The sequence below is a fragment of the Streptomyces sp. NBC_01591 genome (assembly GCF_035918155.1).
GTDB lineage: Bacteria > Actinomycetota > Actinomycetes > Streptomycetales > Streptomycetaceae > Streptomyces.
In genome coordinates this window covers 8,510,085-8,566,255 of sequence record NZ_CP109327.1, presented here as the reverse complement: position 1 = coordinate 8,566,255, position 56,171 = coordinate 8,510,085, and the positions used below count along the sequence as shown (strand labels likewise).

Here is a 56,171-nt window from a genome sequence, read left to right as displayed (position 1 = left end):
TGCTCATAACCGTTCCAGTGGGGAACAGTCACTCTTGTTTCAGTTTCCAGTGATTTCACTTCCCAGGTCGACGGAGAGCTCTCCGGCCCTCCGCTGAGCATTACACGAATCGATTGAGGCATAGTGCTCTCCAGTCGGAGAATCAGCGCTGAGTGATCAGCGGATACGTTGGCTCGATCGTTTTCTGCCACGCCGCCTCGAGTGCAGCTGGAAATGCTTCCACCACAGAACGGTGAGTGTCACCATGCCGCGCAACTGGTCCAGGAATCCCATGTGCGGCGCGTCACTCCCCAAGGTGCGGGAGCCGGTCCGGAGGCGGCGCGGACGGTGTCGGCGACTGGCCTCGCGTACGAAATGACATGGCCGCCGCGGGGTCGAAGCCGGCAGCGTGCGCCATCGTGACCGCATTGACCAGCGCGGTTTCAGGGCGCAGCGCGGGGGTCCGGGCGTAGACCGCCGCCGGGATCACAACGGGCCCCGATGGCGGGAAACAGGCCCTGATGACGGTTTGGTAGCACTGGGAACTCGCATGGCGCCCCTTTGGCGAGGTGATGCGAGCCGCCACTTCCTTGCCCGGGGGCGCTCATTGCGACGAACGATCTCGATGCTGCACGCAACTGGCTGGCCAGTTGTGCGGCGGATCGTCGGTTGCCACACTCCCCGGAGAGGAGGGCAGCCCACCGGTTGGATTCAAAACGGTTATCCCACAGAGCTGAATAATCCCGCAATGAGGCCGCTTACAATTCACCCGTATGGCGTAATATGATGAACTGTGGGTTCATCTTCTCGCCAGGCTCCGCAAATCCGACCTCACCGGCCACGAAGTCGCATTCGTGACGGTTTGCCGCCGAGATGTCGCACACGAATGGAAACAGCCCGCACTCCGGCAATTATCCGGCAGTGGCTGATTGCGGTGAAATGATCTTTACGTGACTGCCGCCGTCACGGCGGCAGCGGCCCACAGCCGGCCGCCACTCTCGGAGCAAATTTCAGACTGATCCGATCGGGTGACTAATTACCGCAGGGGTTGATGACAGTTCATTAATTGGAGTTACTGAAGTCGTTGAACCGGTGGGTAGCCCATCCCTCTCCGGGGAGCTCGGCAATTGGCCCGCCCGTTTCAGCCCTTCCTGCTGGCAGGGCTTCGGCGAGCAGAGCCACTGCAAGGCTGCTCGCGGAGAGCCACCGGCCGGTGGGTGCTCCCGACATCGGCCGGTGAAGCGTCTCGCCGTGCTTGAGACCGGGCAATGGTGCGCACGTCGCGGCTGATGTCCGTCGACCCCCGATCGCCGTCGGGTCCGCCCCTGTCCCGAGCGGACTCATCGCCGCGAGCCACTGCCCGGTCGCCTTCCCGGAACCGAGAGCCGTTCTTCCTCTCACCCCTGCCCCGTCGGGCAGGAGGGAAGCCCGCCTTCGCTCTCGGCCGGTTCCCGTGCGGACCGCAACGGTCCGCCTGTCGCAGGAGGATCCGCCATGTCCACAATCGCAACCTCGTCCGACCAGTCACGATCGGTCGCCCAACTGCCTTTCCCCTTCGGCCCGCTGCTCCTGGCGGTCCTGCCCAACTCCGGACCGGTCGCCGGCGGCAACACGGTCCAGCTCCTCGGAGTGGGCCTCAGCGGTGCCACCAGCGTCCTGTTCGATACCACGCCGGCCACCATCGTCTCCCAGGACGTGCTGGGGCTCACTGTCACGGTCGTGGTCCCGGCGAACGCCGCAAGCACGGTGCCGGTCACCGTGACCACGGGCGGTGGTACCAGCAACTCGGTTTCCTACACCTACGTGGACCCGTCCACGCCTGTTCCTCCCACCGCCACCAGCATCATCCCGGCCTCGGGACCGGTCGCCGGCGGCACTCCGTTCGTGATCAACGGCACCAATCTGAACGGAGGCACTGTCACCGTCAACGGAGTTCCGGCCACCGTGCTGGGCAGCGACCCGACCGGAATCCTGCTGTTCGGGATCATCCCGGCCGGCGCCACAGCGGGCAACGTCCCGGTCGTGGTCACCACCGCGGCCGGCACCACCACTGTCCCCAGCGGGTACACCTACATCTGACCACCCCCTCACGGCCTCTCCTGCCACGTCGCCACGCCGACTGGCCAGGGCTGTGAACAGCGCCGGCCTGCGAGTTCCTCGCGCAGGCCGGCGCTGTTCGGAACCAGGGACGATTCTGTAGCGATCAGCCCACCCGGCGGCGACGGACCCGAGGCGCAACGGCAGAGGAAACGTTGCGACGCGGGCTGCGCCCGATCAGGCGGCGCCGCCGGAGCGTTCGCAGGGATACGATCCGCCGCCGACGCCACGCCCCCGCGCCGCCCCCCAGCCAGCAGACGCAAGCGGCCTGCAACCACTCACCACCGATTCGGCATTTCCGAGCCGCTTTCAGCCCGGCCTCTCCCCCCGCGCCTCCCGGCAATCCACGAGGACACGGCCGGGCCGGGACCTCGCAGGACGCCATTCCTGTGCCCCTCGTGGGGCGAGCCCGGGACCCCGGCGACGGCGAGAGCCGCCCGACCGATCCCGCGGTTCGGAGCGGCGAAAGGCTCGGCAGGCAGCCGTGCGGGACCTGATCTGCTGCCGCCGACTGGACGGGGCGACCAGTTCACACGGCGCCGAGAAAGCCCGGATCAACTCCATCGAACTGTCGGCATGAGTCCCGGGCGAGGCCGAGCAACTCCGACATGGGCACGGCGCGACGACTGGCCGCGGAGAGAACTTGGCGTGCCTCGGCAGACCACAACGGGGGAAACGTTGACAGGCCCTGGTCGCTGTTCAGTGCTCGGACCTCGTCCTGCCGGCCGGGCCGGCGGAGATCCGCGTAGAACTCATCGAGCGCCCCGGAGACCAGCCAGACCATCCACGCCGAGTGGCCGACGCCCAGAGCCTCCCGGCGAAAGGAATCCGGGGCGAAGTAGACCATCTCTCCAGAGGCACCGGGACAGCCGACGCCGACGGGAGCTCCGCCGTTGAGAGAAGACGCTGGCCAGCACGTCGTGTGCCACCACCCGGCTGGTACCCGCTCACCATGCGGGGTCGAACGCGCTCCAGGGAACTGATTGACCCGAGCCAGGCTCGGCACCCCGTGCGCCGCCCCGTCCACGGGGCTGCCGAAGCCCCGCAACCATCCGTCGCCCAGGAAACCGCCGCGGTGCAGCACGCCCGCGCCCACGTACGATCTGGCCGTCACCTGCGGCTGGAGAAGCGACGCCCCGCCCAGGGCTTTCAGGCGGAAGCACCTCAACGGACACCGGCCCGGCACCGAGTATCTCCCTGAGTTCCGGCCAGGCCGGTTCCTCGACGTCGATCAGCTGCCCTCGACTCAGGTATGTCCGCATCGTCGCGTCTACACCTTGCGCCTCAACCGGCAGGGCGCTTCGGCGAAGCACCCACCTGTCGAGATGACCTCCTGTGCGCCATCAACGGAACCGGCGGACGGCACAGACCGCACGGGACGCAGAGCTCTGGACCGGCACGGTCTTGGTTCAGTTGGCCGGTGTGGGACCTGAATCGGCACCACAACCGATGTCTGCTTCAACCGGGCCATGCGGGGCTCCTCCAGCCGCACGAGGATGACCTCGCTCTCAGGTGCTTCATGCTTCCGGAATACGGCACGTGATCGATCGAGGTCACCGGACGACCGGGCTCGCCATCGAGCGCCCGACCGACGAGGTGAACCGGCGCCGCGGGCGCTGTTCACCGGGCTGAGGACGTGAGTTGGCGACGGTTTTCACCCGGCCAGTGCGATCCGTGCCCAGAACGTGCGGCCTCCCTCGGTCTCCTGCCGCGTTCCCATTGCCTGCGCGGACTGCGCAACCATCACCAGGCCTCGACCGTACTCGTTGGCGTTGCCAGCACGGTGCGGGACGGACGAGGTTCCACCCTCATCCTGGACTTCCACAAGAAGCCAGTCACCGTCCTTTTGCAGACGGCCCGTGATCGAGAGGCTGTTGGTGTGGACGATGGCGTTGGTCATCAGCTCAGAGATCACGAGTAAGGCCGCACACCGGGCACTTTCGTCTGTTATGTCCTCGGAGTCCATCCACAGCCGGGCCAGTTGACGGCAGACCGGCACCGCTCGCTCCAATGTCGGCACGCGGAACGAGACCGGTCGCCTGCTGGGGCAACCGTCGGCCAGGGCCCGGGCTGACGCCGTATCCGGCCATTGTTCAATCTCTTGGGGGGACAGTGCGATCTGCACCCCCGACCAAGCAGTCGGCAGCATAGTCCTTCCTCTCTCGTCCTGGGCCTTGCCCAGGTGGCGGGGCAGCAGGTCTGCGCTTCCGGACACAACGCGGCATAAACCGCCGGCTGGGGATTCCTGCCGTACCGATGCGCTCGCCCGGGCGGGGACAACCGTGCCGAGAGCCGAGTGGGCGGTTCAGTGACGGGAAGCGGGGCACACCCGCCCGACGCCGACACGGAGGGCGGGGTCCGGACGATGCCGGCCACCAGCCCCGGAGGTGATTCGGTGCCGCGGAGAGACGGCAGACTCCGTGCTCCGGCAAAGCCCCTGCGCCGTGCGCGACGGTGAGCGAGTTGGCCGAGCACAACGTGAGAGCGACGGGTACCCCTGCCGACTGGCGTCGCGCCGCATCGACCTGAGCGGTCTCACCGCAGAACTCAGGAGTCCGAGACCGGGCACTGGACGTCGGAACCGTCGCCAAGGAAGCTCGCATGGTTTCCCCACAGAGGTCACTTGGGCCGCCGCACCAGCCGGTGCCAATGGCACCGACTGGCGGATCCAAACCCCTCCCACGGGGGTGCCCATTGCGGCAGTCCCACCCGGCAGATCCCCAGGCTTTCAGCTCACCTGGACAGCTACGAGAGAAATGAGCAGCCGCTCCCCCGGAGAGGGTGGGCGGCCCACCGGTTTGGATAGTGATAGTTATCCTCTCGGGCGCACATGACAGCAACAAAGCCGACATGATGTCACCCGAATGGCGTACCTATGGCGATATCCACGCCCTCCGCTTCGGACCACTCGAAGACTCCTCGGGTAGGCCACCATCAAGCATCTGGACGAAGTGGTTCATGCGCGTGGGCAACCCACGATGCCGCGGAATCGGTGCCACGCGACGCAACGATTCTGCTTGGCGAATCGCTTCTGCTGACTTCCTTTAACGACCGCCTGTCCTGCCAGTTCTTGGCGTGATCTGTTCGGCCTGATCCCGTGAGAGAATTTGATGGCCGGTAACGCCCTACAGCAAAGCCCTAAGGTGTCGCAACATCGCACCCCTCGATCTGTGCACTGCGTGCACTTCGACGCTGCGGCCGACATCAATGACTCGGCTGAAATCCGTACCGTCACAGGTCAGATCGCCGCCCCGGCACCGCGAATCACCCGGTCCACAGACGGTGCGAGACAGCCCAACCAGCCGTCGCGAGCAGGCATTTTGGCGCGATCTGTACAGTCGGCCATCGACTCGTACCGCGGCACTGCAGTGATCGTTTGACGCCGGGTCACGGAATAGTGCAGCCTCATTTCTGCAGCCCATGAAGTCGCATGCCGACGAGGGACTCAGTCGTGGAACTGATGCCCGAGCGACAAGCTTCCAACGAATCCTTCAGGTCGGGCGATTGAGCCATGCGATGCTCAGAAGCCAAAGCTGCATAACCACCAGTCGTTTCCGCGCTGCGTCGCTCGGATCCCCCGGAGAACCCACATCCATACGGAAAGTAAAATGTCTTCCACGTACAGTTGATCGAGCTTGGATCTTGCAGATGAAACACGAGGCATATCCTTGCCGCCACCGCATCGGTTCAGCCAGATAGTTCCTCGATTGAATATTGCCCCGCGCAACCGGATGAACGTGGGGCAACAGGAGCTGGGTGGGGCTCCTGCAGCCCTCAGGCATTCGTTCCTATCCACGCTCCACCAATTTGCAATGTGAGTCGCTTCAGTCGCTGAAAGGAGTACGTATGGTTCCTGATCTGCACCTACGTGACAGCAACTCAGGCCGGACCGTAGCTTCTCGACCGGCAACTCGGTTGCCTGACGTACTGTCGACCGCGCTGCGACGCGCCCGGCCGGCGCAACCGACCGGCTGCCCGTCGCAAGGCATCCCCGCCCATTGCCACGACTGCCGGAGCCCGGGCCACAGCTTCCGCGAGTGCCCGCGTCGCCCAGTCGGCCGCTGGCGTCACTGCTTCCACGCCTCGACGACCTGTGCGCGGTGTATCCCGGTGCGTGGGCGCATCAGTCTGACCCCGGGGTGGGTGTCGCATGCGGCGATGCCGGTCCGGTCGTCATCGATGTCCACGCGACATCGCTGCCCGAACGGAACCAGCTGCTGCCCGGCATCGCGATTACCCCGTCGGGGTCACTGCACGGATGTCACCGCCTCGCGGCGCTGCGGGGTGCAAAGGACCCGGCCCATAGCGTATCGACGCTGCGGCCCCCGGTCCTCAACTGCACTGTTGTGGCAGAAAAGGAAAACGCCAGCGCCACGTTCAGCCGAGCCGCTCACACCGCGGGCGGCCTGGCCACCACCGGCCGTCTGGCGGCGCAGGACGCGGAAGCGGCCCTGGTGGAGGCTGCGGTATACATGCGTCCGGGCCAGGAACGCCGAACACCGCACATCATCCAGTCCGGGATTGCTTGCGGGCAGCCGCCTTCCGCTCGATCTGGGAGACCGCAGGTGAACCACGCACCCAGCCACGATGACGGGCCGTTCGACCCTCAAAAGGTCGTACGTCAGATTCTGCTCGGCTCCGGCTCCCCCGCCAGCACCGTCCCGGCGCAGGCCACCAAGAGAGCTGCGCCAACGGCGATGCGGGCAACCGAGCACGGTCTGCTGCCCGACACCCTCAGTGACCGTGGCAACGCCAAGCTGTTCGTCGCCTTGTACGGGCGGGGCTTCAGGCATGTGCCGGGCCTGGGCTGGTACCGGTGGTCGAACTATCGGTGGGAGATCGACGAGGCTGACACCGTACTGTGGGCAGCCGGCGAGATGGCCGAAAGGCTGGCGGAGACCGACCCGCACGGGCGGCACGGCGGAGCGGAGCTGCGCCGGCACCGCCGGCGGGCTCTGACAACATCCGGAATGATGGCCATGCTGATACAGGCCAAGGCCGCGCCGGGGATGACTCTCAACGCTGCGCTGCTGAACGCAGATCCCTATGCACTGTGCACTCCGGAGGGGGTGGTCGACCTCCACACCGGTCTGGTCGCCGCGCCGGATCCGGAGAGGCACTGCCACTCGCGTGCCACGAGCGTGGAAGCCCGGCCGATGGGAACACCCCGCTGGCAGCGGTTCCTCACCGACACGTTCGGCGACGACGCCGACGGCCGTCAGATGATCGGCTTTCTGCACGAGCTGCTGGGCTACTCGATCACCGGCGATGTCGGCGGGCAGATCATGCCATTCCTTTATGGACAGGGAAAAAACGGCAAAAGCGTTTTTCTGGACGTCATCGTCAGACTTCTTGGGGACTACGCGGATGCCGCCCCGCCCAGTTTCCTGATGGCCCGGTCTTGCGTGGTGCACGCCACCGATCTCGCCGAGCTGCACGGCCGACGCATTATCGTCTGCTCCGAACCCAAGCCCGGTGACCGCTTCGACGAGTCCCGCGTCAAGTTACTGACCGGCGGAGACCGGATCAAGGCCCGCAGGATGCGACAGGACTTCTTCAGTTTCACCCCCACCCACACACTGTGGCTGCTCGGCAACCAGCGCCCTGAAGTCAGCACTGGCGGCTACGCGTTCTGGCGCCGGATGAGGCTGATCCCGTTCGACCGGGTCGTCGCAGACGACCGGAAGATCGACAACCTCGCCGACGTCTTGGTCGCCGAAGAAGGACCGGGCATCCTGCACTGGCTCGTCACCGGCGCGCGCCGCTATCTGAACGGTCCTCGCGACCTGACCGGCCCCCCGCGGGTGCGCACCGCCACCCACACGTACGCAAAGACCGAAGACCATACGGGCCGGTTCCTGAGCGAGTGCTGCACCGTGGACCCCGCCATGCGTGCGGAACAAACCCAGCTCTACACCAGTTACCGGAACTGGTGCCAGCTGGAGGGCGCCAACCCGGTCTCCTCGCGAGCGTTCGCCGCACGTGTCCGTGAGACCGTCGGCATCGCCACACCCAAAGAGATAATCCTGTCCAACCAACGCAAGTTCTACCCCGGTATCGCGTTGAACCCTGAGCTGGAAGAGAACGCATGAGTGTCCCCATCGAGCCCGCCCGACTCGCCTGCGGGAACGCCCTCGTCCGGCTCGAAGACACCGACGTCGTCGTGCGCACGCCCGACAAGATCGAGATGCCGGTCGAAGCGGTCAGGGCCCCTGCCACCTTCTCCGAGAGCGACCTCGGCAGCTACACCCTGGAGTACCTCAAGAACGATTGGTACATCACCAACTGACCCGACGCGCCACGTACGTGGGCCGCCCGACGGACGGCTCCGCGTACACGCCACCCGGCAGCCGGTCGACCGGCGCCCGATCGGCCAACGCCCGGTAGCCTGACCGGGCTGCCGTACACCGAGCGCCGGAGTCTTCCGAACACCCCGGCATCCGCAAGGTCTGGGCCGACGGCGGCTACCGCCCGCACCCCCGGGACCAGGGACTTCACCCCCATTCCGAAGCGATGGGCCATCGAGCGGACCTATGGCCGGCTCATGCTCCACCGCCGCCTGGCCCGCGACTACGAAACCCTGCCCACCCGCTCCGAAGCCGTGATCCACCTCGCCATGACCGACCTCATGGCCCGCCGCCTCACCGGCGAAGCCACCATCTCCTGGCGCGACCCGACACCACAGACCAAACAGCAGATCCCGGGATAAAACACTGGGAGAAAACGACCTCTCACCCCTCCAGCTATCCGTGTGATCGATTGACCTGCGCTCGACTCACACCCAGTCATTCTCCGGAGCTGCCGCCCGCAGCACCTCGCTCACGCCCTTGAACACCGGCTCGCCGTGCGGGACGCACAGAGCTTCCACCTCCAGCGAGGCCAGCCGCCTGAAGGAGGCAATAGCCTGCTCCCTGTCCACGTTGAACGGGCCGAGAATCGCCCGGCCCTCCGCGGTGGCGACGATGTCGCCCGGGAACAGCACGCCGCTGGAGGAGAGGTGTAGCGCGATGCTTCCCGGGGTGTGTCCGGGCACGTGCAGGACGTGGACGGGCTCGCCCCAGTCGTCAATGGTGTCTCCGTCGTGCAGTTCCACGTCCACCGGCACATGTTGCAGGGGCCGGGCGTACGTTTCGGAGAAACCCGCCACGATCTGCTCGTGAAGCGCGCGTTCCGGGGCGGTATATACCGGCTGGGGTTCGGGTGCCGTGCCGCGGATGAACGGGGCGTCCAGGGCTCCAGCCAGGACGCGAGCACCGGTGGCCTCGACGAGATCCGCAGCCGAGCCCATGTGGTCGATGTGAGAGTGAGTGAGCACGATCTGCCGCAGGTCCTGTGAGCGGCCGCCGAGCCGTGTCAGGGCATCGAGGATCGCGGGGGCGGACCCCGGCATGGCGGTGTCGATCAGACCATAACCGTCGGGCATGCGCACGAAGTAGACATGCCCGACCGGGAAGGCCAGCTGCCAGATAGTAGGGGTGACCTGGGTGAGTTCCATGATGCGACGCTAGCGTGGGGCTGGCGAGTGTCCAGGTACTTCTGCCGACGGCGAATTGCGCGCAGCGTGAACGAGGCAGCCGGACCCAGCTCGGATCCAGGCCCAACCCGCAGAGAATGGGCGGCGTGCAGGCCACTACGAGGGTCCGAACACGGACGACCCACCGATGGGACGAACGCCCAGTCCGCCGGCCATGAACGCACGCCTATCTGCGCGACCTCTCAATCGGTCGGTTGCGCCTCTGGGCGTCCAACGGCGTCAACACAGGGTGTGCCGCCGGTTCTTCGCCAGGATCGGGTCCAGCGGGCGGCGGAACGCCTCGCACCGCAGGCTGCCGGCTGGCACCGGTGGCGGCGGCGGTGCCCGTGCCGCCTGTCCCCCGAGAGCGTCCGGGCGGATCCGTATGGCGGCAGACGGCAGGCGGCGAGGCCTTGGTCGAGGTCGGTGCCGATTTCGTCGCAGAACGGGGTGAGGATGCTGGCGCCTGGTGGTCGGAGGGGTGGGCGGGGGCGACTTCGAGGGGCGGTTCGCCGATCGCGCGGGTGTGGGCCGGCCCCGGGAGCGTGTGTGCGGCTTCGGTGAGGAGCACCGGGCGTGGTGGGGCGGCGGGACGAGCGGGGTCAGAAGACCTGCGACCACGCCGTACAGGTGATGTTCGGGAGCCGCAGAAGGGGCTTGAAAGGCCTCCCGCCCCGGAATCCCCAGATCACCTTCGTGCCGGTGACCCTGCCCGGTAAGCCGGGAGATCAGCTCGGGCATGACCGCCCTTTCGGCCACCACAATGTCAAGGTCGATGATCGGCTTGGCAGCACGTCCGGGCACGGCCGTACTTCCGACATGCTCGATGAACACAGGCAGATCCGCGACGTGAGGTGCAAGTCGCTGCCGCAGATCCTGGAATCGCTCAGCCCATCGGGGGTCGTAGTTCGCTGACCACGATCATGCCAGTCATGCTTGCAGTCTCCCAGGACCGCCAGGGCCCCATCGAATCGCTTCGAGAGTCCCGACTATCGCGTACCGAGTCGTACGGCTTGCGGCCTCAGCTCGCCGTTGCGGTTCGAATCCCCAGGGCGATCAATACGCGACTTCGTGCCCGCACTCGAGCAGTTCCTCGGCTCCTCGGCCGGTCTCTCGCCCGCCACCGTGACACGGCTGACCGTCCAAGGGCCATGCGATCACAGGGCTTGTCGCAGAACCCCGCAAGCAACCGAGGCGAAGGCTGTCGCGAGCTGGTCGAGCAGGAGCGCCGCGGAGGGGTGGGGGTCATCGTGTGGTGTGAGTGTGTAGATGCCGCGGGTCGGTGGATCGACGAGGGCCACCGTGGTGACGTCGGCCCGCAGCGCGCACGTCAGCACACCGGGGATCAGCGCGATGGCGTGACCGGTTGCAACCAGGGCCAGCTTGCCGAGCAGATCGGCCGCGGTCAGGTCGATGCGGGCGCTGACTCCGGCGCGGGCGGCGTGCTGGCGCAGCAGCGCCGCCGAGCCGTCGTTGTCCTCGACCCAGATCTGGTCGGCCAGCGCCTGCATGTGCACCGAGCCGCGCCCGGCCTGCGGATGGCCGACGGGCAGGACGACGACCATGTCGTCCAGCCCGAGGAACCGGCGTTCGACCCGCGGGTCCTGGGGCAGCCCTGGTGGCGCATCGGTGACGACAGCAACGTCGAGATCGCCGGCGATCACGCGGCTGTGCAGCTGTGCGCTCAGGCCGGGCAGCAGGCTCCACCGGACTGACCCGGCCTCCAGCAGGCCCCGGATGGCCTCGGGGACGATGCCCGCGGCAAGCGAGGGTGTCGCGCCGACGGCCAGCGGCCGGTCGAACGCCCCATCACGCACGTCTCGTGCGGCGCGAACGGCACGGTCAGCCTCGTTGAGCACGGCCAGGGCGTGGCGATGGAACACCTCGCCGGCCGGTGTGGGGCGCACTCCGCGCGCATGGCGCTCCACCAGAGCCACGCCGAGCTGCTGCTCTAGCCCGGCGATCTGCCGGGAGACGGCCGACTGCGTGTGATGGATCTCGGCAGCCGCCGCCGACAGCGACCCGAGTCGGCACACGGTCACGAAGGTCCGCCACACAGTCAGTTCCATGGCGTCAGTATGCATACCAGGTATGCGAATCCCGCAGGGCCGCCCTGCGAAATCTGCGCTTGTCGCAGTCATGGCAGTGCACGACTCTGGCACGCATGACCACACCGCACACCATTGCCGTCCTCGGCTTGGGGCACATGGGCAACGCGATCGCGACACGACTGGCTGCCCAGGGCTGGAACGTCGTCGGCTGGACTCGCTCCGGGCGCACCTCATGCGCAGTCGAGACGACCGGCGATCCGAACGACGCCGTGGCGAAGGCCGACCTCGTGCTCCTGGCGTTGTTCGACGGCCCGGCCTGCCAGCAGGTCCTCGACGACGCCCGCGACTCGCTACGAACGGACACAATCGTGCTGAATACCAGCACCATCGCCCCCGCCGAAGCGTCGAAGCTGGCCCGGCAACTCGGCCAGTCCTACATCCACGCGCCCGTGCTCGGCTCTGTGCCGGCTGCCGCCGCCGGCGCCCTGCAGATCCTCGCCGCCGCTGACCAAGACGCATTCGATCGAGCCCGACCGGTGCTGCAAACGCTGGGCACCGTGCTGCGCGTCGATGACGCCTCCACCGCCGCTGCCCTCAAGCTGATCGCCAACAACAGCCTCGCCGGCGCCGTCCTCGCGCTGCGTGACTCACTGCGGCAAGCCGACGCCCTCGGCCTGCCCCGCGCCCAGGTGCTGGACGTCCTCGAACTCGGCCAGCTCGGTGGGCTCGTGGCCCGAAAACGCACCTTTCTCACCAACCAGTCGGCCAGTGGCACGGCCGAATTCACGATCGGCGCGCTGACCAAGGACATGGCTCTGCTGGCCGCCGCATCCAACACCCCCCTGCGCAGCGCAGCCAACCTGGCCGACACGCCTGCCGACCCTGAAGCCGACATCGCCGCTGCCGCCACGGTCCCCGCCGTGGAAGATGCCGTGTTCGAACCTCTTCGTGCTTACATCCGCGGACACGCCACCGGCGACCCCACCCACTTCCGCGACGCGTTCCTACCCACCGCCCACATCGAGGGAACCCGGGACGGCGCATTCGTCTCATGGCGCCTGGACGATTACTGCGCTCTCTTCCACGGCCAGCCGGCCCCGGACGAACCGACCCGCTCCCGCCGCATCGACGCCATCGACGTCCACGGCACCGTCGCGACCGCAACCATGACGCTCTTGCACGGCCCCGACACGTTCACCGACATCTTCCTGCTGGTCCGCGCCGACGACAGCTGGCGTATTGCCAACAAGGCTTATCACCGACACTCATGAGAGGGCGGAAAGCGATGCTCGCACTGGTCGACTCCACTCATGAATACCCCCTTGACATCCAACCCAGTCCGTCCAGATCAGCACGCTGCGCACGACTAACTTCGCTGTCCAGGGACACGAGGCCGTCGCGACTCTGGAGGCGTGGGAGGCCGGTGGCCCGCCTTGGGAGATCTCCGAGTTGTGGCCGGCAGAGTCCGAAATGATCGGCCGACTCGGCCGGCCGGGCGAGCGGGTCCACCGGTGCCGGTCATTTTGCAACAACTCATGGAACGTGATCGCCGCAGGTGGGCCGCCGGGCAGTCGCCTGTTTCATGAGCGATACCTATAAAACGCGGCGGTTCTACGGCCTGGCTGACGCTGCCTGCTTCGACGAGATCACTTTCGTCCGGGACCGGGACCACTCGCGGGTGGTTCAGGCAGCCAATCACGGGTCGGGTCGTACTCCAGCCATCTGCTTCGCCTTGCTTCCTCAGCGCAGGCGGCGGCAAGGCTTTTAAGCCCCGGGTGCCCGTTTCCGGTGCGCCACAGCAGCGACCAGGCGTACAGCGGCGTGGGATCGACCAGGGGGACGGAGCGCAACCCGGGGACCTCTGGTAGTGGCACATCGGCAGGCACCAGCGAGAAGCGTTGCGGCTCTTCCGCCACCTCGGCAAGGAAGTGGGCGAGCCCTAGGTTGACGCTCGTGGCCGTGTTCTGGATGCCGAATCGGTCGGCGAAGCGGTGGAGGAAGTCGAGCCGGTCCAGCGCACCGGGTGCCCACAGCATGCTGCCGCGCAACTGGTCTGGCCGCAGAGCCGGTTCGGCGGCGAGCGGATGGTCCGTACTCAGTACAGCGTCCACCGGTTCGAGGCGGACGAGGCGGTGTGCCAGCCCGGCGGGCAGCGGTGGGTGGACTCGGCCGAAAGCCGCGTCGATGTCGCCGTGCAGCAGTGCCATCGTCACCGACGGTAGGTCGCGCCCGTGCCCCAACGCCAGTTCCCCGGACCGTCCGGCAACCTGGGCCAGCGTCCGCATCGGCGCGTAGAGGTGCCCCCAGACATCGACGCGCAGCGGATGTTCCTTCCCGAACACAGCCGCGACTGCGGCGTCGGCGGCGGCCACAGCCTGCCGGGCTGGTGGGAGGAAACGCTGTCCGGCCTCCGTGAGGCGTACGCCGCTGCCGCCGCGCTGGAACAGCTCGGTGCCGAGCAGGGATTCCAGCCGCGCGATCCTCTTGGACAGCGTCTGCTGGGAGATGGCGAGCGTCCCGGCCGCCCGACCGAAGTGCAGCTCCTCGGCGGTGCGCACGAAGGCACGTACCTGCGCCACGTCGAGATCCATGGCTCCCACCATAGGCGACAACCAAAAGTTGTCAGATTTGCTTGGCCGTTGTTGGATCGCGGGGTGGCCGCAGGGGTTACATCCTCTGCATGCAAAGACTGATTCCCACGGGGGATGCGGCGCGCCCGGTCGCCTTCGCCGAGGTCCCCCAGCCCGTGCTGGAGCCCGGTGAGGCACTGATCAAAGTCGAGGCCTTCGCGCCGAACCGGGGCGAGACATTCCTTCTTGAACACCCCCGGCCGGGGCTGCTGCCCGGCAAGGACATTGCAGGGCTCGTCGTACAAGCGGCAGCCGACGGATCCGGCCCTGACATCGGCACCCGGGTGGTCGGGCACCCGGCGCAGGGTGGCTGGGCCGAGTACGCCGCCGTGCCCACGCACTCACTCGCGGTGCTCCCGGACAGCATCGACAGTGCACGGGCGGCGGCTCTGCCCCTGGCCGGGATCACTGCCCTGCGGCTGCTTCGTACGGCCGGTGTCTTGGCTGGCCGACGGGTGCTGCTGACCGGCGCCTCAGGTGGCGTCGGCCACTACGTCACCGAGTTGGCCGTTGGGGCCGGAGCCGAACTGACTGTGGTGACGGCCACTCCGGTGCGCGGGGAGCGGCTTGCGGAGCTGGGCGCGAAGGTGGTGCATGAGGTCGCGGCGGCGCAGGGCCCGTTCGATGTCGCGCTGGAGTCCACGGGCGGGCCGGATCTGCCACTCGCCCTGTCGAAGGTACGCCCGGGCGGCATGCTCGTCTGGTTCGGCCAGGCGAGCCGCACCCCGGTGTCCCTCGACTTCTTCCAACTCCTTGGCGGGCCCGAGCGGGTCACGATCCAGCACTTCCACTACGCCGGCGCCCCGTACGGCTCCGATCTCTCAGCACTGGTGAGCCTCGTGGAACAGGGCCGGTTGCACCCGGAGATCGACCGCGTCACCGACTGGGCACAGACCGCCGACACCCTGGTCGACCTGCGAGAGCGCCGGATACGTGGCAAGGCCGTCCTGCTGACCGGAGGAGCACGATGAGCACCACCGAGTTCGCCGCTGCCCAGTGGACACGCGCCACCGGCACGGGCGTGGATCCTCACGAGTACCGGCGCGTCACCGATGGCCTCACTTCCGTCGCCGACTGGGGGCCGGCCTTCCTGCGCACTGGACACGGCTACCTCCAGCGCGCGGAGGACGCGGGATCATCCTTCTCAGCGGGTGAGTACCTGCTGATGGCGGCCCGGTGGTTCCATCTGGCCACCCTGGCGCCGTATGCGGAAGCTCATCGTGCTGCCGTCGAGGCGGATCACGCCTTGAGGAGAGCGCTCAACATGCTGGAGCCCGGTGCGCGGCAGGTGAGCGGCGAGGGATTCACCGGCTGGCTGCGTGGCCCCTCCAATGCACCGGGGACCGTGGTCGTCGTTCCCGGCCTGGACTCGGCCAAGGAGGAGTTCCTCGATCTCGTGTCCGCGCTGCTGGCCAGAGGGCTGGCGGTGTTCGCGATGGACGGCCCCGGGCAGGGCGTGCTCACGGCCACCACGACCTTTATGCCGGACTACGAGCGGGTCGTGGGCCTGGTCATCGACGCCCTCGGCGCCGCACGCATCGGGCTCGTCGGCCTGAGTCTGGGCGGCTATTTCGCTGCCCGGGCCGCAGCGCTTGAGCCGCGCGTGGCGGCCGTTGCCACCGTCAGCGGCCCCTTCCGCCTCGACTGGGAGGAACTACCCCCACCTGTACGGGACATCATGGCCAGTCGCACGGGAGGAGCCGACGCCGCCCACGAGTTCGCACGCCACGTGGACCTCACCGCCCTGGCACCCCGCATCGCGGCTCCGCTGCTGGTCGTGGACGGCGACCAGGACGTCATCCCCGGCGTGACGAACGGCGAACCCCTGGCCCGCCTGGCGCCGCACGGCACCTACCTGTCCATCCCACACGGCGACCACCTCCTCGGCAACGCGCGCCCAGACTGGCTGCCCCACCTCAGCGACCACCTCACACACACCCTGACGGGAACACCAGCATGAACCGCTTCACCAAGAAGACCATCCTCATCACCGGCGGCACCAGCGGCATGGGCCTGGCGACCGCACACCGCCTCGTCGCCGAGGGCGCCCACGTCATCGTCACCGGCCGCACCCGCGCACGGATTGACGCCGCCGTCCAGCAGATCGGCCCCGGCGCCTCGGGGATCGTGGCCGACGCCGCCGACCTCGGCGCAGTGGACGCGCTGATGGAGACTGTCCGGGACCGTCACGCCCAGCTGGACGGCCTCTTCGCCAACGCCGGCACCGGCACATTCCTGCCGTTCGAGAACATCACCGAGCCGGACTTCGACCACGGCATCGACGTCAACTTCAAGGGCGTGTTCTTCACCGTCCAAAAGGCACTGCCGCTGCTGGCGGACGGAGGCTCGATCGTCATCAACGCCTCCTGGACCCTCCACCGGGGCAACAGCGTCCTGACCCTCTACTCGGCGACCAAAGCCGCCGTGCACAACCTGGCCCGAACCCTCGCCGCCTCGCTCGCCCCGCGCGGTATCCGCGTCAACTCCGTCAGCCCCGGCTATATCGACACCCCGATGTACCCCGCCGACGCGTTGACCGAGGCCGAGACAGAGGCAGTCACCGGCCGGATCGTCGCCGGCCGCTTCGGGCGCCCGGAAGAGGTCGCCGCGGCTGTGGCGTTCCTCGCCTCAGCCGACGCGTCCTACATCAACGGCCAGGATCTCGTCATCGACGGCGGCCTGGTCGGTGCCGTACCGGCCTGATGGTTGGCCGAACACACGCGCAGTCTGATCGGCCTTTTTCGGAGCAGCGCCGCTGGCCGCTCTCGCTCCGTTCTGCACCCTCGACGACAAGCACGCCGCCACGCTGCCTCTACGCGAAGTCCTCAACCTCGTCCATGATCTGAACGACAAGCAGATCGGGGTGCGCTCCCTGGCCGACCCCCTGCCGATCAACACCGCCGACGAGGGCATGGGCCGCATCACCTTCCTGCTGCTGGCACTGTTCGCCGAGATGGAACGCGCCTTCAGAACAGCCTGGCCTACACCGACATCCGCCGCGACCGCCGCATACGTACGCTTGCCGCCCGCGGCGTGGTAAGCACCACCGCGCCATTCCTGAACTCCGCCGGATACGGAGACCTACGTCCCACCAGGACACCCTTCCTCGGACCCACAAGATCCATTGCTCAGAGTGTCCACACCGCAGGGGTCGCCTCAGCCTGAGGCTGATCCTTTGGAGTGGACACCCTGACAATGAATCTTGATGGTCCAGGGAAAGATGTCCAGGCGGGACGCAAGTCTCCGTATCCGGAGGAGTTCAGGAAGGACGCGGCCGCGCTCTACCGCGCCGCGGGCGGCAAGCGCACATACGCGGCGGTGGCGGCGGACCTCGGCATCACCGCCGAGTCGCTGCGGACGTGGGTCCGCAAGGAAAACGAGCCGCAGGCACTGCCCGAGCACCGCGAGGTCGGCGGGAGTCCGGCTGAGGAACCGGCCCGGTTGCCGGCGGAGAACGCCCGGCTACTGAAGGCGGAGAAGGCCGGACCGCCCACCGGGCCTCGGCCCTGGGAAGGGAGGCCAGGGCCGAGGCGGCTGAGGATCCGATCAGATCGTGTCTGCGACCTTGATGTAGCCCTGCTGGATGACCCACTTCTGGTTGGTGTGGTCGACGCACTGCCAGATGCGGACACGGTCACCGTTGTTGCGGGTGTTACCGGCGTCCAGGCACATCTCCTGGCGCTTGCCCACCGTGTCGGCGAGCACGATCTGCGCGTTGCGGACGATCCACTTCTGGTTGGTGTGGTTGACGCACTGCCAGATGCGTACGCGGTCGCCGTTGTTGCGGGTGTTGCCGGCGTCCAGGCACATCTCCTTGGCGTCGCCGATCGTGTCTTCGACCTTGATCTGTCCATTGGTGATCACGAACCGCTGGTTTTTGTGGTTGGCGCACTTCCAGAGGCGTACCTGATCACCGTTGTTGCGGGTATTGCCGACGTCCAGGCACACCTCATGGGCAGCCCGGGATGCAGGAGCCGCCACGGAGGACGGCACCCCCGCGCCGAGGGCGAGCATGAGCGCCGCGCCAGTGAGGGAACCAAGACAGCGAGGAGAAAGGAGCGAAGCCATGAGCAGAATCCCAATCGTTCAAGGGGTACCGAAGCACCGCCACGAGACCAGCAGTTGGTGCCCACTGATCCTGCGATTCCGCTGCCGGTCGCCGGTAGTGGATATCTCCAGACAGCCCCCGTTAGAGCGAAGATGATCACCCACCCGTGGGAACCACAGGCAGCTCACGGTGACGCCTCCGGCAGAGCGAGACCGTCGACCGTCGTGACGGGGAAGGCGGGCGGCTTCACGCCCCGGCCCGCGGTCCGGGAGCCGGGCCGGGCGACGTTGCACCCGTGGAAGGGGCGCGTGACAGTGCAGTAGTCACAGTTGGTGTGTCCTCTGACATGTGATCTCGACCGATTGCCAGGTGGCCTTGGCCGGTCACGCGCGGCGCCACGTTCCGGTTCGTGACAGTTACCGCGATCTGCTCGCCCCGTCCGGCCGGTCCTGCTCCGCCAGCGGGGCTCCAGGCGGCCCGGTGCGCGGCAAGGTTGTGGACGGGGTTTGGCGTTGACCGTTGATCGCTTCGGTTCTGGTCAGGTGCTGAGGATGGCGGCGAGGTCGTCGGGCAGTGGCATGGGCTTGGTGAGGGGGACGTCGGCTCTGCCGGTGTTGCCTTCGGGGTAGCGGCCGAGGGCTGATCCGGGGGCAGCAACGATGATTCGGATGACCTGGCCGAGGGCTTCGCGCCGGTCGCGCTGTCGCAGGGCGAGGCCGAGCATGGCGATGTGGTTGCGGGTGTGGGGCCAGGGCCAGGGCTGGGACAGGATGTGGGCCCGCTCCAGGTGACGCCAGCGGTCGGCTGGGTCCGCAGCGGTGCGGGCGGCCGTCATTTCCGCGGTGCAGGCGGTGCGGACGTCGGCGGGCATGGTGCGGGGCATCGGAGTCTCCCAGAGTCGGTCAGTTGCAGCGGGTGCAGCCGGGCTTGCAGCCGCGGGTGTCGGTCTCGGCCGCAGTCATCGGGCTTGTGGTGGGGATGGGGCTGCAGCAGGCGTCTCCGCGCCAGGCTTCGCGGCTTTCCTTGATGGCGACGGCGGCGATGACGAGGGCGGCGATCGGGTCGGCCCAGGACCAGCCGAAGAGGCTGTTGGCGACGAGGCCGACCAGGAGGACGGCGGAGAGGTAGGTGCAGAGCAGGGTCTGCTTGGAGTCGGCGACGGCGGTCGCGGAGCCGAGTTCGCGTCCGGTCTTGCGTTGGGCGGCGGACAGGAACGGCATGATCGCCAGCGAGAGGGCGGCGATGACGATGCCCGGGGTGGAGTGCTCGGCTTCGCCGGTGCCCGTCAGGGCCTGGAGGGCGTCGACGGTGACGTAGGCGGCGAGCGCGAAGAACGAGACGGCGATGATCCGCAGGGTGCGCTTCTCGCGGGCTTCGCGGACGGCGTGGTCGGTCGCGGAGAACTGCCAGGCGACCGCGGCGGCGGAGGAGACCTCGATGACGGAGTCGAGGCCGAAGCCGATCAGCGCGGTGGAGGAGGCGAGGGTGCCGGCGGTGATCGCGACGATCGCCTCGATCACGTTGTAGGTGATCGTCGCGGCGACCAGCAGCCGTATTCGCTTGGTCAGCGCGTCGCGGCGGGCCGGGGACGGGCCGAGGGATATCGCGGTCATCAGCAGCAGCCCTTCGTCTCGGCGTCGACGCAGGTCTTGTCCGTCTCGACGGCAACGACCGCGGTGCGGAGGTCGTCCAGCGCGTGCCCGAGGCGGGGGTCGGCGAGCTCGTATCGGGTGCGGCGGCCGTCGGGGACCGTGACGACGAGACCGCAGTCACGCAGACAGGCCAAGTGGTTCGACAGCCGGGTCCGCGAGACCCCGATCTTGTCGGCGAGGTCGGACGGATAGGCGGGGGCATCCCGCAGGGCCAGCAACAGCTGGCAGCGGATGGGGTCAGCAAGAGCACGGCCGAAACGCGCAAGCACTTCGACTTCCGGGGCGATGGTCAGCACCCTTCGACAATACAGAGAATCCTGGATTCAGGAAATCCTGAACTCTGATCGGGTGGAGCCGCGTGATCAGGTGAGTCAGCATCAGCAGCTGGCGGACCCTCGGCTGATGCGGGTGACCTCCATCTGCCCCTCCAGCACCTCCTCGAGCTGGGCCGCGCGGAGGGCGCGTTCCTCCGCGACGACGTCCTGCTGGAGGCTTCGCTTTGAGCACCGTCCCCGAAGGTCGATGGGCCTGGATCGCGTGAGCGTGAACTACTGACTGCACTCGGCGGCGCCCTCGGCTGATCCTGCCCGGTCAGTGCCAGGACAGCGCCATCGGCCGAGCAGTCTCCTCCGAACGCGGGACCACCCCCGGCCGAGACGGCCGGCCTACTGAAGAAGGTCATCGCGAACGCAGCGAAGCTGCAATGACGACGAAGACGTAGACGGGAAACCGCAGATGGGGCGGGCACGCAGAAGCATGCCCGCCCCAACACCATCCCCCGATCTGACGGTCTCTGCGAAAGGTGCCGTTGTGGCATAAGGGACTGGAACGCTGACCGGACGACTTCGCGACCCGACCACGCCTGTGTGCTGCCCGGCATCGGGTCGCGGCTTCACGTCGTGCACGTTTTCGACACCATGGTGCTGCCCCGCTCGCCGACGCCGACGCCGTCGAGGACGAGACCGAAACCGGCAGTTCGGCCAGCCTGCCCGATGGGGAACCGGACGCCGCCGGACTTGGTGAACTTCTCCAGGAAGAGGGCGAGTACCGCCACCCGCCCCAGTCCGCGGACGGCCTGGGTAGTGGGCGGATTACTGCATTGATTCAATTTAGGCCACAAATGCGGCACTTCGGCGCATCTGCATAGTCCCGGGCCGGACTCAAGACCCGAATCCCCCACCACCAGTCGGCCCGCGACTCCCCCTGCCCGCCCCAAGACAACCACCCCGCAGACCCTGCAAGCGGCCGACGGATGCGCCAGCGGATGCTGCGGCAAGTCAGCGGCCACCACCACGCCCGTCCTCACCCTAAACGGGCACGACCACTTTGATAGACCTGCCCGTCCGATCCGGAGAGCGGGAAGAGGGGCACACTCAGTGCGTCGGCTCGTGCCGACGGGACCGGGCTGATCCTGGACATCGACGGCTCGGGTCAGGAGGAGGGTTCAGTACCCGGATTCTTGTGGCCGAGATGCGGGCGTCCCCGGCCACAGCCGGGGCGTGCGGGTGGGCTACCCCAGTCCGGCGTGGCACGCCAGCAGCACAGGAAGAAACGGCGTCATGGCGGCGCTCGCACCGACGGCGCAGCGCAGCGCGGGATGCGCACTGTGAGCCGGCCCCAGGACTCTCTTCAGGCGGATCAGCGCCGTTTGCCCCGTTACCTTTTCTGTGGCCCCGAAATGGGGCGCCTGGCCCCCGGGTCCGGTATGGCTGTGTGCCCCCTGTCGAAGTCGATGACCTGGGGGGTGTTGCCGCCGGGCTTCGGGGCACCGCTTGACCGCTGATGAGGGGCCTGACGACTGCCTGGTCCGGTGCAACGCCGGACCTCTTCACGGGCGGGATGTCTGCGTAACGTGGTTGCCGGCGTGTGGTGCCGCAGGGACGGCCGGGACGGATGCGAAAGGCACGACCGAAGAGGGGCATCGCGCATGGCCGACACCGTCATCGATATCTCCGGCATAGGTCTGTTCCTCGGCCTGGACCTGGGCAAGGAGTTCCACCACGCCCGCGGCCTGACCGGGCAGGGCAAGACCGTCCACGACAAGAAGCTGCCCAACACCGAGGCCCGCCTGCGGGAGTTGTTCGACAAGCTCAGGGCCAAGTTCGGCACCGTCCTGGTGATCGTGGACCAGGTCGCCAACATCGGCGCGCTGCCACTGACCGTGGCCCGCGCGACCGGCTGCCGGGTCGCTTACCTGCCGGGACTCTCGATGCGCCGGGCCGCCGACCTCTACCCGGGCGAAGCCAAGACCGACGCCCGCGACGCCTTCGTCATCGCCGACACCGCCCGGACCATGCCGCACACCCTGCGCGCGGTGGACCGCGACGACGAGAAGCTGGCCGAGCTGACCATGCTCACCGGCTACGACAACGACCTGGCCGGCGAGGTCAACCGCACCTCCAACCGGCTGCGCGGCCTGCTCTCCCAGATCCATCCCACCCTGGAGCGGGTGGTCGGCCCCCGGCTGGGCTACCCCTACATCCTGGCCCTCCTTGAACGGCACGGCTCCCCGGCCAGGCTGAAGAAACTGGGCCACGCCCGCTGCGAGGCCCTGCTCAAGGCGCACGGCTCGCGCAAGGCCCACCACCTCACCGCGGAGATCTTCGACGCGCTTGCCGAGCAGACCGTCATCGTGCCCGGCACCGAGGCCAGCGCGCTGATCGTGCCCGGACTTGCCGCCCAGCTCGCCGCCGCCCACACCCAGCGCCGCCAGGCCGAGCAGGAGATCGCCGCCCTGCTGGAGGCCCTCCCTCTTTTCCACCTCCTGACCTCCATGCCCGGCATGGGCGTCAGGACCACCGCCGCCGTGATCGTCGCCATCGGCGACGGCACCACCTTCCCCACCGCAGGACACCTCGCCTCCTACGCCGGACTCGCCCCCGCCACCAAGTCCTCGGGCACCTCCATCCGTGGCGAGCACGCACCCCACCGCGGCAACCGACTCCTCAAACGCGCCCTCTTCCAGGCCGCGTTCGCCGCGATCGGCTGCAAATCCGACCGCTCCTCCCGCACCTACTACGACCGTCAACGCGCACGCGGCAAGACCCACACCCAAGCGATCCTCCGCCTGGCCCGCCAACGTGTGAACGTCATCCACGCAATGATCCGCACCGGGGCCCTCTACGAACCACGAACCCCCGGCGACATCGGCCTCGCGGCCTGACAGCACCACCGCCCCTCCCTTCCTGACCCCATCACGCGCGCACCGGCACGGCCACCCCCGCCGTGCCGGCCACCGGGCTGCCCATCAGGCACCCGATCCGCCGGGAACGTCCCGCTTCGCGGGACGTTCCCAAAAACCAGCACCAACTCCCACGAACCGACCCTGACAGGGTTGACGAAACAGATAGGGGCACCCCCCTGCGGCCAGAGCCCCCTGCAGTGCTTCGCTCGACGCCATGGTGAACATGGCGGCAGCCAGCGTGTGGCGTGAGCAGTGGCGCAGCGCGTGGTCGTCAGCGGCCATTTCGAGCAGTAGTGGAATCTGCTCTCGCATATGCCGAGCCAAGGGCATGAAGAGGATCGTGGCCACCGTCATCACGGTCGTATAGGCAGCCGGACGACGGAGGCTGATGGCGTCGACAACCTCACGGACTGTCGCCGGCCTGTCCCACTTCCACAGGCAGTCCATGATTTCGGCTTCAAGCTCCCCGAGCCGTCGCGTTCCCCGCCCCTCTTTCGTGCTCGCGCACCGAGACCAAATCATAGGTCTGCGGTGCCGCTTCCTGCGTGCTGCACTCGCGTAGCGCGATACAGAACCCAGAAGGAGGGTGTCACGTCTGCATCGGTGGTCACGTACAGCCCCGGACGAGGCGAGGATAATGGTGAGCATCGCCGCTGCTCTGTTGGCTGCGGTCGAGAAGCCCGTCCGACGTACCAACGTCCAGACGACGGTTCGGGGTCCGTGCCGCCACCGACGGCACACATGCCGGAGCCCTGGTCAGATTCCCGCGGACCGGGGCTCCTCTCCACCGCTCATTCCGGCGGAGCGTTCCTCTGCCGATTCCTCGGCCCTGCGGGACGGCGCCAGCCCCGGGCGGGCAGGTGCACCCTCGGCCTCCTCCCTATGCGGGCACTGGTGCCGAGACAGGAGGTGCGGAGCTGATCCGCCCGGTGCGGGCGAGCGCGTACACCGCACCTGCGCAGCCGAGCCCGGTCGCCGTCAGGGCTGCCCATGTCAACCACTGAGCGTCGTGGACGGAGGCGAAGTCCCACAGGGCCCCGGTGGCCAGGTTCCCCAGCGTGACCCCCAGGCCGGAGACGGTGCTGTAGAAGCCGTAGTGGGTGGCCACCAGCCGGTTGCCGGCCAGGGCGACGACGGTATCCATCTCCAAGGGGTAGACCACCGCACTGCCCGCAGCCAGCAGGACCACCGCCGCGGCAAGGGCCGTCAGCTGAAGGCCGGTCTGCCATACCCCTGTACCGGCAGGGCCGAGGGTGAGGGGAGCGAAGGACAGGCCGATGGCGGCCAGCCCGCGCACCATCGCCTGCTCGCGGCTCCACCTCTTCTTCGCCCAGCCGGTCAGCTTCAGCTGCCCTACCACCGCGACCGCGGCCGACAGCACGAACAGCCCGCTCGTGGCCTTCGTGCCGTCGGCTCCCAGAACGGTGTCGGCGGCCATCGGCAGGGCCAGGTAGACCTGGAAGGTCAACACGTAGGAGCCGATCATCGCGAGCGAGAACAGCAGGAACGGCCGGTTGGCCACCACATGCCGCCACTGCGCCAGCACCCCGCCCCCGCCTTCGCTGCCCTTGGCGGCCGGGGCGCGGCGGGCGGGCAGGGCCCGGGCCTGGAGCACGGTGAGGGCGGCGAAGACGGCGGCCGCGACGGTGCACACCAGGCGGAAGTCGGCGGCCAGCAGGGCTAGGCCGACCAGCGGGCCGAGCAACATCCCGGCCTGGTAGTAGACGTTGAACGCGGCGAAGGCGTCCAACCGCCGCTCGCCGGCCTCGGCGGCCAGGAAGGCGCGTACGGCCGGGTTGAACAGGGCGCCGGCGAAGCCGGTGGCCGCCGAGGCGGCGATGAGGGCGGGCAGGTTGTCGACCCACCCGAGCAGGGCGAACCCGCCGGTGCGCAGCAGACAGCCGGCCATGATCGGAGTCTTGTAGCCGAAGCGGTCGGCGATGGTGCCGCCGATGAGGAACATGCCCTGCTGGGAGAAGTTCCGCACTCCCAGCACGAGGCCGACCGCCCAGGCCGCGAGCCCCAGCTCACCAGCCAGGTGGGCGGCAAGGTAGGGCATGAGCATGTAGAAGGCTAGGTTGATGGCGAACTGGTTCACCATCAGCAGTCGCACCGCTGGGGGGAAGCTGCGTGTCGTGGCCAGCAGCGTCTTCACCGGGCCACCCCCACTGGCCCGCGCCCACCCGCGACCTCCAGGCCGGCGCCGGCGAGGGGATCGAGGACCGTCGTGCAGCGGCTCCATCGTTCGACGACCCGCTCGCCCGGATGCGTGAGCTCGTCGGGCGCGTCGGCCGTTTCCTGGCCGAGCAGCCGGTGGGCGCGGCACCAGTCGTCGTCGAAGACCGTGCCGATGTAGCGCTGCGGTCCGTCGGGGAAGACTGCGGCGATCCTGCTCTCCGCCGGGGAGGTGGCGGCCAGGTGGCGGGCGACCAGCGCGACCGCGCCTACGCTCCACCCGCCGGTCGCGTACTGGGCTTTCGCGAGGGCGCGGGCGGAGCGGACCGCCTCCGCGGCGGCGACCCAGTGCACTTCGTCGAACAGGGTGTAGTCGACATTGCGCGGGTAGATGCTGGAGCCCAGTCCCCGCATCAGGCGGGGTGCGGCGGGCTGCCCGAAGATCGTGGAGCCGCAGGTGTCCACCCCCACGATCCGCAGGGCGGGGAAGAAGCCGCGCAGGATGCGGCCGATTCCGGCCGAGTGCCCGCCGGTGCCTACGCTCACCACGAGCGTGTCGATCCGGCCGAGCTGGGCGACCAGCTCGTGGGCGAGGGGCGCGTAGGCGGCCACGTTGTCGGGATTGTGGTACTGATCCGGGCACCATGCATCCGGACAGGCGATCAGCAGCTCGTCGACTTTCTCCCGGCGGGCCTGCTGCCAGCCCCCGACCGGGTGCGGCTCGCTCACCAGGTGCAGCTCGGCGCCGTAGGCGGTCAGCAGGCCCCGCATCAGAGGCTCCATGCCGGGGTCGGTGACCACCGCCACCGGATGCCCGGACGTCACCCCGGCCAGTGCCAGGCCCAGCCCCAGCGTGCCGGAGGTCGACTCGATGATCCGTGCGCCGGGCAGCAGCTCGCCGCGTTCGCGGGCGCGGGCCACCATGTACAGCGCGGTCCGGTCCTTGATCCCGCCCGGATTGTGGCCTTCCAGCTTGGCCCAGAACCCCCGGCCCGGGTCGGTGAACGGTTCACCGACCCACAGCACCGGGGTGTCACCGACCAGTCCGGCCGGGGTGTGCGCGGCCGGGGCGAAGGGCGCCAGCAGCTGGGCAGGCGAAAAGCCGGCAGTGATGTCAGAAGGGTTCATCGTGTGAGGTCTCCCACAGCCCCACCCCATGGGTGGACCGCGTGATCGTGACGACTGTTCAGGAACGCTCAACACCGCCACGGCCGCGACGCAGTCCGGCCATTCGGCAACTGCGTCACTGCGTGCGGTGCGTCCCGATCAGGTCCGCCATACCCCAAGCACCGACCGCATCCGCTGCTGCTCATCGTGAGGCCCTGGCGAGCCCCCTCCTGGGGCTCCCCGCCAGGCAGCCGCGAACGACACCTGCTGCACCGCGCCTGCGGGCGCCCCAGCATCCGGTGCCGGCGGCGCAGCTACATCCCGGGACAGCACACCCGGATCGTCCGCCCCCGCGCAGTCGGCGAACCGCAGCCCCGGCTCTCCATCGGTCCCTGCGGTCTCCAGTCCGGGGAGCGGCCCGGTGTCCGCGACCACTGCCGTGGCCGCGACGGGCAGCGAGTCGGAACCGGCAGCCCGTCCGAGTTCTGGCCCGTGGGCACAGGCAAGGACGTGCACGAGAGAGGCCAGCACCAAGGCGAGGATCGCCGGGAGCGCTGACGACCACGAGCGACGCCGCATCACGAACACGTCACCTAGCGTACCCGGTTCATTACATGAAGTGCTCGTTAGGTGCGGCCGGCCGCACTGTGTGCGCTCGCCAGGTCCGCCGCAGGAACCCCGGCAGCACCTCGGCAGTCGGCTCCGAGTGCGCAAGAACCCCGCCGCGCGCCGCCCCCACGACGACGACCACCAACTCACCGCGCGGCAGGATCTCCACGGCTTCCGGCTCACCTCCGTGTGCGAACCCGGGCTCCGCTCCCACGCATGGATCAAGATCAGAAATATCCGGACCGTCGATGCGATCGCGTGCGGATGGGTGCCGGCCACGGCCGCTCGCCGGTCTGCCCGGCGCCCTACTGGCGGGCGAGCGGCACGGCGGCGGCCTGCGGTACATGGGCAGCGTCGGCACCGGATGGAGCGACGCCACTTCAGCAGCGCATCACCCTGACCGAACAAGAACTTGCCGACAAACAGGGTGAACTCGAAGAACGGACAGAGGAGCTCGATGCAGCACGGGCTGCCAACCGTGAACCGGCCAGAGCGTTGAACCAGTCCGGGTGATGCCCTTCTCAGGAGTGCCAGGGCTCTCCGGTGACTTGGTGGTCGGCGTGACTGATGGCCTCGATGACCAGGCGGCGCAGGTGTCCGTCGCCGAGGGCGTACACGGCTCGCCGGCCTTCCTTGCGGGAGTGGACGAGCCCGGCGAGCCGCAGTTTGGCCAGGTGCTGGCTGACGGCGGGCCGGGCGGCCCCGCTGGCGGTGGTGAGCGCGGTGACGTCTGCCTCGCCGTTGGCCAGTAGCCACAGCAGATGAAGCCTCGTCGGATCGGCGAGCAGCGCGAAGACCGTAGAAGCGGTGTGCAGTTGTTCGGGGCCCGGTGTGCGCAGGTGCGCCTTAGGTGCAACTGGCGTCTGTTCGCGTGCAGGCATGAGGTCATCGTAGGCCCGGAACGCCTTCTCGTGCATATGTGCGCAGGTGCGCACACATAACTATGGTGGTGAGTGTTCGAGCTGCCGACCGAAGGACGCGCCCGTGCTTTTTGTGCTGCGCAACCGCATCTACCGCTACCTGTTCGCCGCGCAGGTCGTCGCCCTGTTGGGTACTGGTCTGGCAACGGTGGCGCTGGGCCTGCTGGCCTACGACATCGCAGGCACGGGCGCTTCTGCGGTGCTGGGGACGGCGCTGGCCATCAAGATGGTCGCCTACGTGGCCGTCGCACCGGTGGTGAGCGCGGTAGCGGATCGCATACCGCGGCGCACGCTGATGGTGGCGATGGACCTCACGCGAGCCGTGGTCGCACTGGCGCTGCCGTTCGTCACACAGGTCTGGCAGATCTACGTCCTGATCTTCCTGCTGCAGGCGGCATCCGCGGCCTTCACCCCGACCTTCCAGGCCACCATTCCCGCCGTCCTGCCCGCCGAGCGCGACTACACCCGGGCGCTGTCGATGTCCCGCCTCGCCTACGATCTGGAGAGCCTGTTCAGCCCGGCGCTGGCCGCGGCCCTGCTGTCGTTGGTCACGTACAACTGGCTGTTCGCCGGAACGTCCGTCGGCTTCCTTGCCTCCGCCGCCCTGGTCGTCTCCTGCGTCCTGCCCAAGCCCGCCCCTGCGGAGCACACCGGCCGGCCGCGCGCCAAAGCCGCCTTCGGCCTCCGGCTGTTCTGGGTCACCCCCCGCCTGCGTGCCCTGCTCGCACTGGACCTCGCGGTCGCGGCGGCGGGCGCAATGGTCATCGTCAACACGGTCGTCCTGGTCCGTGATCACCTGCACCGGACGGCCGGGGACGTTTCCCTCGCCCTGAGTGCCTACGGCGCCGGATCGATGGCGGCCGCCCTGATGCTGCCCCGGATCCTGGAGCGTGTGAGCGACCGTGCCGTCATGCTCCCCGTGGCGTTCGCCCTACCCGTGGTCTTCGCCGCGTACGGCATCGCGACGTCCGAAAGTCCGTCCTGGCCGGCCCTCCTCACCGCCTGGACCGCTTTCGGCGCCGCATGCTCCGCAGTACTCACCCCCACCGGACGGCTGATCCGACGCTCGGCCGCACGAGCCGACCTACCGGCCGCGTTCGCCGCCCAGTTCTCCCTCTCCCACAGCTGCTGGCTTCTCACCTATCCGCTGGCCGGCTGGCTCGCCTCCGCCGCGGGGATGGCCACCGCTTGCTGGGTGCTCGGGGCCATCGCGATGGCCGGCGCTCTGACCGCCGTGTTGATCTGGCCCGCCCCCGACATGGCGCGACTTGACCACCACCACCACCACCTTCCGTCCGGTCACCCCCACCTCGCTGAAGCCCGCCTCACCTCGGACGGCTACCAGCACAGCCACGACTACGTCATCGACCACCTGCATCCGAACTGGCCCGCAACTCGCCACACAGCCCGATCCTGAACATCACCCTGACAGCCAGGCCCCCAATGCGGCCTGCCACGGTTGGCAACCAAGCCAGCGCCGGGTATGTCAGACCCAACTGCGAGGATCCCGTGATGACCAGCGCCCACCCGTCCATCGAGCATCAGAACGCACAACGGCGCGAAGCCGGCCTCACCGTCGAAACCAGCACGTGCGCCCCGACCGAGGCACGGCGCGAAGCGCTGGAAGAGATCGATCCAGGGTGGTGCCCGGCCTGGGACGCAGGATGGCAACGCTGCTTCCGACTCACCCAGACCCACGTCCAGGGTGGCGGGGCCGTATCCATGGCGGCCGGTGAGGTGGTCGTCCAAGGCGAAGACCTCGGACGGTGAGTCACCACGCAGCGGCACGGGTGGGAACAGCTGGTGCCCGCGCAGCAATGGCTCCTGGAAAACGTCCTCGGCCTGGAGCCGGCCAAGGAGGACGAACGACCGGTGAAACGCACCCAGGACGATATGTGGGCGCTCAACCTCGCCGCGGCGCAGCAGTTCCACACACACGAAGGGCACCTGAGCGTGCCCCGGAAGCATGCTGAGCAGCTGGAGATGGAGAGGTCCGGGAGGCGGTCAGGGCGGGACTGACGGGCCTGTGACCGAACGGCTGGGGACATGGCTCGACAACGTCCGCAAGCGGGCCGCGAAGCTCACCGAGCAGCGTCGGGCGGATCTGGATGCTCTCGGCATCCGCTGGTAGGGGGCAGGGCGGCACACGGACGGGGATCATTCACCGGGCGACCAGTTCGCCGAGCGAAGGCGTGCTGACATCGGCCGCGGGACGCGCGATTCGGGGGCAGCTCGTAGCCCGACCGTGTGAGGTGCCCGACCGAAATACAGCTGCATTGCGCGCCGGTCTGTCCCGCCTGCGGCGGAGGGTGCTTTCGTCTGTAGGCCGGATGTGCGACGGCTCCTGTGTCTGTCCTGGCGGGCCGGCCGACGCCTGGCCCGCCCCAGGCGCTCGCCCGTTCCCTGAGGGCGTGCCGTCCGAAACGCCGAGAGGAGAGATCGTGGTGGCAGGAAACTCCGACGAGAACCGTGGGGCGACGTCCGCGCAGCTGCTCAGGGGCCAGAAGGCGCTGGTGACCGGTGCCAACTCGGGTATCGGCAAGGCGACTGCCATTGCTCTGGGCCGGGCCGGAGCGGACGTGGTGGTGAATTACGTCGTCGGTGCGGACGAGGCCGAGAAGGTCTGTGCGCAGATCGAGGACTTCGGGGTTCGCGCCTACGCCCACGAGGCCGACGTGTCCAACGAGGACCAGGTGGTCGCCATGGTCGCCCGGATGGTCGAGGAGTTCGGAACCATCGACATCCTGGTGGCCAACGCCGGCCTCCAGCGGGACTCGGCCGTGACGGAGATGACGCTCGCCCAGTGGCAGAAGGTCATCGACGTCAACCTGACCGGGCAGTTCCTCTGTGCTCGGGAGGCCGCCAAGGAGTTCATGCGGCGCGGCGTGGTGGAAGAGGTGTCCCGGTCGGCAGGGAAGATCATCTGCATGAGCTCGGTCCACCAGATCATCCCCTGGTCGGGGCACGTGAACTACGCCTCCTCCAAGGGTGGTGTGGGGATGTTGATGCAGACCCTCGCCCAGGAGCTGGCCCCCCATCGGATCAGGGTCAACGCGGTTGCACCCGGCGCGATCCGCACGCCGATCAATCGCGACGCCTGGTCAACCCCCGAGGCCGAGGCCGACCTCCTGCGGCTGATTCCGTACCGCCGCGTGGGCGACCCGGAAGACATCGCCAACGCCGTCGTCGCCGTGTCCTCCGACCTGCTCGACTACGTCGTCGGCAGCACGCTCTACGTCGACGGTGGGATGACACTCTTCCCCGGATTCGCCACCGGAGGCTGATCCCCTGTGCAAGACCACGTGACGCGCCGCCGGGTGGCGATCCCTCGGCCGCGGGTTCGCCGGGTTGTTCGCCGCTCGCGCGCTGCGGCTGTCACCGGTCGCGGTGAACATGGTCGACCGCCGCGCCCACCACCTCTTTCAACCGCTGCTGTACCAGTGCGCTGCCGGGATTCTGTCCGAAGGCCAGATCGCGCAGCCGCTCCGCGCGGTCCTCCGAAGGACAGGACGCAACGCCGTCGAACCCGACTTCACCGTCGCCGGCCATCCGAAGATCCGTGTCACAAGCGACATGATGAGCCTGAACAGGCTACCGGGACTGGCCGAGGTTGCCATGCAGTCGGGAGCATACACAGGCCGGTCGTGCGCCCCGCCGTTGAGGGCAGGACCAAGCCTCCGCCCTTCATGTACTGGGACCTCGACAGCGCCGCCTACATCTCCCGCGGCCGGGCCGTCGTCAAGACGGGGCCCCTGCACCTGTCGGGTGTGTTCGGCCGGCTGGCTTGGCTCTTCATCCAACTGGCCTTCCTCACCGGATTCCGCAGCAGGCTGGGAGCGGTGCTCGGCTGGTCCATCTCCTTCGCCACCAGCACACGACGCAAGCGCGCCTTCACCTGGTCCGACGCCGAAGCGCCGGCCGGCCGGGCGCCCGGGCAGAAGGCGCCGCCGCCTCCCTGACCACGGCGCCCGGCAGACAGCGGCTGACGTCAGTGCCGGCCGCCGACCGCCCCACCGCCGTCCAGGCCACCATCTCCCACTGGGCCTTCGACATCATGGTCACCATCGGCAGCCTGCTGATTCTGCTCGCGCTCTGGTACGCCTGGTCCTGGCTGCGACACCGGAGTCTGCCTCGCAGCCGCTGGTTCTTCCGCTGCGCGGCAATCGCGGGAGTCGCGTGCCTGATCACCGTGGAGTGCGGCTGGATCACCACGGAAGTCGGCCGCCAGCCCTGGATCGTCTACAACCACATGCGGGTCTCGGAAGCGGTCACCGACACTCGCGCCGGATCGCTGTGGGCGATGCTCGGCATCGTCATGGCCGTGTACGTGGCCGTTTTCGGCTCGTTCCTCGCGATCGTCCTCAAGATGCGAACGCGCTGGCGCATCGCAGACGCGGGCTCGGACAGTGCGCCGCGCTCCCCCCTGAGACCGACACCCCCTACGGGCACAGCAGCGAGACCGAGCCCACAGCCGCAGGGGCCGCGCCTGGTGGTGGCTCCGACCGCACCTCTGGCGGTGCGTCATAATGGCCGATCTCATCGCCTGGGTCATGGTGCTCGCGATCGCCGCCTACGCCAGTGCCGGGGGCACCGACTACGGCTCGGGCTTCTGGGACCTCATGGCCGGAGGGGCGGAGCGGGGCCAGCGGCCCCGCTGGCTCATCGATCACGCCATGGCGCCGGTCTGGGAGGTCAACAACGTCTGGCTGATCTTCGTCTTCGTCGTCATGTGGACCGGCTTCCCGACGATGTTCCAGGCCGTCTTCACAGCAATGTGGCTGCCCCTCGCGCTCGCGGCCGTCGGCCTGGTGCTCCGCGGCGCCGGATTCGCCCTGCACAAGCCGTCCCGCCGACTGGCCCAACGACGGATCTACGGTGCGATGTTTGCCATCTCATCGCTGCTCACGCCGTTCTTCCTCGGGGCGGTACTCGGCGGCATCGCCTCCGGCCGGGTCGCGGTCGGGACCACCGCGTCCACGGACGCCTGGGCCAACCCGACCTCCGTCCTCGCGGGCTTGCTGGCCATCGCAGCCACCGCGTTTCTCGGGGCGGTGTTCCTCTGCTCCGACGCCCGGCGGTTCGGCGCCGACGACCTCGTCGACTACTTCCGACTGCGGGCGCTACTTGCCTTCTGCGCCGTCGTCGTCCTCGCACTCATCGGCCTGCCCGTCGCCCACGGCGACGCGCGGTACGTCTGGGAGGGCCTCACCGGGTCCTGGGGCCTGCTGCTGATCGTCCTGGCCGCAGTCTGCAGTCTGCAGTCTGCGGTCTGCGGTCTGCGGTCTGCGGTCTGCGGTCTGCGGTCTGCAGTCTGCAGTCTGCAGTCTGCAGTCTGGCCACGGTGCTGCTTCTCCTACGCCGATCGTACGGCTGGTCCCGCCACACCTCGGTGGCGAGCGTCGCCCTTACCGTCGGCGCCTGGGGCTTCGCGCAGCGCCCCTACGTACTGCCCACCTCGCTGACGGTGGCCCAGGCGGCCGGCGCTGCACAGACCCTGCGCTGGCTGGCGCTCGTCACGGCTATCGCGATCGTGCTGGTCGGACCGGCGCTGGTGCTGCTCTACCAGCTCGACACACTGGGTGAGCTGGAGCCGCTCACCGATGCCGACACCCGGGCCGCCAGAGCACCCGGCGACAACCTGTAGCGGCGCTCCGTCGCTGCGTGCGGCACCCCGTCACCTGAGCCGGGCGGCGATGTGGTCGCCGACCCGCAGGGCGTTGGCGATGGCGGTGAGCGAGGGGTTCACCGCGCCGATGCTTGGGAAGAAGCTGGTGTCCACGACGTAGAGGTTGTCCAGGTCATGGGCCTTGCAGTTGACGTCCAGTGCGGAGCTGTTCGGGTCGTCGCCGAACCGGACAGTGCCGGCCTGGTGCGCGGTGGCCCCGATGGGCATGCCCTTGTGCAGGTAGATGCTGTGCGGCAGCAGGTGGTGCTCGTGCATGCCCAGGTGGCTCAGCATCCCCTTCAGCTTGTGCTGGAGGCGTTTCACACCGGCGATGTTGTTCTTCTCGTCGAGAGCCAGGTGGATACTGTCGTCCTTGTCGAGGGTGACCCGGCTCTCCGGCAGCGGGAGGTCCTCCCCGCACAGCCAGAAGTCGACGGCGTGGTGCGCCAGCATCTCGAACGGCATGTCGGGCGAGGCCGCGCCGGCCCAGCGTGGCGCCTCGCCGTGGATCTGGTCGGCGTCCGACTTGCCAAGCATCTGGATGCCGCCGAGCGGGAAGTCCCAGTCGTCCGCTCCCAGATACCAGTCGTGCAGCGCCAGGGTCTTCTGGAACCCGGTGGGGTTCGGTTCCTTCAACACCGCCATCAGCGCCAGGTTGTTGTGACGCATGTAGTGGCGTCCCACCACGTCCGAGCTGTTGGCCAGGCCGCCGGGGTGCTTGTCGTTGGCCGAACGGAGCAGAAGGACGGCCGAGTTGACCGCGCCGCAGGCGACCACCACGATGTCGGCGCTGTATGCCTCGGTCGTCCCGTTCCCGTGCTCGGCCACGACGTTTGTGACGGTGCGTCCGGTCGGGTTGGTCTCCAGACGTCGCACGTTGGCGCCCGTCACCATCGTGACGTTGTCGTGCTTCAGCGCCGGGTCGACGCAGATCACCTGCGCGTCGGACTTGGCGCCCATCAGGCAGGGGAAGCCGTCGACCCGGTCGCAGCGGATACAGACGCTGGAATGCGTGGCCCGGCCGTTCTCGTCCTGGGTGAGGTTCACGCCGATGGGCAGGTGGAAGGGGTGCAGTCCCCCCAGGTCGTCGCTCAGCTGCTGGATACGCGGCTCGTGCTCCACCGGTGGGTGTGGGTACTGGCCGCTGGCCGGGCCCCCAGTGGGGTCCTCGCCATGCCGCCCGCGCACCAGGTAGAGCTGCTCGGCCTGCGTGTAGTACGGCTCCAGATCCTCGTAACGGATCGGCCAGACAGGTGAGATGCCGTCGTGGTGGCGCAGCTCGCCGAAGTCCTCGGGTCGGAGCCGGAAGAGTGCGGCGCCGTAGAACTTGGTGTTGCCCCCGACGTAGTAGTTCACCTCTGGGGGGAACTCGTTGCCGTGCTTGTCGTACCAGAACTCGGGGGCACGGTACTTGCCCTTGACGAAGACGGCGGTGGAGTCCCAATTGTCCCGCTCCCGCGGCAGGTAGTCGCCACGCTCCAGGATCAGGATCCGCTTGCCGGTGGGGGCCAGCTGGTGGGCGAGCGTGCCGCCGCCCGCTCCCGTACCGATGACGATGACGTCATAGTGGTGATCGTCGGCCATGCGAGGGTCCCGTTCTGGAAGTCGTCGGCTGCCCTGGCCATAGCGCCCGGATGTCATATGCCAAATATGAAGCTATCGGGCGGCCTCGGGGGCGGCGACCCGACGGGAGCCGAGCAGGTGCGTATTCAACGGATCGCCCGCACGGCGTTCGCCGCCTCGTCGACGATGGCCTGCGGCTCGGCTTCCGCGTCGACGGTCATCCCGGGCTCATCCGGTCGCAGCGGTTCGAGGGCGGCGTACTGGGAGTCCACCAGCCGGGCCGGCATGAAATGGCCCACGCGTCCGGCGACCCGTTGGTCGGCGGTCGCCCGGTCGAGCGCCAGGTGCAGGAACCACACGCCTGCGCCTGCCCTGCGGAACAGGTCCCGGTAAGCGCGCTCGAGAGCCGAGCACGCCATCACGCCGCCCTGGCCGGAGTCGGTCGCCTCCCGGATCCAGTCGGCGAGGGCCAGCAGCCAGGGCCGGCGATCCTCGTCGTCGAGCGGACGGCCTGCGGCCATCTTGGCGCGGTTCGTGGCCGGGTGGAGGTCGTCCGCCTCCAAGAAGGGCACCTTGAGCCGCTGTGCGAGCAGTCCACCCACGGTGGACTTCCCCGATCCCGAGACACCCATGACCACGACGACCGTGGGCGCCCTGGGAGTTGTTCGCACGACGTTCCTCCGACGTGGCGCCTGCCCGACTCCACCCGACAGTACGGGACCGCGGCGAGCTGACCGGCAGTCTCCGGACGAGTGAACCGGAGCTCGGCCTGTCCATGAGATGAGGGTGTCTGACACCGTGTGTGACGACAGACCTGAACACTCTCGTGGCTGTACTTTACGTGAAATCTGACGACGAGATCGGAGGGAACCGCTGGTCAAACGCATAGCTCCGGAGCGATTCGCTCCAGATTCGACCCATGAGCCCCAAGGACCCTCCCGCAGATCCGGGCGCCGCCCGGTTCCTTGCTCCCGTACCGAGCGTCGCGGGTCGGCGGCCTGCCCGAGAGCCTGCCCGTCGCGGTATGGGACGGTACCGGCGGTCCGCCCGGCGCCGAGACCCTGGAGGCGGTGGAGTTCTTCGTCATCTCCACACCTTTCTCGGATGCTGCCGTGGCGGTGCTCCCGCGCCTGCTGCGGTCGCGAGTCGTCCAGTCCCTGTCCGCCGCGTCGACGACCTCGTGAAGTACGTTCCCAGCGGTGTCGTTCTCTACAACGCCAGAGGCGTTCACGACGCCAGCACCGCCGAGCCGGCCGTATCGCTCGCCCTCGCGTCGCTCCGCGGCATCCCCGACTTCGCCCGCGCCAAGGACGCCGAGGTGCGGCGGAGCGGCTTCCGCGCGGCGCCGGCCGACCGCACCGTCCTGCTCGTGGGCTAAGGCTCCATCGCCACCGCCGTCGAGGACCGGCTCAGCCCCTTCGAGTGCGCGGTCCTGCGAGTGGCACGGACCGCCCGCACCGCTCCGCGCGGGGTCGTCCACGCGCTCATCGATCTGCCCGAGCTCCTGCCCCGTGCCGCAACCAGGTGCTGCGCCACCTGGCCGGGGAGCCGCTGGAAACATCGCGCTGCCCCGCAAGCCCTGACCTGGATCCGGGCCCGGGACGTCAGAGGATGGCGATCGGGTTGACCGGTGAGCCGGTGGCGTCCGGCAGCCTCAGTGGGGCGATCACGCAGAGGAACGACCAACGCCCCTCCGCCTCGCAGACCGGCGCCAGATCCTCGAACTGCAGGTAGTCCAGCAGATGAAGGCCCATGGCGTGGACCGCCAGCACATGCACGGGGAAGTCGACGCCCTCGGTGGAGCTCGGGGCGGTGTCGTTGTTCCCGTCGCCGCCGAGTGCGGCGACCCGCCGCTCCGCCAGGAACTCAACGCGGACGGATGGAGACCCGCGCGTGCGTCCGCCGTGTGCCATGCGCCCAACTCGCCACGCCGTCTGCGGTGGCCGACCCGGACGAACAGCAGGTCGCCCTCACTCACGCGGACGTGCTGGGCGGTCTCCGCCGCGGTGAGGTCGTCGGCGGTCACGTGATCACCCGGTTCGAGCCACGGCACGCCGCGCAGCCGTGGGATGTCCAGCAGCACTCCACGTCCGACGATCCCGTCGCGAGCCGCCTCGATGGAGAGCGCTTCGGCGCCGCCCGACGTGACGCTGCTCGCGGCCACGCCGCCGTGCAGCGTGCCGTCGTAGATCACGTGGCACAGGGCGTCGATATGGCTGTCGGCGTCGCCGTGCACGTTCATGGCGAAGCTGTCCATCGCGAAGCGGAGCCCGCACGAGGTGTCGTCGTCCGGCTGCCCACTCATCCGGTGCCTCGCCGGCTCCGGGTTGTCCGGACCGGGAAACGTCTCCACCAGCGCGGCGAGCGTGACCGTCCGGCCCGTCCGCACCTCGCGGGTGGCGGCCAGCAGCCGGGCGGGAGTGAGTGCGTCCAGAGCACCCCGGTCGCCTCTGGCCCAGGCGGAGCGCAGGACCAGGCGCCGGTACAGCACGTCGAACTCGGCCGCGGTCAGCTGTGGCGGTTCTGCCGGACGGGCGTGCATGACCATGGTTCAGCGCCCGTTCTCCGCGTCGAGCGCCTCGTCGAGGGTGATCGCGGCCATGATCAGGGACAGATGGGTGAATGCCTGGGGGAAGTTGCCCAGTTGCTCCCCGCTCGGGCCGATCTCCTCGGCGAACAGCCCCACGTGGTTGGCGTAGGTCTGCATCTTCTCGAAGGTGTAGCGGGCCTGGGACAGCCGCCCCGCCCGGGCCAGCGCGTCGACGTAGAGGAAGGTGCACAGGCTGAAGGTGCCCTCCGAGCCGCGCAGCCCGTCCGGCGATGCCGCCGGGTCGTAGCGGTAGACGAGGCTGTCGGAGACAAGCTTGCGGTCCATCGCGTCGAGCGTGGAGAGCCACGTCGGGTCCCGGGGTGCGATGAACCCGACTCTGGGCATGAGCAGCAGCGAGGCGTCCAGGACCTCGCCGTCGTAGTGCTGGACGAAGGCGCGCTCCTTCTCGCTCCAGCCGCGTTCCATGATCTGCTCGAATACGGCGTCTCTCGCTTTGCGCCACCGTTCCAGGTCGGCGGGCCTGCGGAAGTTCTCGGCCAGGCGCAGCCCGTGGTCGAGGGCAACCCACGACATCACCCGGCTGTAGGTGAAGTCCTGGCGGCCGCCGCGGGTCTCCCAGATGCCCTCGTCCGGCCGGTCCCAGTTGTCGGCGAACCAGTCCAGCGTCCTGGCAACCGTCCGCCATCCCTCGAAACTGGCCTGCTGCGCGATCTCGGCACCTTGGGACACCGCGTAGAGGGCTTCGCCGTAGATGTCCAGCTGGAGCTGGTCTGCGGCGCCGTTGCCGATGCGGACGGGGAAGGAGCCGCGGTAGCCCTCGAAGTGATCGAGTGTCTCCTCCGGCAGGTCGGGGCTGCCGTCGATCCGGTACATGGTCTGGAGCGGCTCGCCCTCCTTGCCCTCGCGCTCACACAGCCTGTCCGTCAGCCAGTGGAGGAAGGCGGTGGCCTCCTCGACGAAGCCGAGGTCGAGCACGGCCCGCACGGACAGCGAGCCGTCGCGTACCCAGGTGAACCGGTAGTCCCAGTTCCGCTCCCCGCCGACCTGCTCGGGCAGGCCCGTGGTGGCCGCCGCGATCAGTGCGCCGGTGGGGGCGTAGGTGAGGAGTTTGAGGGTGATGGCCGAGCGGTGCACCAGCTCGGGCCACCGTCCTTGGTAGCGGGACCGGCTCAGCCAGTGCCGCCAGAACTGGGCGACTTCGTCGAACTGCCCGGTGAGCCCGTCGACCGTGGGGGGTGCGGGCGCCTCGCCGCCGGACGCGCAGACGGTGAACACCGCACCGCCGGATTCGCCGGCTTTCAGAGTCACCTTTCCGCGCACGTCCCGGCCGTCCCGCTCCAGCGGAAAGGTGGACTGCAGGTGCCCGTCGATCCCGGGGGCCCGGAACAGAGCGCCGTTCTCGCCGAGTTCGACTTCGTGCTCGGCCCGGCCGTAGTCGAAGCGCGGCCTGCACTCAAGGGTGAAGTCGACGGTCCCCCGCACGGCACGGACGCCGCGGACCAGGGTGTGCCGGTCGGTGGCGGTGCGGGTCCGGTCCGGGGGCATGAAGTCGACCACCTCGCCCACGCCGTCCGGCGACAGGAACCGGGTGACGAGGATGGCGGTGTCGGGGTAGTAGAGCTGCTTGCAGGTCCCGTCGGAGTGCTCGGGGGCCAGCCGCATGTACCCGCCGCGGTCGTGGTCGAGCAGGGCCGCGAAGATGCTGGGCGAATCGAACCTGGGAGCGGCGAACCAGTCGACGACGCCCTGCGACGAGACGAGCGCGGCTGTCTGCAGGTCGCCCACCAGGCCGTGCTCGGCGATGGGAGGGTAGCGGTCCATTGCGGCTCCGGAGTCTGGGAAAGGATTGTTTCTCCAGGTAGAGGTCACCACTGAGGTGAGCGAGGTGCTGGCGCGCATTGCTGCTGCCCTAGGCTGCTGCGTTCGCCACTAGCTCTGCTTGATGTGCAGATGGATGGGACCTCGCAGGATGGGGCTGGGCCGGTACGGTGGCGGGTCGGCGACCAGCCTGGGCCGGTCCAGGCGGCGTACCAGTTCGGTCAGTGCGATTTGGGTTTCCAGTCGGGCCAGTGGGCCGCCGAAGCACAGATGGATGCCGCTGCCGAAGCCCAGGTGCTGGTTGTCCTGCCGATCGGGGTCGAAGCGGTCGGGATCGTGGAAGCGGTCCGGGTCGCGGCTGCCCGAGGCGAGCATGAGCAGGATCTGCGAGCCCTTGGGGATGACCGTGTCGGCGACGGTGATGTCGCTGTACGCCGCCCGCCAGGGAATGATGTGCACGGGGGGTTCGTAGCGCAGCAGTTCCTCGACCAGGGGCACGATCAGGTCCGGTTCGCTGCGCAGTCGTTGCAGCACCTGCGGGTGGCGCAGGAGCGTCAGCATACCGTTGGTGATGAGGTTGACGGTGGTCTCGTGGCCGGCGATGAGCAGCAGGTTCGCGGTGCTGACGATTTCGTCGTCGGTCATCCGCCCGTCGGGCCCGTCATCGTTGGCCAGCCGTGTCAGCAGGTCGCCGCCGGGCCGGCCGTGGCGTTGCTCCAGCAGCCCGCCGAGGTACTCGCGCAGGTCTGTGGTGGCCTGCATGCCGTTGTCCAGTTTCTCCTTCGGGTCGGTCTTGGGGTCGTAGTCGAGCGAGTCGATGATGGCGTTCACCCACACGTGGAACTGCGGTTCGTCCTCGCGCGGCACGCCGAGCAGGTGGCAGATCACGGTGACGGGGAACGGGTAGGCGAAGTCGTCGACGATGTCGATCTGCTGTTTGTCCGCGAAGTCGTCGATCAGGCCGCTGACGGTGGCGGTCAGGTCCGGTTCCATGCCGGTCACCAGACCCGGGGTGTGCGGGGGGCCGAAGTGGCGCATCGCCAGGCGCCGCAGGCGGTCGTGCTCGGGCGGGTCGAGGTTGATGAACGACGGCGTGGTACGTGCCTCGGCCGCGGCCATCGGCCGTGACAGGTTACGGACATCGGAACTCAGGTGCGGGTCGTGCAGTATGCCGGTGAGCTCGCGGTAGGTACTGATGACGTAGCTGCCGTCCTCCTGCAGGGCCACCGGGGTCTCGCGCAGCTCGGCGTACAGCGGGTACGGGTCGGCCCGGGCGGAGTGGTCGAGGATCCGGCGCAGGATGGGCGTCTCGGTCGTGGTCATGTCGCTTTCTCTCCTACCGGTGCTGCCACGCAGCCGTGACGCGCCGCTCGCTCGGGTCGTGGCCGGTGACGACCACCGTGGCGCCCTGGGCGAGCAGCCTGGGGCCGGGGAAGTCGACAGGCACCGGCTTCGCGTCGACGGGTTCATCGGGCGTGGGACAGGGCGGCGGGAAGGGCGCGGCCGTCTCGATCAACTGCCGGTAGTGGTCCAGCCACTTCGCGTTGTTGAAACTGACCGCCGCGGTGACGCGGCCCTGGTAGCCGTATGCGGCGACGAAGCGGTGGTCGGGCACCGACCCCTGGGTGACTACGACCTCGTCGGCGAAAGTCGGTACACCGACGGACTTGATGTTGACGCCGAACTGGATCGACCAGAACGTCGGAATGGACAGGTGCGGCCAGCGGTCCGCCTGGGCGCTGACCATGTTGTGCGCCGCGACCTGGGCCTGCTCCACGGCGTTGACCCAGTGCTCCAGCGAGATGAGCCGGTACTCGTAGATCGGGTTCGGGCAGCGTGCCACGTCTCCGGCGACGAAGATGTCGTCGGTGATCAGGCCGTTGAGGTCGAGGGCGCGGCAGCCCGTGTCGCAGGCGATGCCCCATGGACCTGCCGCCAGTCCCGAGTCGCGCAGCCACTCGGTGTTGCGGATGCCGCCGAGCGCCACCACCGCCACGTCGGCGTCGATGGTGCTGCCGTCGTCGAAGTGGGCGCGGTGAAAGCGCCCCTGCGCGTCGCCCTCCAGCTGGGTGACCTTGACACCGCAGCGCAGGTCGACGCCGTGGGCGCGCTGCATGTCCGCCGCGACATCACCGATCACGGCGCCGAGCGCCCCGACCAGCGGGGCCGGCGCGAGCTCGGCGACGGTCACCGGGATATCCCGCTCGCGGCAGATGGAGGCGATCTCGGAGCCGGTGAAGCCCGCGCCGATGACCAGTACGCGGGAGGGCCCGGCGGCGAGGGCTTGCTGCAGGCCGTCGGCGTGCTCGCGCGTGCGCACGACGAACACTCCGTCCAGGGCCGCTTCGGTCTCGACGAACCAAGGCCGGGCCCGTACCCCGGTGGAGATCAGAACTCGGTCGAAGGGAACCTCGCGGCCGTCGGCGAGATGCACGTGGTTGGTCGCCAGGTCCAGCCCGTCGGCGGGCACGCCCAGCAGCCATTCCGCATTGATGTCACGACGTCGCGGCAGCGTGGTGCCCCCGGCCGGCACCCATCCGGTCAGCACCTGCTTGGACAGCGGGGGGCGGTCATAAGGCTCACCCAGCTCGTCACCGATCATGGTCAAGGATCCGGTGAACCCCTCATCGCGCAGAGCCTCCGCGGCTCGCAGTCCCGCCAGCGAGGCCCCGACGATCACAACGCGGCCGTCGCGCTTGAACCCCTTCAGGGTATCGGCGCTGGTCATGACTGCGACGTCCCCACCGGCGCGTCCCGCCCCTCCAACTGGTCGACCAGAATCGCCTGGAGCGGGCAGGCTGCCGCGGCACGCAGCACCTGCTCGCGCTGAGCATCGTCGGGGTTCGGGTTGTACATCAGCGCTTCTTCACCGTGCATCCGGAACGCGTCCGGAGCCAGGAACGCGCACTGCGCATACCCCTGACACCGGGAAAGATCAACGACAACTCTCATCCCGAGCTCCATTTCAGAGAAACAAAGCTGCGGACCCTGAGGCAGCACCACCACGGCGCCCAAAGCGCGAGGCACGCCTCCGAAGAAGGGAATCGGCTGTTACTCACTCCTGCGAATACGAAGGAGTGCACCACGCACGTCAAAGGTCTCCGCAGGCAGAGTTAATCATCGCGAATGCGGACCGGGCGTCTGCAAAACCACCCGGAGAACCTGACCTTGCCCTCAAAAGCGTATCCCGCGCGCACGTCGTCCGCACTCCGGAAAAAGGGACGCGCGGGCGCTGCAGGCGACGCCCGTAAAGCGAGAGCGCGGGCCGCCCCGCGTACCAGAACGGGCCCGGCCGATCCGAGTGCGGCGTCGCGTCCGCGGGCACGGGCGCGCCGAGTGCGATCCGCACCGCCGTGACCAGGAGGGTCCCGGTGTTCGCGATGTCCAGGGCGATCGCGCCGCCGCACACCACGGCCTCGCTGCTCGCGCCCCGTATCGACGGGCGGATGCGGTGAGCTTTGAAGTCCGCCGCGGCGGCAGTGTACGGGGCGTCGGAAGGCGCCGGGCCCCGGCCGGACAGCCCGAGAGCGACGCCGTGGCACGCGGTGGCCGACGCGTGCACCAGCCGGGATACTGCAGGGTCGCGGGCGCCGGGCGTGTCGCGGCGTCCTGCGTCAACTGCCTGGTCCGGGCCGGCAGATGACCCATCTAAGCAGCGCCCTGGCGCAGCGCCCGGTCCCGCGCCGACGCCGAAGTCGGCTCGTCGCCCGGCGCCCGGCTCATCCGCAGCTCTTGCGACGCCATCATCAGCCGCTCCGGCTCTCGAACGGTGACCGCGGCTCCTCCGTGAACGCCCGCAGCACCCCGGACGCCAGCGTCGCGGCGCGCGCCAGCCGGTCCGCGTAACGCCCCGGCGGGAAGTCCGGCAGCAGCCAGATCTCCACCGCCATCAGCACAATCCCAGTCGCCAGACCGGCCAGGCGCGCTCCCAGCATCTCGGGGGCGTACGGCGCAAAGGACGCCAGGATACAGAACGCCTGGAGGCCGCCTGCCAGGCCCGCCAGCCGGGGCGCGCCCACCCCCGTGTACGTCACCAGGAAGGCCACCCCGAGCATCCTGAGGGCCGCCGTCCACGAGTGCGCCCCGAGGCGGTGCCCAGGGTGACCAGCGCGGCCGCGACCGGCAGCGCCGCCAGCAGCGTACGGCCGCGCTCACGCAGCGTACCCGGGACGAAGGACATCCCGCCGGAGGCGATCGCGCCCAACAGCGCGTAGATCGCCGCGACATGTTCCCCCAGGCCGTGGCGCGCGGCGTAGAACACCGTGCACGCCACGAGCGTCACCCGGGCCGAACGACGCACCGCCCGCATGCCCGGATCACGGGCATTCAGCCACTCCGGCCCACCGCCAAAGAGCACCCGCGGCCTCCTCGTTCATTCGGCACAGCGCACGCCCGGGGCGGGCGCGCCAGGCCACCGCGCTCCCGGGGCCGGTCAGAGCAGCGAGCCCTGTTCCAGGTACCCCTCGCTCCACAGATCCTCGTGCGCGTCCGGCGGCAGCAGGACGCGCCCCGGGCGCAGGGCCGCGATGGCGCCCTCGCCGTGGATGGCCATCACATTGCCCTCAGGGCGCTCATCCGGGCCGACGGCTTCGTCAGCGCCCAAGCTCTGCGCAGCCACCTCGCTGCCGACGGCTCACCAGCCGACCTGCCCACGGTCCACCGCACCCTCACCGCCGTGGCGGACGCCGGCCGGGCCGACCTGGTCCGTGACACCAACGGTGAACGCCTCTTCCGCTACCGCGCTGACCCAGACCACCGCCACTACCTCATCTGCACCGAATGCGGTCTGAGCGGCCCGTCGGCTCAGGCCCGGTCGAGGACTGGGCCGACAACATGGCGCAAGCCTCCGAGTTCGCGAACGTCCGGCACACGGTCGAACTCTCCGGAGCGTGTCCCGACTGGGGTGGACGACGTGCGACTACCGAATGACGGCCGTAGCTGCGGCAATCAGGCCTACTTGGGCTGTACGAGCGCGGCGTCCCGCTGAGGTCCACGTCGAAGGGTGGTCCTCGGCCCGATGAGGATCAGGTCAAGGGCCATGACTGCGCCGTCATTCCCCCCACGGCGTGATCCCCCACCGGACGGTGTGCCGCTCGCCCGGGGCGAGGCTGACGAGCGCCGTGCCGCTGCGGAAGGCGTCCGGCGGGCAGGTCATCGGTTCGACGGCGACCGCGCGGCAGCGCTCCCCCGGTGGGAGGGTGTCGCCGGTGTAGAGCTGCACGTAGTCGGCTCCCTCACCGAGCCACACGTCCGTACCGAACGAACCGGACGGATGGGCCAGGCGAACCACGGCCCGCCCGTCCGTGTCCCGGTCGAGGTCGGCGAACGGGGTGTCCAGTCGGCGCGCTCCGACAGCCTGCGGCGTACGCAGGTCGTACGGCGTCCCGGCAACCGGCTCGGCGGCCACCGGCAGGCCGCGCTCATCGGTGCGCAGCCACGTCCGGGCGGGGACGGTCAGCACCGACTGGTCTGACCCGGAGGGCGCCTACTGGCGGCGCGGGATCGAGGCGGCTACCCGGTGGGCTGCGGAAGACCGGGAACGGTGCGCTGCGGGTGCCGTACACGTTCGTCACGCCCGAGGACTGGGCGGGACCGGCGGGTATCCGCTCGGGCAGTGGATCGCCGAGCAGTCCCTGTCCGAACCGACGGCGCCCAAGAACAACTTCTCCGCCATGCCACTGGTCACTGCGGAGAACCGTGACGCAGGAATCCTGCTCGGCCAGTTCATGACGAAGAACCGGATCATCGACGGCAAGGACGACGGCTTCATCGTCGAAATCAAGTGAGTCTTTGGGCCGGGAGCGCCCCGCTCCCGGCCCACTCGTCATTCCTGCGCCGGCCAGAACTGCGCGAAGTACTGCTCGACTCCCTCCGGCACACCGCGCTGAGACTGCTCGGCCACCGAGGCCCGCCCCGTACACCGAAGCCTGACCTGCCACGTCCCCGGACGCCCCAGGAACACAGGCTCTCCAGCATCGCCCCCAGTGACACCCCAGACGTCCAGCGTTCCTGACGGCGAAATGATCACCGCCTGTGCCTCCGCCTCCCAGTCCCCAGTCGCCTCCGGCGGCGGATCGTCCCACACTCCACCATGAGATCCGCAGTGTGGGTATGACCGGCACTCCTCACATCCAGTCGGCCCTCACGAGCTGTCAGGAAGCCGCCTCCGGTGTCCCAGTCCTCAGGAAACTGCACAGGAACCGCAGCCTCATCCCGTTCCTGCAGACAGAACCCGAAGAACTCCACCTCCACAGGCCCCCGCTGCCTCATCACCGGCCCGGCCATATCGACTACCCCTTACTCCCGACGTCACATGTCAGGAGATCACGAACGGGCAGACGCCCACAGACTCCTCTCCAAAAGAACGCCACCGGGGTGATCGCACAGCCGAGACACACCCTCACTACGAAGCGACACACCCTCTGGCGGGCCCAGAAAGAGCGCCTCCGTGTACGCGCAGGCATTGCTCGGGCCGGGCAACGGGGCATGGGCGCGCGGGCGTACATGCGGCAGGAGTACGGGGCGTGGCGCCAGACCGAGGAAGCCGCCGCCAAGCGCTGACCACCTATGAAACGCCGATGCCCTGGCTCGTCGGCCGGAACGGGGACGCCTTCCATCGTTGCACCGGTCACGGCGACGACTCATCTGCGGGCTTGCGACCAGCGCGATGGTCAGATTCGCGTAGACCTGCCGGACTTGGGCCTCAGCGTCCTCCTTACCGACCGGATTGCCGTCGTCGTCCACCGGAACCTGACCCGAACCGGCGACCATCCCTCCGGTGAAGGCGACCGCGTGGCTGCAGCCGTTGACGGGCAGTGAACCATTGGGATGTATGAAGTGCTCCATGGCGCCGATCACGCCACGACCGGAAATCGGCTCCCTACCGATACAGGGGGTCACCCGAGGCCAGCGGCAGTGAGGTCCTGCTCGTGGTGCGGGCTGGGCCGACGTCGTGAACCGGCTCAGCCGCGAGTCATCATCACCAAGGAGACAGGCACCGCCACCATCCCGCAGATGGCCAGGAACCCGCCGACGAAACGCAGGAAGCCCTCGGGCACGGCACGGGCTTTGGCCTGCTCTCGCGGGTTTCGCTCCATGCCGTTCACGATGAGGGTGTGGACCCCGGCAGCTCCTTTCGTGGCAAAGGCTCCCCCACGGAGATCACCACAGTCCCCAGATCAACAGGAACACACCGCCCGCAGCGGGGTCGTTCTGACTGGCGAGAAGCAGCATGCTGGAATCCTTCACTGTCAGCGCGACAGGGGTCAGCGCACTGCCGAGACGAGCACCCGGACCCGGCCATGAGGCCACAACCCCCGAACGCAGAGGAACAACCGAGGGTGGGGAACAACGGAGAGCAGGTCGACAGCGGGCCCAACGCGCTCGCCGATGTCGTCCTGCGCGAGGCGCAAGGCCGGCCGACGACGCTGGAGGGCACTGTGCGCTGCGTCCAGAACCGCGCCCGCCTTCGTTCGCGCGCTGCATGAACGCTTCGGTCCGGCCGGAGTACGGGCGCTTGTCGTGCGCTGGAGCGGCGAGGAGTTCGTCGTCACCGGGACCGGGGCACGGCCCTGCGGGTCCTTCCTGGTTCCGGCCCTCGCGGCTGCTGGCTGCGCGATCAAACAAGGGGCGCAAGCGATCGCTACATGTCATGAGGGTCGGCGTCTGCGCTCCGGCCCTTAAAGTGCGTTCGCGCGGTGTCCCTCTTCGTGGGGTCCCTCCGGACCAGCTGGCCGGAGGGAGAAAGTGCCTCTCCCGGCCTTGTCGAGGAGGCAGATCACGAAGTGGGACGATGCGCCGGACTACGCCGCGTGGAGCTTCTACCTGAGTGCAGTCGAGTTGCTGCTCGACTACTCAGTCGGCTCCCGTTTTAGCCCGGCGACCGCTCCACGGGGGCCGTTCCTTCAGGGACGGCCCCGTCCCTGCGTCTCACGACGACGCTGCCGATGCTACGCACGCGGGCGCTCCACAGCTAATTCCAGCGAACGGAGTATGCCAATGGCATATTCGATTCATTGCTCGTCAGGCAGCGGGAAGTCGGTCCATCCAGGCGTCGAAGAGGTCCAAGTCATAGCGTTTGCGCCCCTTGCCCGACAGCGGTTCCTCGGGCCACTTCCACACGACGCGTCCTGGATCCACGTCGTTCAGGGCTTCGTACCACTCCTTCAAGGGAGCAGCCAGACGGACATGCGCCTCGAAGTTTCGGCGTGTGCGGGTGACGTCACCAGCCCGGTGGGTGCGAAGGACCAACTCGGACGGGACGGCACAGGCGACCAGGTCTGCGATGCCGAGTGCCTTGCGTTGCAGAGAGTCGCGGACGAGCGTCAGCTGGCAGGTGAACGCGTCAGCCGTGGCATCCAGACCTGCGCGCGCAAGGGTCCATGCGTAGTGCAGCTTCAGGGGATCGGTATCGCAGACCGCGATACCTTGCGCGCTCTCGTCATGGACGGCCTCTGCCCACCTCTCTTCGTTCCGGCGCACCCAGAAGCGGCTCGTCTCTTCAAGAGATGCCGCATCATCCGGTCGAAGATGCCCGGCAAGTTCGCGAACTACCTTCGGAAGCTGAAGTGAGCTGACGTAGCGGCTCTTTCCTGCAGCGCTGGGCCCCTCGGCAACGTAGATCACCCTGTGAATCTTGCACGACCACCCCCTGCCGGTTCAGGGGACCAACCGGTCATCAATCAAGCGCATCGGTCCACGCCGGGTTCTCACGGCAGGCTGCTCCACTCGCTGGAGGGGCGCTCCGGCAGGGCCACCCCTGACCCGCCATCAGCCCACTACACTCCGCCCGACGACCCTGGCCAGGGCTCTTTTAGCCGATCGAACTGACACGCCGTCAGAGCGGTGGTGGTTCGTGACTCACCCGATCGGGGCGCGTTGAACCAGTCATGGAGACGGAGAGCGATATCGAAGTCGGTCTATGGGATGCCGAGTTGGACTCGTTGCTGCTACGGGTGGGAGAGCGGTTCGGCCGGGTCGAGCCGCGGCGGCGGATGCGGGATTACGTGCGCGGCTTGCTGGGCCCGGTGGGCTGCAAGAACAGCTGGCAGATAGCCGAGCACGCGGGCCACGACACCCGGTACGGACTGCGGCGGCTGCTGTCGTGGTGCCAGTGGGACCCGGATGAGATCCGCGACGACCGCAGGACTACATAGCCGAGCGGCTCGGTCAGCCGGATGGCGTGCTGATCGTGGACGACACCGGCTTCCTGAAGAAGGGCACCGTCTCCGCCGGGGTTCAACGGCAATGCTCCGGCACCGCCGGCCGCACGGAGAACTGCCAGTTCGGTGGTGCGACGCGAGGTCGCACGCTGTGAGTGGTTACGCAGGGAGGAGGTCGGCATGACGCCGAGTACGTAACCCGGGCCAGTGTCCAAGGCCTGTCCCCTTCCCGACGTGCGTCGCTGGTAACGGCGGGGTGCGAAGCTCGGGGAAGAAGCCCAAGGACGCCCGTTCCATCCGGGTGTCACAGGCAAGGGGAAGACCGGACGGGTGAAGCTCACTGAATCCTCAACGATGCTCCGTGATGGCAAGCCTCGCAGATGGGAAGCAACAGCGGGGTGCAGGACTGGCCGCTGAGAAGCGGCAGGTGCCGGTCGAAGACACCGAGTCGGCCGGGAGGACACCACCGTCCCGGGGTAATGAGGGCGCCCACCCCGGTCGCATCTCTCTCGGCGTCGCTTGAATTCTGACCCTCTGACGGCGGATCAAAAGTGACCCACTTGGTGATCTTCGCCTGAACCTGATCTTGATGGAAGGTCAGGAGGGAGAGGGTGATCCTCGTGGAGGACTGGGCAGAGATCCGTAGGCTGCACCGGGCTGAGCAGATGCCGATCCGGGCAATCGCGCGGCATCTGGGCATCTCGAAGAACACGGTCAAGCGTGCCCTGGCCACGGACCGGCCGCCGAAGTACGAGCGCCCGTCTCAGGGGTCGGTCGTGGACGCGGTCGAGGTCCAGATCCGTGAGCTTTTGCGGGAGACTCCGACGATGCCGGCCACCGTGATTGCCGAGCGGATCGGGTGGGAACGCGGGATGACGGTCCTCAAGGACCGGGTGCGGGACCTGCGGCCTGCCTATGTGCCAGTCGATCCGGTCTCGCGCACGACGTATCGGCCCGGCGAGCTGGCCCAGTGCGACCTGTGGTTTCCCGAGGCGGACATCCCGCTCGGCTACGGCCAGAGCGGACGGCCGCCGGTGCTGGTGATGGTGTCCGGTTACTCCCGGGTGATCGCCGCGCGGATGCTGCCCTCGCGCACGACCGGCGATCTGATCGATGGGCACTGGCGGCTGCTCTCGGCCTGGGGCGCGGTGCCCAAGACGCTCGTCTGGGACAACGAATCCGGGGTCGGTCGCGGGAAGCTCACCGCCGAGTTCGCCGCGTTCGCGGGCCTGCTCGCCACGAAGATCCATCTGTGCCGGCCCCGTGATCCAGAAGCGAAAGGGCTGGTCGAGCGGGCCAACGGCTATCTGGAGACGAGTTTCCTCCCCGGCCGCACCTTCAGTGGCCCCGGCGACTTCAACACCCAGCTGACCGCCTGGCTGACCATCGCCAACCGGCGTGTCCACCGCACTCTGCAGACCCGCCCCGTCGAGCGGTGGGAGGCCGACCGGGCCGGAATGCTCGCCCTGCCGCCCGTCGACCCGCCCGCCTGGTGGCGGCTGCAGACACGGATCGGCCGCGACCACTACGTCCGCGTCGACACGTGCGACTACTCCGTGCACCCCGCCGCGATCGGACGCACCGTCACCGTGCTGTGTGACAACGACGAGATCACCGTCCTCGCCCCCAGCGGCGAGATCGTCGCCCAGCACCCGCGCTGCTGGGCCCGCCACCAGACCATCACCGACCCCGACCACGCTGCCGCGGGCAAGGTGATGCGAGGTGAGGTGCACCACCAGCAGGCCGCCCGCGCCAAAGCCGCCCGAACAGCCCAGACCGACCCAGGCACGCTTATCGAGGTCGAGCAACGCGAACTGGGCACCTATGACCGGCTGTTCACGGTCATCGAAGGCGGCAAGGGCAGGGAGGCCGGCTGATGCCCCGCACCACCACCATCCTCGACGACGCCACCGCCACCACATCGGCCACCGGCCGCAGGACCGGCTCCCAGACCGCAGCGGACCTCGCCTTCCTCGCGCGGGCAATGAAGGCTCCGGCCTTGCTGGATGCCGCTGACCGTCTCGCCGAGCGGGCCCACAAGGAGTCCTGGACCCATGCCGAGTACCTCGTCGCCTGCCTGCAGCGCGAAGTGTCCGCCCGTGAGTCCCACGGCGGTGAAGCACGGGTGCGGTCCGCCCGCTTCCCCGCGATCAAGACCATCGAGGAGCTGGACGTCACCCACCTGCGCGGGATGACGCGCCAACAGCTCGCACATCTGGGAACGTTGGACTTCATCGCCGGGAAAGAGAACGCCGTTTTCCTGGGACCGCCGGGCACCGGGAAGACACACCTGGCGATCGGGCTCGCGGTCCGCGCCTGCCAGGCCGGACACCGCGTCGCGTTCGCCACCGCCGCCGAATGGGTCGACCGCCTGGCCGCCGCCCACCACACCGGCCGCCTCCAGGCCGAGCTCACCAAGCTCAGCCGCTACCCGCTGATCGTGGTGGACGAGGTCGGCTACATCCCCTTCGAAGCCGAAGCCGCGAACCTGTTCTTCCAGCTGATCTCGAACAGATACGAACGCGCGTCCGTGATCGTCACCAGCAACAAACCCTTCGGACGCTGGGGAGAAGTCTTCGGAGACGAGACCGTGGCCGCCGCCATGATCGACCGCCTCGTCCACCACGCCGAGGTCCACTCCCTCAAGGGCGACTCGTTCCGCATGCGAGGACGTGAACTGGGACGGGTCCCCAGCGCCACCACCGACAACGACTGAACCAACCAAACCGAAGACACCTGGGTCAGATTTCAACCGGCCAGAGTGGGTCCAAGTTCAGCCGCCGCCGACAATCTCACACGTGCGGAACGCGACAACCCCGTTGGGGTCCAGACCAACCGGTCTGGTCAGCCAACCGCAAGGAAGGCTCAACTCCCCAGCGGGCGCAGGACGGCCCAAGAAGCCAACGCCGGTAGCCGAAAGGCAGCAGGAAACCGGGACAGAACATAGGCACCTCCGCCGAGTCCCACATAACTGGCCGGATACGGGTAGATGCCCGAACCCGAAAGGGTGCTGACGTGGGCCGGGTGAGCCTGTGAAGAACTCCACCGAACAGGAACCGGAACCGAAGGACAAGTTGGACACCGTGACGGTCATACGCGCTGCCGACTCGGCCGCGATCAGCACCGACCCGGTGAACGGACCGGAGGACCCTCTCGACTGGGATGCCATCGACTGGCAGGCCCAGGAAGAGTCAGTACGGCGATTGAGGCAGAGAATCTTCACGGCATCGCAGGCAGGGGACCTCAAGAAGGTCCGCAACTTGCAGAAATTGATGCTCCGCTCTCGGGCCAACACGCTGGTCAGCGTGCGACGGGTCACGGAGATCAACGCAGGACGCAAGACGGCCGGGATCGATGGTCGGGTTGTCCTGACCGCCCCGGGCAAGGCGGAGCTGGCCCACTGGGTCCAGCACCGGATGAGCCCGGGCCGAGCCAGGCCCGTCAAGCGGGTATACATCCCCAAGCCAGGCGGCAAGAGACGCCCTCTCGGCATTCCCGTGATCCTGGACCGGGTGGAACAAGCCCGGGTCTCCCAGGCACTGGAGCCGGAGTGGGAAGCGCGGTTCGAGCCGAAGTCGTACGGCTTCCGGCCCGGCCGCGGCTGTCAGGACGCGATCGCGGCGATCTACTGGACGGCGAAGGGCAGCAAAGCCCGCCGCCGGTGGGTACTGGACGCGGACCTGGCAACGGCGTTCGACCGAATCGATCATGACCGCCTTCTCCAGCAGCTTGGCACATTCCCCGCGCGGGAAGAGATCGGGCAGTGGCTGAGGGCGGGTGTGGTCGAAGAGGGCCGGTTCACGCTCACCGAGGAGGGAACTCCGCAGGGTGGCGTGATCAGTCCAGTGCTCTTGAACATCGCTCTGCACGGGATGGAGACGGCTGCGGGAGTCCGGTACCGGCAGACCGGCCGCCGGGCCGGTGACACCATGCCGGGCTCCCCGCTGCTGGTGAGATACGCCGACGATCTTGTCGCCCTGTGCCATTCACGGGAACAGGCCGAACAGGTCAAGGCCCGGCTTGCCGAGTGGCTGAGGCCGAGAGGACTGGTCTTCAACGAGGACAAGACGCGCGTCGTCCACCTCGAAGAGGGCTGTGACTTCCTCGGCTTCACCATCCGCCGCTATCACGGCAAGCTGCTGATCAAGCCGAGCTGTGAAGCCGTCAGACGGATCCGGAACAGGCTGCGCACCGAGGTGCGGTCCCTGCGTGGGGCCAATGTCGCGGCGGTGCTGCAACGGCTCAACCCGATTATCCGGGGGTGGTCGGCCTATTACCGGAGTGTGGTCGCCAGCGAGGTCTTCACCGCGCTGGACGACTACATGTGGAAGCTCACCTACAAGTGGGCGACCCGCGCTCACCCGAACAAGCCCCGGCACTGGGTCACCGCCCGGTACTACGGCAAGTTCAACAAGTCCCGGCAGGACCAGTGGGTATTCGGCGACCGCGACAGCGGCGCCTACCTGCTGAAATTCGCCTGGACGAAGATCGTCCGACACCAGATGGTCCACGGCTCGGCGTCTCCGGACGACCCAGCCCTGGCTTCCTACTGGGCCGAACGGCGCCGCACCAGCGCACCACCGCCGATCAACCGCGCCACTCTACGCCTGCTCCAGGCGCAGAACGGGCAATGTCTGATCTGCGGGGGCCCGTTGCTGCACGCCGACGCCCCGCCGTCCAGCCCCACCGAGTGGGAGCGATGGCTGCGGGGCACCCGCCAGGCGATCACCACCAGGAAGATCGCCTACCGCGGGATCGACACGTCGGACGGAGTGCAACTCCGTCTTGTCCATGCCTCCTGCAACACTGCACGTCTGTGAGCCCTCGGGGCTTGCTTGAGCCGAGCTGCGGGGAAAGCCCGCACGGCCGGTTCTGAGGGGGCGGGGACGCAGCAATGCGTCCCCGCTACCCGACTGTTCGCCGCCTACGCCACCAGCTCAGGCGGAGCGCTGGTGGACCGGGAGCTCTACGCCTTGACCGCTCCACCTCGTCAGCTCTCGTAGGGGCGAAACAGGTTCCCACCCTGCGCGAGGAGCCCATGCGGCACCGAATCATCGGAAGGAATCCCTCCGCGGCGATCAGCGGTTAGTGTCCGTCGCATGACACATACGAGGAAGATCCAGGCGCGACGGATGACGGTGGCGCTGGTCGGCGCGGCAGCCGCAGTGGTGCTGGGTGTGGGCGGGGCGATTGCAGTAGCCGACCAGGACAGTGGAGCGTCCGGCCCGACTCCTGTGTCCGCAGAGGCGTCCGATACGGGAAGCGGCGGTCTCGCAGGCGGCGCGGACACCGGCGCTGGGGACAGTGGCTCCGTCAGTGGTTCAGGTGGCACCGACAGTGGCAGCTCCGGTGGTACGGATGCGGGAGGCTCGGGTGGCTCCGAGTCCCCATCTCCTACAGACGGACCCACATCGCATCCCACGGCTCCGGCAAGCCTGGACGACCTGGCGGAACGCATCGACAGTCTGGAGAAGAAGGTGGATGAGCTGCCCACCAAGAAAGAGCTGGCCGATGCCCTCCGCGCCTTCGCCGACGCGTTGGAGCAGCAGGACTGAGCCCACGGGACATGCTGCGGCGCACCCGGGACCAGGCCGTACCCAAGGCCGGTCCGGGCAGACCTGCTTCGTCGCGGCTCTTCGAGCGAAGTGTTGTCGCTTCAGCTTCTCCGCCCGCTGGACCACCACTCGACCGTCGCATGCGTCGCACACGTGCTGAGTGGTCTCGCCTGAGGTCCACATCATGTGTGCTGCCCGTCGCGCAGGGGCCGCAGCGTGAGCGTGCCGTCGGGCCCGCCGTCGACGCGGGTGCCGAACTCCCGGCTGTGCCTGTCGAGGACGGCGCGCAGCCACTCGGTGTCCTCGGGCGAGGCGTGTTCCAGCCGCATCCTGCGTGCCTGCAGGGGCACCATCCGCGCGTCAACCAGTCGGCCGGTGTCCGCCTCCACCGAGACCAGGTACAGCACCCGCAGGTCGTCCCGGTAGCTCTCGTAGCCGCCGATGCCCTCATAGTCGTCGACGAGGTCGCCGCAGCCGTACAGGATGAACCTGTCCCTGTACACCTCCAGCGGGCGCGGGTGGTGCGAGGAATGTCCGTGCACGACGTCCACGCCTGCATCTAGGAGCACATGGGCGAAGCGGACCTCGGAGCGGGAGACCTCGTAGCCCCAGTTGGGGCCCCAGTGGACCGAGGCGACCGCGATGTCCCCCGGCCGCCTGACCTGCCGAAGACGGTCGGCGAACGCGGACGCGGCAGCCACCGAAGGCTCCGCGAACACGTCGACACCGACCCGCTGCCCAGTGGCGGCCCAGTCCTTCGGGATCCCGCTGGACGGCATCCCGAAGGAGAAGACCAGCACCCGCCCGCCGGCGCCCAGGGGCACGATCGCCGGCTGTCTCGCCCGCACCTCGTCCCGGCCCGCCCCCGCCGTCCGCAGCCCCGCATCCGCCAGCGCGTCGAGCGTCTCGTGGAGGCCGCGCGGGCCGAAGTCGAGCACATGGTTGTTGGCCAGCGCGCAGACGTCCGGCCGGGCCGCGGCCAGGCACGGCAGGTTGGCCGGGCTCATCCGGTAGTGGACGCTCTTGCCGGGCGCGAAGTCCCCGTCACCGGTGACGGCTGTCTCCAGATTGACCACCCGCACGTCCGGCGCGGCGTCATCCAGGACCAGCAGCGCCTCGCCCCACGGCCAGCGGAAGTCGACCGGCCGGGGGATCGGCCCGCTCGCCGCCTCCGCCAGGTCGACGTAGGCACGGGCGTCGCGGATGTATGCCTCCCGCAGCGCCGGGTCACCGGGGTGCGGGAGGATCTGATCGACGCCCCGGCCGAGCATCACGTCCCCGCCGAGGAACAGGGTGACCACACCGTCGTGCACCCTCCCACGCTAGAGCCGTCGCGGGCGATGCGCGAAGGATCCGCGCGACGGGGGCGCCATGCGGCTGTGCGTGTGCGGTGCGCAGGAGCCATGTGGCTGGTGAACCGGCTCCGCGGCGGCCCACAGGGCGGCGGCAGCTCCTGTACCGGCGCCGAAGCACCCGATGGCGGGCCCCTCGGTTTCGGCCTGTGCCCGCAGCTAGCTCCCTGAAATGCGTCGACATCGACGCCGCTCCTCAGAGGCGAAAGGCGTGGTTGAGTTCGTCGATGGTTGCGGCCCGCAGCTCCAGCGCGTACGCGGCGGTCACCTCGTCCGGTGTGACGCCCAGGCCGCGGGCGAGCTGCTCGGTCTGGGCCGAGGGGCCTGGTGACGACACAGCTGTACCCCGGGCGAGAGCGCTGATCCGGGGGGTACTGGGGGCTGGGGTGAAAAGCTGATCACCGGGTGGTGAATCAGGCCCGGCCGGTGGACACCGTACCGGGCGGCCGCGGTCAGCCCGCGTCGGGGAGGTTGAACAGGCGCTGCGCTCGTCGTCTCACTGCATGTCGAACTCGATCGGGATGGTGATCTGCTTCGCCTT

At 68.5% G+C, this 56,171-nt stretch carries 56 protein-coding genes and 7 pseudogenes (2 of these 63 cut by a window edge); 29 read left to right on the top strand and 34 right to left on the bottom strand.

Annotated features, from left to right (window positions below; genetic code table 11):
- Positions 1-122: the 5' portion of a DUF5988 family protein gene (locus OG978_RS39605; protein WP_326770299.1), read on the bottom strand. Its footprint begins 88 nt before the window's first position; 122 of the gene's 210 nt are visible here — the first part of the coding sequence; its start codon is at positions 120-122; its stop codon lies beyond the left edge, outside the window.
- A gap of 1,351 nt (positions 123-1,473) precedes the next feature.
- Here OG978_RS39605 and OG978_RS39600 point away from each other — a divergent pair.
- Entirely contained in the window at positions 1,474-2,058 is a 585-nt protein-coding gene (locus OG978_RS39600; RefSeq protein ID WP_326769846.1) for an IPT/TIG domain-containing protein, read from the top strand.
- Between the two features lie 547 nt (positions 2,059-2,605).
- On the opposite strand, the gene OG978_RS48530 is transcribed toward OG978_RS39600, so the two are convergent.
- Positions 2,606-3,160, bottom strand: coding sequence for a DUF2625 family protein (locus OG978_RS48530; protein ID WP_442817812.1), 555 nt, complete (start codon positions 3,158-3,160; stop codon positions 2,606-2,608).
- A gap of 570 nt (positions 3,161-3,730) precedes the next feature.
- Positions 3,731-4,225, bottom strand: a complete 495-nt coding sequence (locus tag OG978_RS39595; RefSeq protein WP_326769845.1) for an ATP-binding protein — start codon at positions 4,223-4,225, stop codon at positions 3,731-3,733.
- A 1,990-nt stretch (positions 4,226-6,215) separates the two neighbouring features.
- On the opposite strand from OG978_RS39595, the gene OG978_RS39590 reads away from it, so the two are divergent.
- The 3 genes and pseudogenes from OG978_RS39590 to OG978_RS39580 all read left to right on the top strand — a co-directional run.
- Positions 6,216-8,168 carry a DNA primase family protein gene (locus tag OG978_RS39590; RefSeq protein ID WP_442817811.1) on the top strand — a complete coding sequence of 651 codons (1,953 nt, stop codon included), beginning with the start codon at positions 6,216-6,218 and terminating at the stop codon, positions 8,166-8,168.
- Positions 8,165-8,365, top strand: a complete 201-nt coding sequence (locus OG978_RS39585; RefSeq protein WP_326769844.1) for a hypothetical protein — start codon at positions 8,165-8,167, stop codon at positions 8,363-8,365. The genes OG978_RS39590 and OG978_RS39585 overlap by 4 nt, the downstream gene beginning before the upstream one ends.
- A 131-nt stretch (positions 8,366-8,496) precedes the next feature.
- A pseudogene (locus OG978_RS39580) lies at positions 8,497-8,785 on the top strand (transposase); the annotation flags it as partial.
- 66 nt (positions 8,786-8,851) lie between these two features.
- On the opposite strand, the gene OG978_RS39575 reads toward OG978_RS39580, so the two are convergent.
- The 3 genes and pseudogenes from OG978_RS39575 to OG978_RS39570 all read right to left on the bottom strand — a co-directional run bounded on the left by OG978_RS39575 (position 8,852) and on the right by OG978_RS39570 (position 11,658).
- Entirely contained in the window at positions 8,852-9,571 is a 720-nt protein-coding gene (locus tag OG978_RS39575; protein ID WP_326769843.1) for an MBL fold metallo-hydrolase, read from the bottom strand.
- Between the two features lie 258 nt (positions 9,572-9,829).
- A pseudogene (locus OG978_RS48525) lies at positions 9,830-10,486 on the bottom strand (GrpB family protein); the annotation flags it as partial.
- A gap of 260 nt (positions 10,487-10,746) precedes the next feature.
- Positions 10,747-11,658, bottom strand: coding sequence for a LysR family transcriptional regulator (locus OG978_RS39570; protein ID WP_326769842.1), 912 nt, complete (start codon positions 11,656-11,658; stop codon positions 10,747-10,749).
- Between the two features lie 95 nt (positions 11,659-11,753).
- Here OG978_RS39570 and OG978_RS39565 point away from each other — a divergent pair, with 95 nt between their 5' ends.
- A complete protein-coding gene (locus tag OG978_RS39565; RefSeq protein ID WP_326769841.1) occupies positions 11,754-12,911 on the top strand; it encodes a nuclear transport factor 2 family protein in 1,158 nt (385 codons plus the stop codon).
- A 375-nt stretch (positions 12,912-13,286) separates the two neighbouring features.
- Here OG978_RS39565 and OG978_RS39560 read toward each other — a convergent pair whose 3' ends face one another.
- On the bottom strand, positions 13,287-14,231 hold the full coding sequence (locus OG978_RS39560; protein ID WP_326769840.1) for a LysR family transcriptional regulator: 945 nt from the start codon (positions 14,229-14,231) through the stop codon (positions 13,287-13,289).
- A gap of 89 nt (positions 14,232-14,320) precedes the next feature.
- Between OG978_RS39560 and OG978_RS39555 the strand changes: the two genes are divergently transcribed.
- From OG978_RS39555 to OG978_RS39535, 5 genes and pseudogenes are all read left to right on the top strand, one after another.
- On the top strand, positions 14,321-15,241 hold the full coding sequence (locus OG978_RS39555) for a zinc-binding dehydrogenase (RefSeq protein ID WP_326769839.1): 921 nt from the start codon (positions 14,321-14,323) through the stop codon (positions 15,239-15,241).
- Positions 15,238-16,230, top strand: a complete 993-nt coding sequence (locus tag OG978_RS39550) for an alpha/beta hydrolase family protein (protein ID WP_326769838.1) — start codon at positions 15,238-15,240, stop codon at positions 16,228-16,230. The genes OG978_RS39555 and OG978_RS39550 overlap by 4 nt, the downstream gene beginning before the upstream one ends.
- A complete protein-coding gene (locus tag OG978_RS39545) occupies positions 16,227-16,973 on the top strand; it encodes an SDR family oxidoreductase (RefSeq protein WP_326769837.1) in 747 nt (248 codons plus the stop codon). The genes OG978_RS39550 and OG978_RS39545 overlap by 4 nt, the downstream gene beginning before the upstream one ends.
- 52 nt (positions 16,974-17,025) lie before the next feature.
- Entirely contained in the window at positions 17,026-17,310 is a 285-nt protein-coding gene (locus OG978_RS39540; RefSeq protein WP_326770297.1) for a recombinase family protein, read from the top strand.
- Between the two features lie 155 nt (positions 17,311-17,465).
- Positions 17,466-17,723: pseudogene (locus OG978_RS39535) on the top strand (transposase); the annotation flags it as partial.
- Between the two features lie 93 nt (positions 17,724-17,816).
- On the opposite strand, the gene OG978_RS39530 reads toward OG978_RS39535, so the two are convergent.
- From OG978_RS39530 to OG978_RS39510, 5 genes are all read right to left on the bottom strand, one after another.
- Entirely contained in the window at positions 17,817-18,251 is a 435-nt protein-coding gene (locus OG978_RS39530) for an RICIN domain-containing protein (protein ID WP_326769836.1), read from the bottom strand.
- A gap of 605 nt (positions 18,252-18,856) precedes the next feature.
- Positions 18,857-19,201 carry a DUF3703 domain-containing protein gene (locus OG978_RS39525; protein ID WP_326769835.1) on the bottom strand — a complete coding sequence of 115 codons (345 nt, stop codon included), beginning with the start codon at positions 19,199-19,201 and terminating at the stop codon, positions 18,857-18,859.
- Between the two features lie 19 nt (positions 19,202-19,220).
- On the bottom strand, positions 19,221-19,931 hold the full coding sequence (locus OG978_RS39520; RefSeq protein WP_326769834.1) for a cation transporter: 711 nt from the start codon (positions 19,929-19,931) through the stop codon (positions 19,221-19,223).
- Positions 19,931-20,266 carry an ArsR/SmtB family transcription factor gene (locus OG978_RS39515; protein WP_326769833.1) on the bottom strand — a complete coding sequence of 112 codons (336 nt, stop codon included), beginning with the start codon at positions 20,264-20,266 and terminating at the stop codon, positions 19,931-19,933. Before OG978_RS39515 ends, OG978_RS39520 begins: the two co-directional genes overlap by 1 nt.
- Before the next feature lie 596 nt (positions 20,267-20,862).
- A complete protein-coding gene (locus OG978_RS39510; RefSeq protein ID WP_326769832.1) occupies positions 20,863-21,024 on the bottom strand; it encodes a hypothetical protein in 162 nt (53 codons plus the stop codon).
- An 873-nt stretch (positions 21,025-21,897) separates the two neighbouring features.
- Between OG978_RS39510 and OG978_RS39505 the strand changes: the two genes are divergently transcribed.
- Positions 21,898-23,133 (top strand): IS110 family transposase, encoded by a 1,236-nt coding sequence (locus OG978_RS39505; RefSeq protein WP_326763311.1) that lies wholly within the window; start codon positions 21,898-21,900, stop codon positions 23,131-23,133.
- An 84-nt stretch (positions 23,134-23,217) separates the two neighbouring features.
- On the opposite strand, the gene OG978_RS39500 is transcribed toward OG978_RS39505, so the two are convergent.
- From OG978_RS39500 to OG978_RS39490, 3 genes are all read right to left on the bottom strand, one after another.
- Complete coding sequence (locus OG978_RS39500) at positions 23,218-23,676, bottom strand: BlaI/MecI/CopY family transcriptional regulator (RefSeq protein ID WP_326769831.1); 459 nt, start codon at positions 23,674-23,676, stop codon at positions 23,218-23,220.
- A gap of 358 nt (positions 23,677-24,034) precedes the next feature.
- Positions 24,035-25,255 (bottom strand): MFS transporter, encoded by a 1,221-nt coding sequence (locus OG978_RS39495; RefSeq protein WP_442817871.1) that lies wholly within the window; start codon positions 25,253-25,255, stop codon positions 24,035-24,037.
- 50 nt (positions 25,256-25,305) lie between these two features.
- Entirely contained in the window at positions 25,306-26,457 is a 1,152-nt protein-coding gene (locus OG978_RS39490; protein WP_326769829.1) for a PLP-dependent cysteine synthase family protein, read from the bottom strand.
- A gap of 804 nt (positions 26,458-27,261) precedes the next feature.
- Between OG978_RS39490 and OG978_RS48520 the strand changes: the two genes are divergently transcribed.
- Positions 27,262-27,558: a hypothetical protein gene (locus tag OG978_RS48520; protein WP_442817810.1), complete on the top strand. Its 297-nt coding sequence runs from the start codon at positions 27,262-27,264 to the stop codon at positions 27,556-27,558.
- An 8-nt stretch (positions 27,559-27,566) separates the two neighbouring features.
- Here the strand turns inward: OG978_RS48520 and OG978_RS39480 are convergent, their stop codons facing one another.
- Positions 27,567-27,926, bottom strand: coding sequence for an ArsR/SmtB family transcription factor (locus OG978_RS39480; RefSeq protein ID WP_326769828.1), 360 nt, complete (start codon positions 27,924-27,926; stop codon positions 27,567-27,569).
- A 103-nt stretch (positions 27,927-28,029) separates the two neighbouring features.
- On the opposite strand from OG978_RS39480, the gene OG978_RS39475 reads away from it, so the two are divergent.
- The 4 genes from OG978_RS39475 (at position 28,030) to OG978_RS39460 (ending at position 31,249) form a co-directional block, all read left to right on the top strand.
- The gene (locus OG978_RS39475; protein ID WP_326769827.1) at positions 28,030-29,382 is read left to right on the top strand and encodes an MFS transporter; all 1,353 of its coding nucleotides are present in this window, start codon (positions 28,030-28,032) and stop codon (positions 29,380-29,382) included.
- A 95-nt stretch (positions 29,383-29,477) separates the two neighbouring features.
- Positions 29,478-29,735 (top strand): hypothetical protein, encoded by a 258-nt coding sequence (locus OG978_RS39470; protein WP_326769826.1) that lies wholly within the window; start codon positions 29,478-29,480, stop codon positions 29,733-29,735.
- 33 nt (positions 29,736-29,768) lie between these two features.
- Positions 29,769-29,984 (top strand): hypothetical protein, encoded by a 216-nt coding sequence (locus OG978_RS39465; protein WP_326769825.1) that lies wholly within the window; start codon positions 29,769-29,771, stop codon positions 29,982-29,984.
- A gap of 425 nt (positions 29,985-30,409) precedes the next feature.
- Positions 30,410-31,249: an SDR family oxidoreductase gene (locus tag OG978_RS39460; protein ID WP_326769824.1), complete on the top strand. Its 840-nt coding sequence runs from the start codon at positions 30,410-30,412 to the stop codon at positions 31,247-31,249.
- Positions 31,250-31,340: 91 nt separating this feature from the next.
- Here OG978_RS39460 and OG978_RS39455 read toward each other — a convergent pair whose 3' ends face one another.
- A complete protein-coding gene (locus OG978_RS39455; RefSeq protein ID WP_326769823.1) occupies positions 31,341-31,514 on the bottom strand; it encodes a hypothetical protein in 174 nt (57 codons plus the stop codon).
- 95 nt (positions 31,515-31,609) lie between these two features.
- On the opposite strand from OG978_RS39455, the gene OG978_RS39450 reads away from it, so the two are divergent.
- The 4 genes and pseudogenes from OG978_RS39450 to OG978_RS39435 all read left to right on the top strand — a co-directional run bounded on the left by OG978_RS39450 (position 31,610) and on the right by OG978_RS39435 (position 33,609).
- Positions 31,610-31,924: a hypothetical protein gene (locus OG978_RS39450; protein WP_326769822.1), complete on the top strand. Its 315-nt coding sequence runs from the start codon at positions 31,610-31,612 to the stop codon at positions 31,922-31,924.
- A 32-nt stretch (positions 31,925-31,956) separates the two neighbouring features.
- Positions 31,957-32,274, top strand: a pseudogene (locus OG978_RS39445) (cytochrome ubiquinol oxidase subunit I); the annotation flags it as partial.
- 217 nt (positions 32,275-32,491) lie between these two features.
- The gene (locus OG978_RS39440) at positions 32,492-33,427 is read left to right on the top strand and encodes a cytochrome d ubiquinol oxidase subunit II (protein ID WP_326769821.1); all 936 of its coding nucleotides are present in this window, start codon (positions 32,492-32,494) and stop codon (positions 33,425-33,427) included.
- Positions 33,355-33,609, top strand: a complete 255-nt coding sequence (locus OG978_RS39435) for a hypothetical protein (protein WP_442817870.1) — start codon at positions 33,355-33,357, stop codon at positions 33,607-33,609. Before OG978_RS39440 ends, OG978_RS39435 begins: the two co-directional genes overlap by 73 nt.
- Before the next feature lie 30 nt (positions 33,610-33,639).
- On the opposite strand, the gene OG978_RS39430 is transcribed toward OG978_RS39435, so the two are convergent.
- A complete protein-coding gene (locus tag OG978_RS39430; protein WP_326769820.1) occupies positions 33,640-35,214 on the bottom strand; it encodes a GMC family oxidoreductase in 1,575 nt (524 codons plus the stop codon).
- A gap of 125 nt (positions 35,215-35,339) precedes the next feature.
- Positions 35,340-35,825: a gluconokinase gene (locus OG978_RS39425; protein WP_326770295.1), complete on the bottom strand. Its 486-nt coding sequence runs from the start codon at positions 35,823-35,825 to the stop codon at positions 35,340-35,342.
- Between the two features lie 333 nt (positions 35,826-36,158).
- On the opposite strand from OG978_RS39425, the gene OG978_RS48515 reads away from it, so the two are divergent.
- Positions 36,159-36,377 carry a hypothetical protein gene (locus OG978_RS48515; protein ID WP_442817809.1) on the top strand — a complete coding sequence of 73 codons (219 nt, stop codon included), beginning with the start codon at positions 36,159-36,161 and terminating at the stop codon, positions 36,375-36,377.
- Positions 36,374-36,571, top strand: a complete 198-nt coding sequence (locus OG978_RS48510) for a hypothetical protein (protein ID WP_442817808.1) — start codon at positions 36,374-36,376, stop codon at positions 36,569-36,571. The genes OG978_RS48515 and OG978_RS48510 overlap by 4 nt, the downstream gene beginning before the upstream one ends.
- A 226-nt stretch (positions 36,572-36,797) precedes the next feature.
- Here OG978_RS48510 and OG978_RS39415 read toward each other — a convergent pair.
- The 8 genes and pseudogenes from OG978_RS39415 to OG978_RS39380 form a co-directional block, all read right to left on the bottom strand.
- A pseudogene (locus OG978_RS39415) lies at positions 36,798-37,741 on the bottom strand (cyclase family protein).
- 3 nt (positions 37,742-37,744) lie between these two features.
- Entirely contained in the window at positions 37,745-39,565 is a 1,821-nt protein-coding gene (locus tag OG978_RS39410; protein ID WP_326769819.1) for a glycoside hydrolase family 15 protein, read from the bottom strand.
- A gap of 108 nt (positions 39,566-39,673) precedes the next feature.
- Positions 39,674-40,885, bottom strand: a complete 1,212-nt coding sequence (locus OG978_RS39405) for a cytochrome P450 (RefSeq protein ID WP_326769818.1) — start codon at positions 40,883-40,885, stop codon at positions 39,674-39,676.
- Positions 40,886-40,898: 13 nt separating this feature from the next.
- Positions 40,899-42,290, bottom strand: coding sequence for an NAD(P)/FAD-dependent oxidoreductase (locus OG978_RS39400; protein ID WP_326769817.1), 1,392 nt, complete (start codon positions 42,288-42,290; stop codon positions 40,899-40,901).
- Positions 42,287-42,514 (bottom strand): ferredoxin, encoded by a 228-nt coding sequence (locus OG978_RS39395; protein ID WP_124722398.1) that lies wholly within the window; start codon positions 42,512-42,514, stop codon positions 42,287-42,289. The genes OG978_RS39400 and OG978_RS39395 overlap by 4 nt, the downstream gene beginning before the upstream one ends.
- A gap of 794 nt (positions 42,515-43,308) precedes the next feature.
- Positions 43,309-43,608, bottom strand: a complete 300-nt coding sequence (locus tag OG978_RS39390; RefSeq protein ID WP_326769816.1) for a hypothetical protein — start codon at positions 43,606-43,608, stop codon at positions 43,309-43,311.
- Positions 43,593-43,919 carry a hypothetical protein gene (locus OG978_RS39385; protein WP_326769815.1) on the bottom strand — a complete coding sequence of 109 codons (327 nt, stop codon included), beginning with the start codon at positions 43,917-43,919 and terminating at the stop codon, positions 43,593-43,595. The genes OG978_RS39390 and OG978_RS39385 overlap by 16 nt, the downstream gene beginning before the upstream one ends.
- 75 nt (positions 43,920-43,994) lie before the next feature.
- Entirely contained in the window at positions 43,995-44,165 is a 171-nt protein-coding gene (locus tag OG978_RS39380) for a hypothetical protein (protein WP_326770329.1), read from the bottom strand.
- On the opposite strand from OG978_RS39380, the gene OG978_RS48505 reads away from it, so the two are divergent.
- Positions 44,103-44,549: a Fur family transcriptional regulator gene (locus tag OG978_RS48505; RefSeq protein ID WP_442817807.1), complete on the top strand. Its 447-nt coding sequence runs from the start codon at positions 44,103-44,105 to the stop codon at positions 44,547-44,549. The genes OG978_RS39380 and OG978_RS48505 overlap by 63 nt on opposite strands.
- 63 nt (positions 44,550-44,612) lie before the next feature.
- On the opposite strand, the gene OG978_RS39370 is transcribed toward OG978_RS48505, so the two are convergent.
- From OG978_RS39370 to OG978_RS39360, 3 genes are all read right to left on the bottom strand, one after another.
- A complete protein-coding gene (locus OG978_RS39370) occupies positions 44,613-45,023 on the bottom strand; it encodes an aldose epimerase family protein (protein ID WP_326769813.1) in 411 nt (136 codons plus the stop codon).
- 863 nt (positions 45,024-45,886) lie between these two features.
- A complete protein-coding gene (locus tag OG978_RS39365) occupies positions 45,887-46,408 on the bottom strand; it encodes a RidA family protein (RefSeq protein ID WP_326770294.1) in 522 nt (173 codons plus the stop codon).
- Positions 46,409-46,524: 116 nt separating this feature from the next.
- Complete coding sequence (locus tag OG978_RS39360; protein WP_326769812.1) at positions 46,525-46,668, bottom strand: hypothetical protein; 144 nt, start codon at positions 46,666-46,668, stop codon at positions 46,525-46,527.
- A 234-nt stretch (positions 46,669-46,902) separates the two neighbouring features.
- Here OG978_RS39360 and OG978_RS39355 point away from each other — a divergent pair, with 234 nt between their 5' ends.
- Complete coding sequence (locus tag OG978_RS39355) at positions 46,903-47,049, top strand: hypothetical protein (protein WP_326769811.1); 147 nt, start codon at positions 46,903-46,905, stop codon at positions 47,047-47,049.
- A gap of 535 nt (positions 47,050-47,584) precedes the next feature.
- Here OG978_RS39355 and OG978_RS39350 read toward each other — a convergent pair.
- On the bottom strand, positions 47,585-48,187 hold the full coding sequence (locus tag OG978_RS39350) for a hypothetical protein (RefSeq protein ID WP_326769810.1): 603 nt from the start codon (positions 48,185-48,187) through the stop codon (positions 47,585-47,587).
- 263 nt (positions 48,188-48,450) lie between these two features.
- On the opposite strand from OG978_RS39350, the pseudogene OG978_RS39345 reads away from it, so the two are divergent.
- The 5 genes and pseudogenes from OG978_RS39345 to OG978_RS39325 form a co-directional block, all read left to right on the top strand.
- A pseudogene (locus OG978_RS39345) lies at positions 48,451-48,851 on the top strand (transposase); the annotation flags it as partial.
- A 483-nt stretch (positions 48,852-49,334) separates the two neighbouring features.
- On the top strand, positions 49,335-50,600 hold the full coding sequence (gene istA, locus OG978_RS39340) for an IS21 family transposase (protein ID WP_326769809.1): 1,266 nt from the start codon (positions 49,335-49,337) through the stop codon (positions 50,598-50,600).
- Positions 50,600-51,439, top strand: coding sequence for an IS21-like element helper ATPase IstB (gene istB / locus OG978_RS39335; RefSeq protein ID WP_326769808.1), 840 nt, complete (start codon positions 50,600-50,602; stop codon positions 51,437-51,439). Before istA ends, istB begins: the two co-directional genes overlap by 1 nt.
- Positions 51,440-51,854: 415 nt before the next feature.
- A complete protein-coding gene (gene ltrA / locus OG978_RS39330) occupies positions 51,855-53,543 on the top strand; it encodes a group II intron reverse transcriptase/maturase (protein ID WP_326770293.1) in 1,689 nt (562 codons plus the stop codon).
- Between the two features lie 279 nt (positions 53,544-53,822).
- Complete coding sequence (locus tag OG978_RS39325) at positions 53,823-54,278, top strand: hypothetical protein (protein ID WP_326769807.1); 456 nt, start codon at positions 53,823-53,825, stop codon at positions 54,276-54,278.
- Between the two features lie 182 nt (positions 54,279-54,460).
- Here the strand turns inward: OG978_RS39325 and OG978_RS39320 are convergent, their stop codons facing one another.
- The 3 genes and pseudogenes from OG978_RS39320 to OG978_RS39310 form a co-directional block, all read right to left on the bottom strand.
- Entirely contained in the window at positions 54,461-55,591 is a 1,131-nt protein-coding gene (locus tag OG978_RS39320) for a CapA family protein (protein WP_326769806.1), read from the bottom strand.
- A gap of 235 nt (positions 55,592-55,826) precedes the next feature.
- Positions 55,827-55,967 (bottom strand): hypothetical protein, encoded by a 141-nt coding sequence (locus OG978_RS39315; protein WP_326769805.1) that lies wholly within the window; start codon positions 55,965-55,967, stop codon positions 55,827-55,829.
- 162 nt (positions 55,968-56,129) lie between these two features.
- Positions 56,130-56,171 (bottom strand): annotated as a pseudogene (locus OG978_RS39310) (alpha/beta hydrolase); its annotated part runs 156 nt beyond the window's last position; the annotation flags it as partial.

Coding starts and splice junctions, on each gene's coding strand:
- OG978_RS39520 (WP_326769834.1), bottom strand. CDS start 19,931: ATGACCGCGATATCCCTCGGCCCGTCCCCGGCCCGCCGCGACGCGCTG.
- OG978_RS39500 (WP_326769831.1), bottom strand. CDS start 23,676: ATGATTTGGTCTCGGTGCGCGAGCACGAAAGAGGGGCGGGGAACGCGA.
- OG978_RS39490 (WP_326769829.1), bottom strand. CDS start 26,457: ATGAACCCTTCTGACATCACTGCCGGCTTTTCGCCTGCCCAGCTGCTG.
- OG978_RS39430 (WP_326769820.1), bottom strand. CDS start 35,214: ATGGCCGACGATCACCACTATGACGTCATCGTCATCGGTACGGGAGCG.
- OG978_RS39440 (WP_326769821.1), top strand. CDS start 32,492: ATGGCCGATCTCATCGCCTGGGTCATGGTGCTCGCGATCGCCGCCTAC.
- OG978_RS39405 (WP_326769818.1), bottom strand. CDS start 40,885: ATGACCACGACCGAGACGCCCATCCTGCGCCGGATCCTCGACCACTCC.
- OG978_RS39325 (WP_326769807.1), top strand. CDS start 53,823: ATGACACATACGAGGAAGATCCAGGCGCGACGGATGACGGTGGCGCTG.
- OG978_RS39400 (WP_326769817.1), bottom strand. CDS start 42,290: ATGACCAGCGCCGATACCCTGAAGGGGTTCAAGCGCGACGGCCGCGTT.
- OG978_RS39555 (WP_326769839.1), top strand. CDS start 14,321: ATGCAAAGACTGATTCCCACGGGGGATGCGGCGCGCCCGGTCGCCTTC.
- OG978_RS39455 (WP_326769823.1), bottom strand. CDS start 31,514: ATGGCCGGCGACGGTGAAGTCGGGTTCGACGGCGTTGCGTCCTGTCCT.
- OG978_RS39525 (WP_326769835.1), bottom strand. CDS start 19,201: ATGCCCCGCACCATGCCCGCCGACGTCCGCACCGCCTGCACCGCGGAA.
- OG978_RS39425 (WP_326770295.1), bottom strand. CDS start 35,825: ATGGGTGTCTCGGGATCGGGGAAGTCCACCGTGGGTGGACTGCTCGCA.
- OG978_RS39595 (WP_326769845.1), bottom strand. CDS start 4,225: ATGCTGCCGACTGCTTGGTCGGGGGTGCAGATCGCACTGTCCCCCCAA.
- OG978_RS39395 (WP_124722398.1), bottom strand. CDS start 42,514: ATGAGAGTTGTCGTTGATCTTTCCCGGTGTCAGGGGTATGCGCAGTGC.
- istB (WP_326769808.1), top strand. CDS start 50,600: ATGCCCCGCACCACCACCATCCTCGACGACGCCACCGCCACCACATCG.
- OG978_RS39410 (WP_326769819.1), bottom strand. CDS start 39,565: ATGGACCGCTACCCTCCCATCGCCGAGCACGGCCTGGTGGGCGACCTG.
- OG978_RS39505 (WP_326763311.1), top strand. CDS start 21,898: ATGGCCGACACCGTCATCGATATCTCCGGCATAGGTCTGTTCCTCGGC.
- OG978_RS39585 (WP_326769844.1), top strand. CDS start 8,165: ATGAGTGTCCCCATCGAGCCCGCCCGACTCGCCTGCGGGAACGCCCTC.
- OG978_RS39480 (WP_326769828.1), bottom strand. CDS start 27,926: ATGCCTGCACGCGAACAGACGCCAGTTGCACCTAAGGCGCACCTGCGC.
- OG978_RS39550 (WP_326769838.1), top strand. CDS start 15,238: ATGAGCACCACCGAGTTCGCCGCTGCCCAGTGGACACGCGCCACCGGC.
- OG978_RS39470 (WP_326769826.1), top strand. CDS start 29,478: ATGACCAGCGCCCACCCGTCCATCGAGCATCAGAACGCACAACGGCGC.
- OG978_RS39570 (WP_326769842.1), bottom strand. CDS start 11,658: ATGGAACTGACTGTGTGGCGGACCTTCGTGACCGTGTGCCGACTCGGG.
- OG978_RS39495 (WP_442817871.1), bottom strand. CDS start 25,255: ATGGTGAACCAGTTCGCCATCAACCTAGCCTTCTACATGCTCATGCCC.
- OG978_RS39575 (WP_326769843.1), bottom strand. CDS start 9,571: ATGGAACTCACCCAGGTCACCCCTACTATCTGGCAGCTGGCCTTCCCG.
- OG978_RS39545 (WP_326769837.1), top strand. CDS start 16,227: ATGAACCGCTTCACCAAGAAGACCATCCTCATCACCGGCGGCACCAGC.
- OG978_RS39560 (WP_326769840.1), bottom strand. CDS start 14,231: ATGGATCTCGACGTGGCGCAGGTACGTGCCTTCGTGCGCACCGCCGAG.
- OG978_RS39365 (WP_326770294.1), bottom strand. CDS start 46,408: ATGGAGCACTTCATACATCCCAATGGTTCACTGCCCGTCAACGGCTGC.
- OG978_RS48520 (WP_442817810.1), top strand. CDS start 27,262: ATGGATCAAGATCAGAAATATCCGGACCGTCGATGCGATCGCGTGCGG.
- OG978_RS39600 (WP_326769846.1), top strand. CDS start 1,474: ATGTCCACAATCGCAACCTCGTCCGACCAGTCACGATCGGTCGCCCAA.
- OG978_RS39565 (WP_326769841.1), top strand. CDS start 11,754: ATGACCACACCGCACACCATTGCCGTCCTCGGCTTGGGGCACATGGGC.